Raw genomic sequence first — 57,671 nt, 5'->3', positions numbered from 1 at the left:
TTGGCAATGAGCAGGATTGCCTGATCATTAATTTCTTCTTCTAAGCGGTTGGCTTTAATATCTTCATCCATGATCGCCAGAGACTGATCAATATTATGACCTTCCAGCGCTTCAAGTGAACGTCCTAATGCACGATGAGCAAACTCCCCAAGCTCAATAATTCTGTCATTTAGCAGCTGTAAATCCGCTTCATACTTTTCTCTTACTGACATCCTTTAATCCCCCTATTATCCGAATCGGCCTGAAATGTAATCTTCTGTTCTTGAATCTGATGGATTTGAGAAAATTTTATTTGTCTCATCATATTCCACCACTTCTCCGTTCAGGAAGAAGGCTGTCTTATCAGAAATACGTGCTGCCTGCTGCATGTTATGCGTCACGATGATGATGCTGTAGTCTTTTTTAAGATCCTGTACGAGCTCTTCTACTTTCAATGTAGAAATCGGGTCAAGAGCTGAAGTAGGCTCGTCCATCAGGATAACGTCAGGCTCAATCGCCAGACAGCGTGCAATACAAATACGCTGCTGCTGTCCACCTGATAAACCATAAGCATTCTCCTGAAGACGGTCTTTTACTTCATCCCAGATCGCTGCACCACGAAGTGATTTTTCAACGATTTCATCAAGAATTTTTTTGTTTTTGATTCCGTGAATACGTGGGCCGTACGCAATGTTATCATAGATAGACTTCGGGAATGGATTCGGCTTCTGGAACACCATTCCTACCTTTGTGCGAAGCTCTTCTACCTGATAATCCTTACCAAAGATATTTCGGTCACGGTAAATAATTTCACCTGATGTTTTTACAGATGGAATCGTCTCAATCATACGGTTTAGTGTTTTAATATAAGTTGATTTACCGCATCCTGATGGCCCGATAATCGCTGTTACTTCGTTTTCTTTAATATCTAGGTCGATGTTTTTAAGTGCGTGGTTAGACCCGTACCAAAGGTTAAGCTGATTCGTCTTATAAACAGATGCTTTTGGCCCTGTTACATTAGGCTCCTTATTTTCAAGTACATCTGATGCAGTTTTAATTTTCGTTGTCATGTTGAAAAGCTCCCTTCACCCAAATAAATTAATAACGCTTCTGATATTTGTTTCGGATAAATACTGCAATTGAATTCATGATAATCAGCAATGCCATCAATACGATGATCCCCGCGGCAGCGACATCATGGAATTCAACCTGTGGACGTTTTGTCCAGTCAAAAATCTGCATTGGCAGTGCAGTGAACGTACTCATGATTCCTTCCGGCATAAAGAAAAGAATGGTTGGGATCCCGATTACGACAAGCGGTGCTGTTTCACCAATTGCTCGTGACAGAGCAAGAATGCTTCCAGTCAGAATCCCAGGAATGGATGCCGGAAGTACAACGCGTAAAATTGTCTGCCACTTTGTAGCACCCATTGCAAATGAAGCTTCTCGCAGCTCATTCGGAACCGCTCTGATCGCTTCCTGTGATGCAACAATAATAATTGGCAGAATTAGTAGACTCATCGTTAGTCCTGCAGCAAGTATTGAAATACCAAGATCAAAGAACCGCACAAAGATTGTCAGTCCAAGTAAACCGAATACAACGGAAGGTACTCCTGCAAGATTTGAAATATTTACTTTAATTAAATCGTTAAACTTATTTTTTGTTGCGTATTCTTCAAGATAGATTGCTGTTCCAACTCCTAAAAACATGGAAACAGGAGCCACAACCAGCATTAAATAAATAGAGCCCGCTATAGCAGCTCTAATCCCTGAATCTTCCGGAATACGGGAGGCAAAGCTTGTAAAGAAGTCTAAGCTCAGATAGCCACTTCCTTGAGTGATAATACGATATAGTAAAATCGCAAGGACGATCAGACCAAACGCAGTTGCTGCAGCAAAGACACCTTTAAGCAGCGTATTTTTCGTCAGTCTTTTTTTTGTCCGCACCGCGACTTCCTCATGATTAATATACCTCATTTTAATACTCCTCTCTAAAGCGCTTGGAGATAAACTGTGCCAGCATGTTCATTAGTAATGTGAATATGAATAACGTGAATCCTACCGCATAAATACTGTAGTAAATCGTTGTTCCATATCCGGCATCACCCGTTGTTACCTGTACGATGTAAGCCGTCATCGTCTGAATGGAACCTGTAACATCCCAGTTAAATCCAGGTGTTGAGCCTGCTGCAACAGCTACAATCATCGTCTCACCAATAGCACGTGAAATAGCAAGTACAGTCGATGCCACGATTCCTGATAAGGCTGCAGGCAACACAATTTTCAATGCAACCTCAAGCTTCGTTGCACCTAACGCATAAGCACCATCTCGCATAGCATTCGGTACAGATGACATCGCATCTTCAGAAAGAGAAGCAATCATTGGAATAATCATGATCCCTACGACAATTCCCGGGCTGACTGCATTAAAGATCGCAATCTCTGGGAAAACAGAACGCAGGATCGGCGTCACAAACGTCAGCGCGAAGAATCCATAAACGATTGTCGGTACACCTGCAAGAACTTCAAGTACAGGCTTAACAATCCGTCTCACGCGATCACTCGCATACTCACTCAAATAAATGGCTGTTGCAATGCCAATCGGACCCGCAACCAGTGTAGCAATTATTGTGATCTTTAAAGTTCCAACAATTAATGGAAGAATCCCATAGGTTGGTGTTGAGTTAGCAAATGGGTACCACTCGGTCCCTGTTAAAAAGTCAAAAATATTTACCTGAGTAAAAAATGTGATCGTTTCAAAAATCAGTGTGAATACAATTCCAATTGTTGTTAATACCGAAACAACTGCAATTGCCAATAAAAGTTTAGGTATTAATTTTTCAGTGAACGCCAGAAGACCCCTATTGCTTTTCTGAGCGATCAATTCCTGAACCGAAATCTGTTTTGGTTCATTCATTGCCATGATTGAAAACCTCCTTATTTATCCAAGAACATGATGAGACGAGAAGCGCGACCTTCGCGCTTCCCGGCTCTTATTTAATTATTCACCTGCAAGTTCTTCAATTGTTGCCATATCTTCGTCATATACTTCCTGTGGTGCACTTACATAACCTACTGCTTCTGCAAGTTCAGCTGCATTTTCAATCGCAAACTTGACGAAGTCAGCAGTAGCTGGATCTTCTGCAACTGCAGAGTTGCTTACATATGTGAACAGTGGACGAGATAGTGGAGCATATTCACCAGACTCAATTGTTTCATTATTTGGTTCAACCGGACCTTCACCGTTGTCGATTGGAACAGCTTTTAACGTATCCTGATTTTCAAGATAATAAGCATACCCGAAGTAACCGATCGCATTTGGTGAACCAAGTACACCTTGTACTAGTACGTTGTCATCTTCTGAAAGAGTTGCAGAACGTACGATATCCTCTTCTTCAAGAATTACTTCATTGAAGTAGTCATACGTACCTGAGTCAGTACCCGGTGAGTAAAACTCGATTGGCTCTTCCGGCCAGCCTTCACGGATATCAGCCCATGTTTTTTCTTCTCCAGATTCAACCCACATTTCTTTTAATTCTTCTACTGTCAAGTAGTCTACCCAGTCATTTTCCTGGCTGACTACTACTGTTAAACCGTCATATGCAAGTTCAACTTCAGTGAAGTCAATTCCAGCTTCTTCAAGCCCTGCAACTTCTTCTTCTGAAATTTCACGTGATGCATTTGAGAACGCTGTTTCACCAGCGATAAATTTTTCAAAACCGCCACCAGTTCCTGAAACCCCAGATGATACCTGAACACCAGGCTGTGTAGCTGAATATTCTTCCACGATCGCTTCCATTATTGGTGCTACAGTTGAAGATCCGTCACCTTGTACTTGACCTTCAAGCTCTGCGCTTCCTGAGCCAGAACCTGCATCCCCATCGTTACCCGTTGCTGCGTCTTCTTCACCACATGCAGCAAGAAATACCGCGGAACCTAAGATTGTTGACATTGCCAAGTACTTTACACTTTTCATTCTGTAATTCCTCCTAAAGGTTTGGTTGATTTGTCCTACAGGTAATACAATAACGGTTCTCTATTAATCTCATATAAATGAAGTGTAAAGGTTTTGTAAATTGGTCGGACTTTGTCGAATAAAACGCCATAAATATTGATATATAAAGGGATAGAGGGCTCATAAAACAGATAACAAATTCCCTTGAAATATAAAAAAACCTGAATTTCAGCTAGAAATTCAGGTTTTTTTGTATTTATTATTGTCCTTCTTCTGCCTGTTCAGCCGTCACTTCGACCTGCTGATTCTCTTCTGCTCCTTCTTCGTTCATCCGTTTTTCGCGGAGCTCAAAGTATTTCGCAAGGGCAGCGGTACCTAGGTTTTCGTTTACGTCTTCACGCAGTCTGTCCGTGCCATCGTTTGGATATACCCAGGGTGCCATTACGGAGAAAGACACTTCCGGCTGATCAAAAGGTGCAAAACCGACTAAAGTAGAGTTTGTCGTTTCAGGTGGTGGAAGGTCTCGTGAACGGTAGAGGTCATTATATTTTGGTCCGAAGTAAACTACCTCGGCAGTACCGGTTTTACCACCAGCTACATAACCGTTACCGATAAAATCACGACCTGTTCCTTCGGTTCCATTAAATGACCTGTAGAAACCTTCTTTAATACGATTTAATTCATACTCAGTGTTGTTAAGTTTATTCAATACTTCTGGTTTCGTTGCTTTTACGATTGGGCCAAGTGTTTCATTATCAGAGCTTGGTTCCCGAATTTCCTTTACAATTTGAGGAGCTACTCTGTTTCCACCATTAATAATTGTCGATACATACTGCACCATTTGCATTGGTGTATATGTATCAAACTGACCAATAGCTAAATCTAGCAATTTACCTGGGTTTAGGTCAGCTGGATTGTTAGTTTGATAACCCACACTTTCTCCTGGCAGATCTATACCTGTTTCACTTCCTAGACCAAACTGCGCATAATAATTTCTCATTTTAGTAAAGGCACTAGGACCAATATCAATTGGCTGGTTAGGACGATAGTTGGCTCCAGCTATTTTAATCGCTATATCGAACATATAACCATTTGATGACTTTTCAAGAGCATACAAATCTGTCATTGTTCTTGGAGAAAACCAGGATGATTTTACAGGGGTACTTGCTATTTCAAACGGTCGATCGTACATCGTGTAGCCCGGTTCAATTGCACCATCCTGATAACCGGCAAGTATAGTTGCTCCCTTAATACTAGATCCAGCCTCATAAGCACTCGTAAATGTTCCAATGTGGTAATCCTGAATCTCATATCCTGTATCTGTTTCTACATATTGTTTCCCTACCATCGCCAGAATTTCACCGGTGAATGGATCGGTCATGACGAAAAACAAACGGTCGAGCAGATTACGTCCAGGATTTTGTTTAAGGCGGATCAGTTCGTCCTCAACGATTTTTTCGAGCTCTTTCTGAAGTTCTATATCAATAGAAAGAACAAGGTCTTTCCCGCGCTCACCTTCCTGGATAAGCTGAGAATCAATGACGTTCCCTGCTTTATCTGTGATTGTTCTTACTTTTGATTTTTGCCCCTGGAGCACCTCTTCATATTGCAGCTCCAGATAACTTGTACCTACGCGGTCATTTCGGGCATAATCTCTGGCTAAATAGTATTCCAGTTTGTTTTCTGGTATTGCGCGCACACTTCCCAGTACAGAGCGCAACACATCTCCATATGGATATTCACGCTCCCAGTCAACAGTCGTATTCACACCAGGCAGCGAACCGAGATGTTCACTCACTGTTGCAAACTCTTCGTCCGTAACACCTTCATTTTTAATAATTTGAGGCGACAGATTATATCCCGTCTGCATCTCTCTGAAAACAGCGAGAACCTCCAGCTGCTGTGGAGTGAGTTCAGCTAACTCCTCTTCCGTGATACGCTCTCTGATCAGCGCATCATATTCGTTCTGTTCGAGCTCTCCTTCATCATATAGAGCCTGTTCTTCTTCTGTAATTTTTGCCTTCGCACGTTCTTCATTTTCCCGGATCCAGAAATCCTGTTTATCACGAAGCGTAATACTGTCCGTATCCATTTCAATCATACCCGCCAAACGTTCAGCGACCATTAGCATTTCTTCCTGCTCAGTCTGCTGTGTTTTCGTGTATGTAATCGCATTGACAGGTTTATTATCAACAATTACTTTACCATTACGGTCAAAGATTTTTCCGCGTGGCACACTGGAATTAACGACAACTTCCTCCGTTCGCTCCAGCTGACGTGAAAAATCCTCACCGTTAACAATTTGTAATACACCGAGCCTTAAGATCAGCATTGAGAACATCACAAATACTGCAAAGAACAAAATATTCATCCGGTTGGATAAAAAATTCTTTTTCTTCTTTTTCGTTTTTTGGCTTCGGGATGGGTTCTTTGTCAATGAAGAGCCTCCCTTCCTAATTCTTTACTTCTATTATCTTATAAGAAAAATGAAATATTCGCCAGAGAGGAATGTCCTTTTTCACGAAAAGGTCAAAAAAATCTTCTGCCTGTCAACAGGCAGAAGATTTTTGAGCGTTATTATTTTGCTGAAGCGTAAAGCTTATCAACTGCATTCCAGTCCACTACGCTCCAGAAAGCGTTGATGTAGTCAGGACGCTTGTTCTGATACTTCAGGTAGTATGCGTGCTCCCAAACATCAAGACCAAGGATTGGCGTCTTACCATCTGTCAGCGGTGAATCCTGATTTGGTGTGCTTGTTACTTCAAGCTCTCCGTTATTGACAACAAGCCACGCCCAGCCTGAACCGAAGCGGCCTGCGCCAGCAGCAGCGAATTCTTCTTTGAATTTGTCAAAGCTGCCGAACTTGTCATTGATCGCTGAAGCAAGATCACCTGTTGGCTCTCCTCCGCCATTTGGAGAAAGGATCTTCCAGAAGAATGAGTGGTTAGCGTGTCCACCACCGTTGTTGCGGACTGCTGTACGGATTGATTCCGGTACGCTGTTAAGATCTGCAACAAGCTCATCAATTGATTTCGACTGAAGATCGTCGTGGCCTTCCAGCGCATCGTTTAATTTTGTTACGTAAGTATTGTGGTGCTTTGTGTGGTGGATATTCATTGTTTCCTTGTCAAAATGCGGTTCTAGTGCATCATAAGAGTAAGGTAAATCTGGTAATGTGTAAGCCATAATTGAATTCCTCCTGTATGTAGTCTGTTTTTTTGTCCGCAAGTAGCGGTTTCATCTGTTTCAGATTACCAAATAACAAAGAAGCATTCAATTAATAAGCTCTTACATTAGACACTTACTATATGAATAGGACAAAAATCAGGATCATCACTGCCTGAACCGTCCCTTTTGTGGCAACGGACGTGATAAATCCAATAAGAGATCCGAATCCGATTTTAACTGCCTGTTTAAATTCTGTCCGATTCACGATCAGTTCACCTGCTACCGCTCCAATAAAAGGACCGGCGATGATCCCGAGCACCGGAATGACAAAAGGGCCGATTAAAAGACCGATTGTACTTCCCCAGATCCCGGCTTTTGAACCACCAAACCTTTTGACGCCAAACATATTTGACACGTAATCCGCTCCGAACAGCAGGATAATAAACAGCCCCTGGATCGTCCAGAACAGCCAGTTAAACGGTTCAAACGAAAAGAACACGCCATATAGAATAAATCCAAGTAAGATAAAGACAACACTCGGAATGATGGGATAAACAAGGCCGACAAACGCAATCATAAATGAAAGAATGATGATAACCCAAAATAAAGGTTCTATAATAGTTCACTCCTTTTAATAATACTTAACAGTTTATATACGTGATTCAAATTAAAAAGTTTCATCAATGAATAAACACATCATAGCTTGCCCCAATAAGGATAACGAGGTATAGATATATCTTAAAATAAAAATTAATCAACAAAAAAGCCGGCAGAGGCCGGCTTTTTCAAATGATTAGTTACGAATACCAAGTACTGCTTCAGCAATGTTGGCAGAATGGTCACCGATTCGCTCAAGATTTGACACGATATCTACAAACACAATGCCGGCCTGTCCGGTACAACGACCTTCGTTCAGACGGACAATATGCTTTTTACGGAATTTACGCTCCATTTTATCGATTAAATCTTCTTTCTCTGCTACCGTACGGGCAAGTGCCTGATCATTTGCATCAAGTGCTTCAATTGCCTGTGAGACAGCTTCAATCGTTAATGTGAACATTTCATTTAAATCTTCCATTGCATCCTCAGTCAGCTTCACTTTGTTGGCCTGCTGATAATCAACAAGTTCAATCACATTTTCAAAGTGGTCACCGATGCGCTCGATATCACGCACTGTATCCATCAAGATTGAATGGCGTTCTGATTCCTGCGCAGAAAGCTGAGTTGCAGAAAGCTTTACAAGATATTCTGTAATTTTATTATCAAGATTATTAATCGCATCCTCGACCTGATAACCGAGTTCAGCGTTTTTCTTATTTTTCGTTTTCAAGTACTCATAAGACTCATTTAATCCCTGAACAGCAAACTGTCCCATTCGAAGAACTTCTTCCTTCGCCTGACCAAGCGCAATGGAAGGTGACTGTTCAATAAAGTGTGGATCAAGGTGTTTTGGTTTGAACTCCACAAGAACATCCTGACCTGGCACAAGCTTCGTTACAATCAGTGCAAGAACTGCAATGAACGGGAATTGAATCAACGTATTGACGATATTAAATGTTCCGTGTGCAAAAGCGATCTGCATCGCAGGTTCGAGCTGTAGGAACTGATCGATCCAAACGATAAATGACGTGAACGGAATCAACAGGATTAAGAATAATGTTGATCCAATTACGTTGAACATCACGTGAACGGCGGCCGCTCTTCTGGCTGCTACAGAAGCACCAATTGAGGCCAATACTGCCGTAATCGTTGTACCAATGTTATCTCCAAAAAGTACTGGTAATGCTGCATCAAGTTCAATTAGACCTTCGGAATATAAACTCTGCAAAATCCCGATCGTTGCACTTGAACTTTGTACGATCACTGTAAATACCGTACCAACAACCACACCAAGAATCGGAATTTCACTCATGCTCTGAGTCAGATCAATAAATGTCTGAAGCTCACGAAGTGGCTTCATTCCCTCTCCCATTAACTCAAGTCCATAGAAAAGAGCACCAAAACCAAAAAAGACCTGTCCAAGATTATTTAACTGTGCTTTCTTCACGAAGAAGAGTAAGAATGCACCGACAGCAATAATCGGAAGTGCATAGGCACCAATATCAAATCCAATGATAAACGCAGTAACAGTTGTACCGATGTTTGCCCCCATGATAACTCCAATTGCCTGGCGGAGTGTCATAAACCCGGCACTTACCAATCCGATGACGATAACGGTTGTTCCTGAACTCGACTGAATCAGGATCGTTACGACAATACCTGCTAACACACCCATGAATGGATTTGTTGTAAAACGGTCAAGAATCGCTCTCAGACGATCCCCGGCAGACTTTTGAAGTCCGTCTCCCATTGTTTTAATACCAAAAAGAAAGATCCCAAGTCCCCCGATAAACATAAAGAAGACTTCTTGCCAATTCACTTCCATGTTTTCAACCCCTGTAAACAAATTTAGACAAACTTCTTGAAAACCCTCCACAATTATTAATTCTTTTAACGATATAAGTAAAGGGGTAAAATAAAATCTTTACAATCGGTTAATAATAGAGGCTTTATATTACAATAATGTTACAAAGGTTCCTTATTCACGAATCGTTCATTTGCCCTCTGAACGCTTATAAACGTACAATATAACTACTATAGAGCGTTATCAGTTGGGGGTTCACGCATTGAATATTTTTAAACAGTTTTATAAAAGCTTATACTCACCGAAAGATATTTCCCGCTTCAGGTTTCAGGGAATTGGAAAAACCATTTTATATTTATTCATTCTCGCATTTATCAGTTCCATTCCTGCCATGGTACAGATCATCTCAGTCGGCAATACGGTCTTTAATGAAGGAGATGAAATTCTGAGAGAACAGATGCCGGCTTTTGAAGTAACAGACGGCACCCTTCAGACAGAAACAGATGAAGAAGTGACGATCCGAAACAGCGGATTTACGATTATTGTTGATGGTACCGGAGAAATGTCGGCAGAGGATTTACAGGGCACTCTTAATACGGCGGCATTGCTTAGAGACGGCGTTGCAGTTTCAGCCGGTGCAGGTGTGCAGGAATATCCATACAGCACCTTTACAGGGTTCACATTCAGTAACGAAGGTCTCTCCTCGCTTCTTTCTTCTATAGAAGGAGCAAAAGTGATTATTTATGCGTTTATCTTTTTATTCATTTATATTATTGGCGCAGGATTGCTTTTTATTAAAACTTTATTTTTCGCATGGATTGGAACGATTATGGCCAAATCAGCAGAGCGCAGACTTGTGCACCGCCAGAGCTTCAGAATTGCTGCATACAGTTCAACACTGCCGGTTACGTTTTTCCTGATTACGGATATTGCGGGTTCCGTGATTCCGTTTGCGACTTTAATTAACTGGTTTGTCACAACGATGGTGCTATACCTGGCGATTAAAGAGATTCCCAAGCCTAAGAGGAAAACAAAAGAGACAGCTTAGGCTTAAGGCTGACCAGATTATTTATAAATACAATAAGAGCCGGTTCGATTCTCCTGTAAGAGAAACGAACCGGCACTATTTTTATGACGCTTCTTCTTTATTGCTGAGCGTAGCTGTTTTTAAATGAGTGGACAGCTCATACAGCCTTCCAGCGATTTCTGATGATTCAAGAATACGCCGCTCCTGCTGTGCAATCATGCCGTTCATTTCGGCTGTCCGGCTGTGTGTTTTTTCAGCTATAGCAGAAACGGATTCTGTTGTCTCCTTCAATTGTGGCAGGGTTTCTTTAAAGAGCGTTGCCTGTTCCTGCAGTTCTTCAATTCTGCTTTCAGATTCTTCAATTTGCGACACCATTTCATTGAAGAAGGATAGTCCATGTAATGATTCATCGAGCGTCTGTTTTGACTCATCGGCAATTAACAGGAAGTCATGCTCCGTCCGCCTGCTGATCTCCTGAAGAAATGCCATAGACTCATCGATATTTTGAACGGCTTTTGATGACTGCTCAGCAAGCATCCCGACTTCTTTTGCCACGACTGCAAATCCCGCTCCACTTTCTCCAGCCCGGGCTGCCTCAATAGATGCATTTAATGAGAGAAGACGTGTTTTGTCTGCGATGGTTTTGATAAAAAGAGCCGCTTCGTTCGACACTTCAGCCTGTTTTCTCATTTGTACGATCGTGTCTTTCAGCGGCATCATTTTCACGACTGCCTGTTCCATGGCCGCTTTTAATTGATCAACGCTTTTTTCCCCGTCAATTCTTTTTTCCTTCAGCAGTGAATTAATTTCATTTAATTCCTGTAAATCAGCGAGCATAAGATTGAGCTGTTCCGACATATTGTAAAAGGCGGACAGGCTTTTGCCTGACTCTTTTGCTGTATCCTCTGCACCAAGATGAATACCATTTACTTTTTGTTTAATTGGAGAAAGTGAATGAACAAGTTCATCCGAGCTTTTACGCAGACTGATTCCTGACTGATTTAACTGATCACCTGTATGCAGAAGTTCAGTGATCAGATTACCTATTGTATGTATTGTAACGGTATAGCTTTTCTGCAGAGACACAATCTCAGGAATCGTTGTCTGGATCTTGAGACGACCACCTGTGAAATCTCCGTTACGCACTTTTCTCATCTCTTCACGCAGTAATGAGATGGGACGACTGATGGAACGGACTGTCAGCATCATTAAAATAAATGCGATTAAGCTTGTGATAACGGCTGTTCTGATGATAGAGCCTGCAAGTGCTGTCTGTTCACTTAAATAATTTTCTTTTGGAATCGCAATCGTATAGATTCCTTTCAACTCCTGAATGTTGAAGTAAGAAAGCGTATAGCGCTCTCCACCCACTTCACCATCCGTGGTTCCCTTCCCCTCCGACAATATAGACGTCTGCAGTTCCTCCGGAAGGGTCAATGGTGTATCTGCGGTTAAAGGCTGTGGCCCTTCAGGCGTCAGTAGAAAAATGGAAGCGGCAAGTCCATCCTGTGACAGGTTCGCCTTCTGCTGGTTTATCAATTGTTTCGTTTTATTTAAAAACTGCTCTTCATTTCCTGGATAGGCGAGCATGGCATTTTTCACGAGTTCATTTGCGATCGTCGCTTCCCGTTCCAGCCTCTGGGCCATCAGTTTCTCAGCCGATTCTACTGAGGCGTTATATCCCATTACACCTATGTAAGCAGTTGATCCTACTATTAACATCATTAAAACGACCGTTAATCTTAATGATAAAGAAAGCTTTCCAAGAACCCGGCTTAAACCAGCCTTCCAATACTTCTTTAATTTCCGTGACAGTTCTAAAATGCGCGTTTTCATGTCATATTTCCCCCAACTGTTTTATAGGTCTATTATCACTAATTTCTTTTAATTTTCCATAACCTGTTTGTTAAGTCTTTGTAAATAAAAACGTCTAGATGGAGGATTCGATGAAAAAATTGCTGCTGTTTTTATTACTGATCATCAGTCTGTACAGCTGTTACTGGGATCTGACAACCGGTTCCATTGATCCATCATTATTTAAAATCACAGAGATAACGGAATGTGAGCTGTAATAAAATCTTCTGCACACTCATTTTCTTGTACATGCTGATTCAACACTGTTAGAATAAAGAAGAAACAATATTATAGGATGCTTAAAAAGGAGCGAATACCTTTGGGTGAAATTACACATCGTTCAAACACTCGTCCCGTTAAAGTCGGGGATTTAACTATTGGCGGTAACAATGAATTAGTCATTCAAAGTATGACAACAACTAAAACGCATGACGTTGAAGCAACGGTTGCTGAAATTAAACGTCTTGAGGAAGCCGGCTGTCAGATTGTCCGTGTAGCATGTCCGGATGAGCGTGCGGCTGATGCGATTCCTGAAATTAAAAAGCGAATTAATATCCCGCTTGTCGTTGATATTCATTTTGATTACAAGCTGGCTTTAAAAGCTATTGAAGGCGGAGCGGATAAAATCCGGATTAACCCTGGTAATATCGGTCGCCGTGAGAAGGTCGAAGCTGTTGTAAAAGCAGCCAAGGAAAAGAACATCCCGATCCGGATTGGTGTAAATGCCGGAAGTCTCGAGCGGAAAATCCTCGAGAAATACGGATATCCTACTGCAGACGGCATGGTGGAAAGTGCCCTTCATCATATTAAAATCCTGGAAGACCTTGATTTCCACGATATTATCGTTTCGATGAAAGCTTCAGATGTAAATCTGGCTATTGAAGCATACGAAAAAGCAGCAAAAGCATTTGACTACCCGCTTCACCTCGGTATTACTGAGTCGGGCACATTATTTGCAGGTACAGTAAAAAGTGCTGCAGGTCTTGGCGCAATCCTGAGTAAGGGGATCGGTAATACGCTTCGTATTTCACTGAGCGCGGATCCGGTTGAAGAGGTTAAAGTGGCAAGAGAACTGCTCAAGTCATTTGGTCTTGCTTCAAATGCGGCAACCTTAATCTCCTGCCCAACTTGCGGACGTATTGAAATTGATCTGATTTCAATTGCGAACGAAGTAGAGGAATACATTTCTACCATTAAAGCACCGATTAAAGTCGCAGTGCTTGGCTGTGCAGTAAACGGCCCGGGTGAAGCGCGTGAAGCGGATATCGGAATCGCAGGTGCCAGAGGAGAAGGCCTGCTGTTTATGAAAGGGAAAACAGTGCGCAAGGTACCTGAGGAAACTATGGTGGAAGAGCTTAAGGTTGAAATTGATAAACTGGCTGAAGAACATTACCGCAAACAGGCTGAAGAAGCCGCAGCCAATGCCTGATCAAATCATAGTAAAAAAACACGGATGAGTTGCATCCGTGTTTTTCTTTTTATCATATATATCCGGGTCTGTCATCAATTCCAGCCGTTAAAACAATGGATAGATCAGCAGTCCGAGCACGATTGATATCGCCCCTAACACAATCCCTGCTCCACCAGACATTTTACCGTCAGATCGTCTCGCTGCGAATCCAAGAATAATCGCCAGTGCCCCAAATAGTACCGGTGCAGTAAAAAAGGCGATGATACCCGTAATGATCGACGCATACCCAAGCCACATGCCACGATTCGTATTCTTAATCACACCATCTCTTTTTCTTTCCGTATCGTCAGGTGTCTCTGTGTACCATGCAGGACTTACCCTCGAAAGCTCCGAGCCCATTTCTTCATCATACCTGTTTTCCTGAAGGCTTTTTTCATCTTTTTTCTCCATTTTGTCATTATCCATTCACTTCCCCTCCTTCCCGGAATAATCCTAGGGTGTCCATGAATAAACTTCATTATGACTGGAAAATATTCTTCATCATTTGTGATACAATAATACATAGCTTATTAAAGGAGATTTTGCACATGAAAAAGCGACTTGGCATTGATATTGATGGAACCGTCACCTGTCCCTCTTCATTGATCCCGCATATTAACCGGGCTTTCAACCGCAGTTTAACGTTAGAAGATATAAAGGAATATGATTTAACCAAAGCGCTTCCTGATATTCATCCATCACGCTTTTCAGAATGGTTTCAGGAAACAGAAGCGGACATTTACCGCTCCTCTCCAATACACAATGACGCAGATGAAGTCCTGACAAACTGGAAAAAGGAATTTGAACTGTTTTTTATCAGTGCCAGAGGAGGTCAGCACCTGGAGCTGACTAAAAAATGGTTTGATGAGCAGGAGATTGATTATGATCACATCGAGTTAATCGGATCACATAATAAGCTTGATGCTGTGGATCAGCACAATATTGATCTTTTTCTTGAGGATAAGCATGATAACGCGGTGATGATTCATGAGGCGTTTTCGATTCCGGTTATTTTGTTTGATACGCCTTATAATCAGGATCCGATCCCGGATGGTGTGATCAGGGTAAGGAGCTGGGCTGAGGCGCATCAGTGGGTGATGCAGTGGGAGAAGGCTTTAAAGAAATCACTTAGATGAGTGTTGTTAGATAACCGGGCAGGTGCCATCCTTCGCTTTCCGCGGCCGCGCGGTGAGCCAGCTAATGCTCCGCATTACGCTGTCTCACCTGTCGCTCCTCTGCCGCAGGAGTCTACGGATGGCACCTGCCCTTATATTTGATTTTTTCTAAAAAACCTTTATTAAATTTATACATATTAACACCCCCTGTGATTTTCACAGGGGGTGTTGTTGTTTCTATATATCGCTGGGTATCAAAAGTTTACGCCTGACATTCGGGGCATGTGCCGTAGATTTCGAATTTGTGGCCGGAGATTTCGTAGCCGGTCAGGTTTTCTTCGAGTACGGACATGGGACACATATGGATTGATTTTGTTTTTCCGCAGTCCATGCAAATAAAGTGGTGATGGTGATGTCCGCTGCTGCAGACAAAACGGAAGTGCTTTTCTCCGGATAGTTCCGTTTCCTCAAGGATACCGAGTTCGGCAAAGAGTGACAGGTTCCGGTAGATTGTATCAAAGCTCAGACCGCTGAAATAAGGGTTCATTGATTCCAGCACTTCACGGGCCGTCATGTAGCGGTCGTGTTTTTCAAATAACTCAAGCATATGCTGTCTCTTTCCGGTATGCTTGTAGCCTTCTTCTTTTAATAAATCCATTGCTTCCTGAAGATTCATTGCGTTTCACCTCACTGTTATTTTCTCATGGTCTGCCATTTTTTAAAAGCGATCGATGTCAGGAGAATCAGAATAGATGACACAACGATCGTTCCTCCCGGTGCAAGGTCCAGATAAAAGGCACTGAATAACCCGGCAATCACGGCGATTTCACCGAACACAACTGAAAGGATGATGGTTTGTTTAAACCCTCTTGCCACTCTCATCGCTGCTGCGACAGGAAGTGTCATGAGTGAGGATACGAGCAGGATACCGACAATCCGCATTGAACCAGCAATCACAAGTGCCGTGATAACCATAAAGATTAAATGGAGTGCACCTGTCTGCAGTCCGGAAGCTTTACTGAATTCTTCATCGAAGGATAAAAGGAAAAGCTCCTTGTAAAGAATCGTGACTAGTGCAATAACGATCACCGCAATTCCGATAATTAAATAAAGGTCACTGCGACTGACTGCACTTACACTGCCAAAAAGATAACTGAAAAGGTCTGTATTAAATCCGTCAGCCAATGAAATAAAAATAACCCCGATCCCGATTCCACCGGATAAAATGATCGGTATCGCCAGCTCCTGATAATGCTTGTACACATTTCTGAGTCTCTCAATAAAGAGCGATCCTGCTACTGAAAAGCCCATTCCAAGCCATAATGGATTGAGTCCATTAAAAGCGACAAATGTTTTACTTAACAACAGGCTTGCCGCAATCCCGGACAGCGTTACGTGACTTAACGCATCTGCAATTAATGATAATCGTCTGACCACGATAAACGCCCCGAGTAATGGCGCAATCACACCGATCAGCAGTCCTGAGAGAAAGGCGTTTTGTAAAAATTCATATTGAAAGATGGCATCTATCATGGTGTCACCTCATGACCATGATCGTGATCATGATGAAGACTGTGAACATCATGACCGTAAAACAGTGATAATTCATCGTCTTTTACCTGATCAAAATCTTCTGCGCTGCCATGAAAATGCAGGGTATTATTCAGGCAGGCGACGTGTGTTACTTTATTTGAAATCGTACCTGTATCATGCGTAACGAGTAAAAGGGTAATCCCAAGTTCTTTATTCAAACGGTCGAGCATATTGTAAAAGGTCTGTACATTTTTCACATCAACCCCGACTGTCGGTTCATCGAGTATGAGCACATCCGGATCACTGACAATGGCCCGGGCAATAAATACACGCTGCTGCTGACCGCCTGAGAGCTCCCCGATGTTTCGGGTCATAAAGTCTTCCATTCCGACAGCATGGATCGCACGCTCAATCTGAGGTCTTGATTTTCTGCCGATCATCTTAAAAAGCCCCGTCTTTTTTGTCAGCCCGCTCGCCACAACTTCATAAACCGTCGCAGGGAAACCGGTGTTAAATGAGTTTGCCTTTTGAGAGACGTAGCCGATTTTCTCCCACGCTTTAAATTTGGCAAGGGGTTCACCAAATAAAAATACTTCACCATTTTTAGGTTTTAATAATCCAAGAATTAATTTTAGCATCGTTGATTTTCCGGATCCGTTCGGGCCTACGATACCGAGAAAGGATCCTTTAGGGATCTCCAGATTGATGTCTGTTAATACCTGTTCTTTATCATAGCGATACGAAACATTTTGGAGTTCAATGACGTTTGTCATTTTCTCATCCCTTTCGAACTAGAATGATTCCGATTTAACAAATCATCAGTATACACCTGATCAGAGTGAAAGTAAATAAAAGAATACTGACATTGAAAGGAGGTGACAGGATGACCTGGATTCCACCCTTTTTGATCAGTAAAATTAAATCTTTTACACCTGAACATATTAAAAGCTACGCCAAAACAACCGGCGTATACCTGACGGATCAGGAATGTAAGATTATTCATCAGTTCATACACAGTAATGAATTCGATTTTTTTGATTCAGCGAACCGGGATCAATTAATTTCTGAAAGCATGAAAAAGCTTGGCCCAGAACGCACTAACGAACTGTTAAAGCTTTTTTAAAAGAAAAAGCTGTGAGGTGCGTGCCTCACAGCTGATTTATAATATCGTCGAGTACTTCTTCACGGAATGTCCGGTTACGAAGCATTTCGATTTCATATTTATATGGCGGTTTTTTATCCTTTTTATCTTCACCAACATAGGGCGTTTCCAAAATCTTTGGAATGTCCTTGAAGACGTCATGATGAACGATATAATCGAGCGCTTTAAACCCGATATGCCCGAAGCCGATATTTTCGTGACGGTCCTTCGAAGCACCTTTTGGATTTTTGCTGTCATTGACGTGAAGAACTTTAATACGGTCCAGACCGACAATCCGGTCAAACTCTTCAAGAACACCGTCGAAGTCATTGACGATATCATACCCCGCATCATGCACGTGGCATGTATCAAAGCAGACTGAAAGCTTTTCATTATGCGTAACACCATCGATGATTCTCGCGATTTCTTCAAAACTCCGGCCGCATTCAGACCCTTTACCTGCCATCGTCTCCAAGGCAACCTGAACGGTCTGGTCCTTCGTTAACACTTCGTTCAACCCTTCAACAATCCGATCAATTCCCTTATCCACTCCCGCTCCAACATGGGCGCCTGGATGCAGAACGATTTGTTTTGAACCGAGCGCTGCTGTGCGTTCCGTTTCTGATCGCAGGAAGTTGACACCAAGTTCAAATGTTTCCGGCTTCGTTGTGTTCGCAATATTAATGATGTATGGCGCATGAACAACAATATCTGCAAGGCCATTTTCGTTCATGTGCTTAAGGCCTGCCTCAATATTCAATTCTTCTATAGGTTTTCTTCTTGTATTCTGAGGGGCTCCGGTGTAGATCATAAAGGTGCTGGAGCCGTAAGAGGCTGCTTCTTCACTCGCAGCCAGCAGCATTTTCTTGCCGCCCATAGACACGTGAGAACCGATTTTTAACATCCTGAATCTCCCCCATTGATTAATTGTTGTTTCGTCTGTTTTTTCTGCGTTCTTTCTTTTTAATCTGTTCCATCTTATACTTCATTTTCTTTTTATAGCCAGGCTTGACCTTTTTTGGCTTTCTGACTAGTGATTTCGCTTTCTGATCCGTTTCATTTTCCGTTTTCACACGGTTTGAACGTTTATGACGGTCATTCAGCGTTACCCATTCACCATTTTTTACTTCCTGGTGTTTAAACGTAATGCCTTTTTTCTCAATCTGATTTAATGCATCTTCATCTGATGGCTCATAGATTGTAATCGCTGTACCTGATGAACCGGCACGTGCCGTACGACCAACACGGTGAATGAAGAAATCAAGGTCAGACGGGATTTCATAGTTAATGACATGGCTGACACCCGGGATATCAATCCCGCGGGCTGCCAGATCCGTTGCCACAATGTACTGATACTCAAGGTCGCGGATCTGCTTCATCATTTTATTACGCTCACGCGGAGCCAGTCCACCGTGAACGCGCCCTACACGAAGTCCTTTTTCAAGCAGTTTATCCGCCACTTCATCCGCTTTTGACTTTGTATTTGTAAATACGATGGCAAGGTAAGGATTAATAGAAGTCAGGATCTGATAAAGCACCGTATCTTTCGTCTTACTTTTCTGTGGCACAATGACAAATTCAATATTTTCAGCCTGAATCTGCTTAGGCTCAATATGAGCATACTGAGGGTTTTCCATATACTTTTTAAGGAACGGCTTCAGCTTCTCAGGAATGGTTGCGGAGAACACAAGAATCTGAAGTTCCTCCGGCATTCTTGAAGCGATCTGATCCACGTCTTCTAAAAAGCCCATTTCAAGCATCAGATCTGCTTCATCAATGACGATGGAAGTTGCTGTATGAATGAGTAAAGCCTGTTCTTTAATTAAGTCATTGATCCGGCCCGGCGTTCCAACCACAATCTGAGGCTGAGTCTTCAGCTTTTCAATCGCGCGCTGTTTATCCGTTCCGCCGACAAAAAGCTTGCTCTGAATCGCAGTTCCATCTGTCAGATGCTTCACTTCAGCATGGATCTGCTTGGCAAGCTCTCTTGTTGGTGCTGTTACGACAACCTGTACCTGTTGACGTTCCTCTTCAACCTGATCTACAAGCGGAAGCAGATAAGCATGTGTTTTACCTGTTCCGGTCTGGGATTGTCCAATGGCACTCTGGTTTTTTCTGATCATTGGAATCATTTTTTCCTGAATGGCAGTCGGGGCATGAAACCCGAGTTTATCTATCGCATCCATAATAAATGGTTTGAAATCATATTGTTTAAATGATGATGACATCATAGTCACTCCTTCTGTTCGCGTCAAAACTTAATTATAATCAACTTCAGACCAAAAAGCTACAGTGAATCCACCTTTCCAAAAGTAAAGGCATTTGCATAAACTATAATACGTTCTTAAGAAGGGAGATGACAGCTTGTATCAGCAGCGATTTTACGGACGTCCCCCACTCCCCCGTCAGCCTGTATTTCCGTTTCAGCAGACGGGGTATCAGACAGCCGGAACAGGGGTATTGTCCGGTCTGACCAAAAACCTGTCACTGGATTCCATACAGTCTTTTGCCGGCAATGCACAAAAAATGATCAATTCAGCCAATCAGTTCATGCCCCTCATTCATCAATATGGTCCTTTAATTAAAAATTTCCCCGCTATGTGGAAATTATACCGTTCGTTAAATGATGAACCAGACGGAGGGTCAGAGGCAGTTAAAGAAATCGATGAAGGTCAATATGATCAAAATTTGTCCGGACTGGATGAAAAAAAGCCAAGACGCTCTCCCGCACAAATCAAATCATCGGTACCGAAGCTGTATATATGACAGCTTTTGTTTGTTCCTGTCTGTTATCTGCTTTATACTGAATGTATAAAGTCTTACGTTCAGGAGGATTTTGATGAATACGATTAAAATAACCCCCCGCGGTTACTGCTATGGTGTTGTGGATGCCATGGTGATTGCCCGCAACGCAGCACTCGATAAAACATTGCCGAGACCTATCTACATTCTGGGAATGATTGTTCATAATAAACATGTGACAGATGCATTTGAAGAAGAGGGGATTATCACCCTAGATGGTGAAAATCGCAAAGAGATCATTGAACAGGTGGATGGAGGAACCGTTATTTTCACTGCTCACGGAGTCTCGCCGGAAGTCAGGGAAATCGCCAAACAACGTGGCCTTGTCTCTATCGATGCAACGTGTCCCGATGTTACACGCACACACGACCTGATCCGCCAGAAAAAGGCTGAAGGCTATCATGTCATCTATATCGGGAAAAAAGGCCATCCGGAGCCTGAGGGTGCGCTTGGCGTTGCACCGGACATTGTCCATTTAATTGAAAAACCTGAAGATGTTGAAACACTCGAAGTAAACAACGACAAAATCATCGTGACGAACCAGACGACCATGAGTCAATGGGATGTAGCTGAAGTGATGGAGCGTGTGATGGAGAAGTACCCGCATACAGAAGAGCATAAGGAAATCTGTCTGGCTACACAGGTACGCCAGGAAGCTGTCGCAGAACAGGCAGGCGCAGCAGATCTCTTAATTGTTGTTGGCGATCCAAAGAGTAATAACTCCAACCGTCTCGCACAGGTTTCAAAGGAAATAGCCGGAACACCAGCCTACCGTGTGTCCGATGTATCTGAAATTAATCACGAATGGCTGCTTGACTGCGAAACCGTTGCCGTTACAGCAGGTGCCTCAACACCAACACCAATCGTAAAAGAAGTCATGAACTATATTGCACAATTCGATCCGGAAGATCCTTCTACATGGAAAGGTGAAAAGCAGGTACCGCTTGAGAAAATCCTGCCTAAAATCAAAACACCAACAAAACCGGAAACGATTATGCCTTATTCAAACTGATAAAAAACAGGACCCGCTTAATGCGGGTCCTGTTTTCACGTTGTTGAATTTCTAAATCGTGCCAGTTCATTCCTTCGCTTTTCGCGGCCGCGCGGTTAGCCAGCTAATGCTCCGCATTACGCTGTCTCACCTGTCGCTTCTCTGCCGCAGAAGTCTACGGAATGACCTGGCACTAGTTGTACATAATGACATGAATTGTATTTAATTATGTTCCTTCTATCAATATGGAAACTTGAATAGCATGATTTCAATGATTCAATTCCTTTCAACTGTAGCAACATAAAAATTAAACAAATTTAAAAGGTTCTGTTGACAGCGCGGAAGGAATGAAGTCGATTTCGAATCCTTGTTTTTCTGCCATTTCTGAAAGCTGTTTTGCCAGACCTTTTTTCATGACCTTCTCCACGTGGTGCCCCGGATCAATGATGGAAAGCCCTAAAGCCTCTGCGTCCTGCGCTGTATGGAAGTCAATATCACCGGTAATATAAACGTCTGCTCCTGAGAATCTGGCTGACTGCATATATTTACTTCCCATCCCGCCAAGAACAGCTGCCTTCTTGACGAGTTTATCATGATCGCCTGTTACGCGCACCATTGGCACATCCAGGGTTTGTTTCACTTTTTCTGCAAAGTCTTTCAGCGAGACCGGTTCAACGGCACCGACACGGCCTAGTCCGTATTTCTCACCCGGCATTGACTGCTCAAATACATCATAAGCCGGTTCTTCATATGGGTGTGACTGCTTCAACGCTTTAAGGACCTTCTTTTCAAGAGATGCTTGATAGATCACTTCAATTTTCACTTCTTCTACGGATTCAACGACTCCTGATGTTCCGATAAACGGGTCAGAACCGGCACCAGGCTTGAATCTTCCTGTTCCATTAGAGGTAAATGAACAATCTGAATAATCACCAATCTGTCCTGCACCAGCTTCTGCGAGAGCTGATCTGACTGTCTCTTCGTGTGTACCAGGTACGAAAACAATCAGTTTTTTGTATTTATCCTCAAAAGTCGGTACGAGCACTTGAGGATTTTGAATACCAAGCTTTTCAGCGAGCCAGTCATTGACTCCGCCTTTTGTAATATCAAGGTTGGTATGCGCCGCAAATACAGTAAGGTCATGTTTAATAATTTTCTCAATGACTTGTCCTGATGGCTCCTCCAAATTAATTGAACGAAGCGGCCGGAAAATAAGCGGATGATGTGCGATGATCATCCCTGCACCTGATTTAATTGCTTCTTCCACGATTTCATTTGTCACATCAAGTGTAAGGAGTACTTTATCGACTTTCCTGTTCAGTCTGCCGACCTGAAGACCAACCGGGTCTCCTTCCATGGCAAGATGCTTAGGGGAAAATTGCTCCATCAACTGGACGACCTGATGTCCGTTCATCTGGCGCTTCATTTGATTTCCTCCTCAATCAGCCTGATTTTTCCGTCTAGTTCTTCTAAACGTTCAAGGTTTTTATTACTTTGACCTGCTTTTTCGATTTGTTCTTTAATCTTTCTCATTTGCGCCAATTCCTGCAGCCACTTCTTTTTGAAAACGGCTGACTTTTCAACCCTCAGGTATGGACCGAAAAGCAGGTCCTGACCATTCAACGGTTTCTTTTCAGTCGTCAGGTCCGCTACAATTACTTCATAAATTTTTTGATCCTCTTCAAGAATTTCTTCATTTGTAATCGTCCAGCCGTTTTCCTGCAGCCATAAACGAATCGAAATTCCGCTGATATTCGGCTGGAGGATAAGACGCTGCACCCCCGGAAGGTGATTTTTTCCGGTTTCCAAAATATCAGCAATTAATGGTCCACCCATCCCTGCAATGGTGACGGCCGTGACTTCGTGAGGGGAAATGACCGATAATCCACTGCCCTTTCTTACCTCTATATGATCTGTTAATCCATCTTCCTGTACCTGACTGACAGCGGATTGAAAAGGACCTTCAACAATTTCGCCTGCAATTGCTTTTATGATTTTGCCTGACTTGACAAGATAACACGGCAGGTAGGCATGGTCCGATCCTATATCTGCTACGACGGCTCCTTCCGGCACATATTTTGCAACGGTTTCAAGCCGTTTTGACAACTGACTGCTGTTCATATATACACATCCTTTTATTCAGAAAAAAGGAGCGGTACCGTCAATCGGCCGCTCCTTTTTACCTTATCATTGATACCGGCTTGAAACAAATTATGCAGCGTCTTCCTCAGTGCCTTCTTCTGTTTCTTCACCAGATCCGCCTTCTTCAGAGCCTTCTTCAGTTCCCTCTTCAGAACCTTCCTCTGCTCCTTCTTCACCGCCGCCTTCAGCGCCGATTTGTGATACCCACTCAGCCATCGCCTGAGCATTTTCCTGCGGTACAAGACCTGATGGCATTGCACCACGGCCGTTTACAAGAATGTCAGCGATTTCATCTACTGAAAGTCTTTCCCCAACGCCTACAAGTGATGGGAAACCGTTACCGCCTTCATAGTTTTCACCGTGACAGCTGATGCAGGCATTCTGATACGTTGCTTCAGGATCAAAATCTCCGGCAGCTTCTCCGCCGCCACCTTCACCTTCGCCGCCGCCTTCTTCTTCCTGTGCCATCTCTTCAGAATCATCAAGACCCTGAACGGACATAAAGAATACTACGCCGAAGCCCAATACCATAATGAGTAAAAATGGAATAATCGGATTCTTATTCATGTATAACCCTCCCTTTTAAGAAAAACTATGTAATTATCAACCCTATAATAGCAGGTATGAACACTACATATTTTACTTTACTTTATGGGAATCGGAAAGACCCAATACTCAACTTTTCCCTTTTTGTCGCATTTTAGACACAATCAATAAAATATTTTAGTACGCACCGATTTCTCTTGAGATAACGGTTCTCTGGATTTCTGATGTCCCTTCACCGATTTCAAGCAGTTTGGCGTCTCTCAGGAATCTCTCAACGTGGTACTCCTTCATATAACCGTAGCCTCCATGAATCTGGATCGCCTGATCACATACCTCCATACAGATCTCAGAAGCATAGAGCTTCGCCATTGAAGCTTCTTTCGTGAACTTTCTTCCCTGATCCTTCAGCCAGGCTGCTTTATAGGTCATGGTGCGTGCAAGCTCAATCTTCATTGCCATATCAGCAAGCTTAAACTGCGTTACCTGAAAAGAGGCAATGGAACGGCCAAACTGCTGTCTTTCTTTTGAGTAACTGAGCGCTCGCTCGTAAGCAGCCTGCGCAATTCCCACTGCCATTGCTGCAATACCGATCCGCCCTCCGTCAAGTGTGATCAAAAACTGGCGGAAGCCTTCACCCCGTTTACCGAGCAGGTTTTCCTTTGGGACCTTGACGTCTTCAAGGACAAGTTCTGTTGTATTGGAAGAGTGCAGACCCATCTTTTCGTAATTATCAATCACAGTAAAGCCGTCAGCATCTGTCGGAACGATGATTGCACTGATCTCCTTCTTACCATCCTTCACGCCGGTAACAGCGGTTAAGGCAAGGAATTTGGCGTGGCTTGCATTTGTAATATAACTTTTATTTCCATTAATGATAAATGAATCATCGGTTTCTTTTACGGAGGTCTGTGTACCACCTGCATCTGACCCCGCATTCGGTTCAGTCAGTCCGAACGCGCCAAATGATTCTCCTGAACAGATTTGTGGCAGATATTTTTCTTTCTGCTCCTGCGTTCCAAATAAGTTAATTGGTGCACCACCCAGTGAGATATGAGCTGAATACGTGATTCCTGTCGAGCCGCATGCCCTACTCAGCTCTTCTGTTACGATCGCAAAGCTTGTCGTATCAGCACCCGCTCCTCCAAACTCCTCTGGAAAAGGCAGTCCCATCATCCCCATTTCTGAAAGCTGCCTGAAAATATCAACAGGAAATTCCTTCGTCCGGTCTCTGTCCAATGCGCCCGGAGCGACTACCTCCTGAGAAAATTCCCTCATTGTTTTTTGAATCATCTTCTGTTCCTGTGTAAGATCGAAATTCATGTTCATCCCCCTTGTTTGTATCCGCTTACATTTCTATTATAAAAGAAAAGGCTGAAAACTCACAACCTTATCTATTTTTAAACTTTTCAATTGTGATGATCTCAATTATACGTAAGAAAAATAAATGCTGATAATACAAGAAGTCCGACGATGCCTGAGTATGTAAAATATTGATAATTTCTTATATATCCGTAAATGGACCATAGGGCACACTGAATGCCGATCACCCAGAATATAATGGCAGGATACTCTGGAAAGTAGACAGCACAGTATTCGATAGACAGCAGTAAAATGGCAAAGGCGACAATAATCCTGCTTAAAACCTTCAGAAAAGGAAACACACTTTTTCTTGATGCAATAAACAATAGTAAAAAGGATACACCCAATATAAGAGCGGTTTGCAATATAATTGACAATTCAGTAAAATAGAAAACAATAAACAGGATAGCCGTTACGAGAAGGACAAATACGTTAACAGAATTTAATGTTAATCGGCGCTTTTGCAGAATTGACTTGCTTTTTTGCGGTTCTGCATCTTCTCCGCTGCTGTATAGGTTAATTAAAAAATCACAGTAATGTGAGGGAAGAAGGTTACGATCCTTCCAGTAATTTATTTCATTCAGGATGATTTTTTTTCTTTGTTCATTCATCCAACCACCTCCTGCTCCTATTATACATTTCGTCATGAGTGTACGGTTTGTTTAGAAATGAAAAACAAAAAAAATCTGCTTCAGACCGTGTATGTCTGAAACAGATTCGCACATTTCTATTCAAGAAAATCCTTTAATCGTTTGCTTCGGCTAGGGTGTCTGAGCTTTCTGAGGGCTTTCGCTTCAATCTGACGAATACGCTCTCTTGTTACCCCAAATACTTTACCTACTTCTTCAAGTGTACGTGTACGGCCGTCATCAAGACCAAATCGGAGACGCAGCACGTTTTCCTCACGGTCAGTCAAGGTATCCAGCACGTCTTCAAGCTGTTCTTTTAAGAGCTCGTACGCAGCATGCTCAGATGGAGACTGGGCTTCTGAATCCTCAATAAAGTCTCCAAGGTGTGAATCATCTTCCTCACCAATCGGTGTTTCAAGGGAAACCGGCTCCTGGGCAATTTTCAGGATTTCACGAACCTTTTCAGGGGTTAAATCCATCTCTTCTGAAATTTCCTCAGGTGATGGCTCACGGCCTAAATCCTGAAGAAGCTGACGCTGGACACGAATCAGTTTATTGATGGTTTCAACCATGTGAACCGGGATACGGATCGTTCTGGCCTGGTCAGCGATGGCACGTGTAATCGCCTGACGGATCCACCAGGTTGCGTAAGTTGAAAATTTAAACCCTTTGCGGTGATCAAATTTTTCAACGGCTTTGATCAGACCCATGTTGCCCTCCTGGATCAGATCAAGGAACAGCATACCACGTCCAACGTAACGCTTGGCGATACTGACAACAAGTCTCAGATTGGCTTCAGCAAGTCTGCGTTTCGCCTCTTCATCCCCCTGTTCAATACGTGTTGCAAGAGAAATTTCTTCCTGAGCAGATAAAAGATCAACGCGCCCGATTTCTTTCAGATACATTCTGACGGGGTCGTTAATTTTCACTCCTGGCGGAACACTTAAATCGTTCAGGTCAAATTCTTCTTCAGCTTCCTTACCAAGTTCGGTAATAGATGGATCTGCCTCCGTGTTCTCTTTCATGACCTCTACACCCTGTTCGCCAAGCTGCTCGTAAAATTCCTCGATCTGTTCTGTATCCAATTCAAAGCTGGCTAGCTTTTCAGCAATATCCTCGTAAGTGATTTCACCGTTTTTCTTTGCTGTTTCCAGCAATTGTGCTTTCACCGTATCGAGTGTTACAGTTTCTGTTTCTGTTTCTGTTTGTTTGGAACGTGTTGACTTCTCAGCCATTAGTCCCCCTCCTTCCAACTTCCTTGCCTTATTTATCTCTTAAGAGCTTTCCACAGCTGGAAAATTTCCATTCCCAATTCCGTGGCTTTCTTTACATCATTCATTTGCTCCGCCTGCTTTAACGCAAGCTCTTTTTCTTTAATATGCATTAACTTCTGATGTTTCAATACCTCATTGACGCAATCGGTCAATTCAGATTTAGTCACCTCAGAATTTACTTCCGTCATTGATAGTTCCGCTGCCGCGGCTCTCAGATGCCGATCAGGAATAAATTGCATAAAAGCACCCGGATCAGCCCTGCCGCCATTTTCATAATAAGCCAGCAGGTACGTATATAGTGCCTGATAATCATCCGTGTGAAAAGGCTGATCGCCAAGCAGTGACTGGACTGTATAAGTCGTCTCTTCACTGCCCATCATATAAATGAGCAGGTGCTGCTCTGCACGGTAATAGGCTTTTTTAGTCTCTTTACTGCTTTTTGCAGGCAGATGCTGCTCTACAGGTCGAGAAGGTTCCGGCTGAACCGGTTCTGAAACAGGGCGGATTTTATTTAACTGCTCCTGAAGAGACTGGATTGAAACACCTGAGTCCTCTGAGAGCTGTTTAAGATAAAGCTCCTTTTCAATCGCATTGCTCAGGGAGCTGATTTCACGGATCATTGCCTGAACGTATTGAATTCTGCCATCCTCTGTGTTCATGTTCACCGACAACTTGTGGTAGCGGAGTTTAAAACTCATCAATGAAACGGCAGAATCAATAATATCTGTTTTAAATGCATCCGGTCCTTTTTGCTGGATATAATCATCCGGATCCAGCCCATTTGGCAACATCGCCACTTTAACCGATAAGCCTTTCACGGTTAAATCCTGAGCCGCCCGATAAGCGGCTGCTATTCCGGCTTTATCCCCATCGTAGCAAACTACAACGGAATCAGTCAGCCGTCTGATCTGCTGTATATGCTCTCCGGTAAGCGATGTTCCCATTGTGGCGATCGCATTGTGGACGATTCCGGATGCAGCGATCACATCAGCAAAGCCTTCAAATAGAACGGCCGATTTGTTTTTCCTGATGGCACCGCGTGCATGATGGTAGTTAAACAATATTTTATTTTTTTGAAAAAGTGGTGTTTCCGGGCTGTTCAGATATTTAGGGTCTTCTTTTCCAGGGTTAATCATACGCCCTGAAAAACCAACCGTTTTTCCTCTTTCATCAGTAAGAGGAAACATGATCCTTCCTCTGAAACGGTCAAAGTAAGAACCGTCATCCCTTTTGATAATCAGTCCTGCCTGTTCCATGGAAGGTAAACTGAATTCTCTTTTTTCAAGAAGCTTAGCAGCGAACTCCCAGTTTGGAAGTGCCCAGCCTACCTTATAGGTTTTAAGCTGGTCATCTGTAAAACCGCGATTATGAAGATACTCCAGCGCTTCCTGGCCTTCTTCCGTATTCATCAGAAGATGATGATAAAGTTTCTCAAGCAGCTCATGTGCGTCCAGGTGATCCTGAAATTCCCTGCTTTCATTCGTTTTCTGATGATCCTGAGTGCTGCCGGCATCGGAAAACTCATAATCCACACCTGCTTTTTCACCAAGCTGAACGACAGCTTCCTGGAAGGAAAGGCCGTCATGGTCCATCAGAAACGTGTAAACATTTCCTCCTGCACCACAGCCGAAGCAGTGAAAAATCTGCTTTTCCGGAGACACAGAAAAAGAAGGAGAATTTTCCCCGTGAAACGGGCATAAACCAAAATAATTCCTTCCCTGCTTTTTCAGCTGAACATATTCGCTTATTATATCCACGATGTCAGTTTTGCTGCGGATCTGGTCAACGACTTCTTCTGGAATTCTTTCTGACACGTGTTCACCACCAGTTTATTTCTTGTCACCTATGATATTCGCCAAAAATCAAGCTTTTCCTTCAAGTTCGAACAAAAACTTTAATAGCGTCTTTGAAAAAGTCTCGACTTCAATCATGGTTAGTTTTTTGGGGCCAGGAGAATAGTTCCCTTTTTTCCGCTCCATCTGGTGCAGGTACCGGAAAGATAAGCTGGTGTCGATCTTATCAGGTTTGTATTCTTTTCCCCTGGGCGAAAGTGCATAAACACCTTTCGACAGGACAAGGGAAGCAAGTCCGATATCCTGGGTAACCACGATATCCCCTTCCCTGACGCGATTGGCTATGTAAAGATCAGCAGCCTCTTTTCCGTCATCAATGAAGGTCCATAGCGAACGATCTGCTTCAGGACTGAAATGGCGGTAGGAGGCAATAAATCGGCATATACCTGCTGAACCTTCCATAAGCCTTACTATTTCTTCCTTTATGACAGAGGGGCACGCATCTGCATCAACATAAACTGTAAATCCACTTTTACATTCATTCATAAATGATCATTTCTACAAAAAATGCAGAACTCCTTTAATGAGTCAAAATAACTTTTTATCACAATTTTTTATTATAATATATCTGTCCCTGTACGGCTATCTTTTTTAACGAAATAAAAACAAAAGATGCCTGAGACACCTTTTGTTTGTTTAATTACTGATTTTAATTGTTATAAATCCTTTTTAATGGAATGATATACCAGCCGTTAATTCATAAGATCATTCAGAATCACATTGGCTGTTTCCTCAACCGCCTTGTTTGTCACATCAATTACCGGACAGCCGATCTTTCCGGCAACACGGTCAAAGTGATCCAGCTCCTCCTGAATTCTCTCCATTTTCGCATAAGTTGCGTCATCCTTTAATCCGAGCGCAATTAACCGTTCCTTCCGGATATGATTCAGCTTATCAGGGCTGATTTTCAGGCCGTAGCACTTCTTCGGATTTACTTTATAAAGCTCTTCCGGAGGATCGATTTCCGGAACAAGCGGCACGTTGGCAACTTTAAGACGCTTATGGGCAAGATATTGTGATAAAGGTGTTTTGGATGTTCTTGACACTCCTACAAGGACAATATCCGCTTTTAATATGCCGCGTGGATCTCTGCCGTCATCGTATTTAACCGCAAACTCAATAGCCTCGATCTTTTTGAAATAATCTTCATCGAGATCGTGCACCATGCCAGGCTCATTAATCGGCGATTCCTCACATACTTCCTGCAGTGAAGAGATGATCGGTCCCACAACATCATGTGCGGTAATGTTATGCACTTTTACCTGCTCTTCAATATAATCACGAATATGAGGCCTTACAAGCGTATAAACAATGATGCCGTTATTCTCCTTAGCCAGGCTAATGACTTCATCAACATGAATGGTTTCCTCAATATACGGGAACCGTTTGATAGATACAGATTTTCTGGACTGGCGGAACTGACTCACACAGGCTTTTGCAACGAGTTCAGCCGTTTCTCCAACGGAGTCCGATACGACGTATACATTTACTTCATTCATTTAAGCACCACCCTACACTTCATCCTTTGACAGACTGACAAAGGCTTTTGTTATGTTCGTTTTTGTAATTCTTCCGAAGACTTCATAGCCCTTTTCCGTTTTCCGGACGACCGGAAGAGAATCAATCTGTTTATCAATCAGCTTCGCTGCTACGCTGACGAGCATATCGTCCTGTTCACAATACGTAACATTCGGCATTCTCGTCATAATGACATTAACCGGTAGACTCGTCAGATCCTGCTGCCCGATGCTTGCACGAAGCAGATCCTTTCTCGAAAGGACGCCTGAAAGCATGCCTTTCTGATCGAGCACAAATAGTGTACCGACATCTTCTAAAAACATATGGCAGATCGCATCGTACACGGATACATTATCCTGTACAACGACCGGCATGGACTGATAATCTTTAACGTACAGCTTTTTTAAATTTTCTGTCAGCAGCTGCGTGCCTGATTTACCTGTATAAAAATAGCCAACCCTCGGACGCGCATCTAAAAAACCTGCCATTGTTAAAATCGCAAGGTCCGGTCTCAGGGTTGCTCTTGTAAGATGTAATCTGTCAGCAATTTGTTCACCTGTAATCGGTCCGTCTGCCTTCACAATGCGCAGAATTTCCGATTGTCTTTTGTTCAGTTCGATCTTGTTCACCACCCGGCGGAATAATGTTATACTGTTTTCCAATATTATATACTAAATGAAATCAGCGTCCTAGTAAACAGGAATGCTTAAAATGATTTTTTTAACTGACGATTGTTTTCACTGAAAAACCGTGGTAGGATAAAGCAAGAATTAAATAAGATGTGCGCAATGAAGGAATTATAAGTACCTGACCAAAGCGACCGGGGATCGTGTAAGCCCGGATTCAGGGAAACGGCACTCCTGAGCAATGCACCCCAACAAAGTGAATGCACAAGTGGCATTAACCAGGGTGGAACCGCGGTCAGACAGCACCGTCCCTGGACTAATTAAGATTAGTCCAGGGACGGTGCTGTTTTTATTTGCAAGCGGCTCAGATGCCCCTTTGCAGCGCAAACATCAATATAAAGGAGAGATGACCTATGACAAAAAATATGGATGATATTGTCCAGCTCGCGAAACACCGCGGATTCGTATTCCCGGGTTCGGAGATTTACGGAGGACTGGCGAATACATGGGATTACGGTCCACTCGGTATCGAACTTAAAAACAATATTAAAAAAGCATGGTGGAAAAAATTTATTCAGGAGTCCAAGCATAATGTCGGACTTGACGCCTCTATCCTGATGAACCCGAAAACATGGGAAGCTTCAGGACATATCGGAAACTTCAATGACCCGATGATTGACTGTAAAAGCTGTAAAGCCCGCCACCGTGCAGATAAGCTGATTGAAGCTCATTACGAGGCCAAAGGTGAGGAAAAAATCGTCGATGGACTTCCATTTAGCGAAATGCAGAAAATGATTGAAGAAGAAAACATCTCATGCCCAACATGCGGAGCAAACGATTTTACTGAAATCCGCCAGTTCAATCTGATGTTCAAAACGCATCAGGGCGTAACAGAAGGGTCAACAAACGAGATCTTCCTTCGTCCTGAGACTGCACAGGGAATCTTCGTAAACTTTAAAAATGTACAGCGCACGATGAGAAAGCGCGTTCCATTTGGAATCGGTCAGATCGGTAAAAGTTTCCGTAACGAAATTACACCGGGTAACTTTACATTCCGTACGAGAGAATTCGAACAAATGGAGCTTGAATTTTTCTGCAAGCCAGGAGATGACCTTGAGTGGTTCAGCTACTGGCGTGAATTCTGTAAAAACTGGCTGTTAAACCTTGGTATGAAAGAAGACAGCATGCGTCTACGTGACCATGACGAAGATGAGCTTTCACACTACAGTAACGCCACAACAGATATCGAATTCCGCTTCCCGTTCGGCTGGGGCGAGCTCTGGGGTATCGCTGACCGCACAGACTTTGATCTAAAGCAGCATATGGAGCATTCAAACGAAGACTTCACGTACCTTGATCAGCAGACAAATGAGCGCTATGTACCATACTGTATCGAGCCTTCTCTCGGTGCTGACCGCGTTACACTGGCTTTCCTTTGCGATGCATATGAGCAGGAAGAGCTTGAAAACGACAGCCGTACTGTACTTCGCTTCCACCCGGCTCTGGCGCCGTTTAAAGCGGCCGTATTGCCACTTTCTAAAAAGCTTGGTGACGAAGCGATCAAAGTATACGAAGAGCTGTCACAGCACTTTATGGTTGACTATGATGAGTCCCAGTCGATCGGTAAACGCTACCGCCGCCAGGATGAGATCGGGACACCATACTGCATTACGTTTGATTTTGATTCTCTTGAGGATCAGCAGGTAACGGTCCGTAACCGAGACACAATGGAACAGGTCCGCATGCCAATCGCAGAAGTGAAGTCCTTCATTGAAAACGCGATTAAGTTTTAATTTTTAAAATCGGGCTGTATTCCCCCTACGCTTTCCTTGGCCGGGCGGTGAACCCGCTGTGCTCCGCACATCGGTTTCACCTGTCCCTTTCCGCCACAGGAGTCTTCGGGGGAATACGGCCCTTTTATAATGAATTTAAACAAGAAACACATGAACTTGATGTCCTTATATGTTTGCGTTTAAGCGGATATTAGATCTTATTGAATCCGCTGATAATATTTAAACAAAAAGACTTTTAAGATCCTTTGTCATGTGTAAAATCAGATTAATGTTTTCGAAAAATTGAAAGTACCGGGGGATTCCGGAGACTCCTGCGGCAGAGAAGCGACAGGTGAGACAGCGTAGTGCGAAGCACTAGCTGGCTCACCGCGCGGCCGCGGAAAGCGGAGGAATCCCCCGGTACTTGGTTCTTTAAGATACACCAAAACCCCGCCGGATCATTATTCCGGAGGGGTTTTTTCGTTTTTGTGAATGTCGCCGATGGTCTGCTTCATGCGGTCGAGCTGGTCGAGGAATGACCGGGATTTCAGGAAAACGCCTACGTACTCGTCGTAGTATGTCCTGATCACCCTTTTCAGCTCCAGTTTGGTTCTATCGCTGACTGATAATTTACCGAGACGGTCAAGGTCCAGAAAATAAAACAGTCTGAGGAGACGGACGGCTTTTGCAGATAAAGGCAGTTTGTAGTCGTCCACTGAGCTGCAGCGGTGACACAAAAAACCGTTCATTCTGAAGGAGAAGGAGAAATCTCCCTCTCCCTGTCCGCAATTAACACAGCGGTTCAGAACAGGCTCTACGCCAAACAGCGGGAGCAGCTTCAGCTCATAAATATAACAGATGACTTCCTCATCGTAGCCGCTATTGATCAGACCGAAGCATTGTCTGGTTAATTCGAACAGGAATGGATTAGGTTTTCGGTCTTCGGTTGCTTTATCGAGCAGTTCCGCCATGAAGCTTGCGTGCGCTGCTTTATAAAGGTCTTCTTTCAGCACGCGGCTGGAATGGAGCATTTCCCCCTGCTGGAGTGAACCCATGCCGGAACCGCCCTGAATCAGGTACTGTGCGTGCGTGAACATCTGGGAGACTGAAGACAGTCTGCTGTTGGTTTTTTTGGCTCCGCGTGCCATGACGGCTGTTTTGCCAAGTTCTCTTGTAAAAAGAGTCACCACTTTATTTGTTTCGCCGTAATCTTTTGTCCGTATAACAATCCCTTCGCACTTTTGAAGCATGGTAAGGTCTCCTTTTAGCGTGCGTTCTGCCGGCGATTAATACTCGTTTTCATTAAACCCGAAGTCACGCAGGCTGTTGGCTTTGTTGCGCCAGTCTTTCTGAACTTTTACCCACAGCTCAAGATAGACTTTTGAACCGAGCAGATTTTCAATATCTTCACGCGCGCGCTGTCCGATTTCTTTCAGCATGGCACCTCGTTTTCCGATCACGATTCCTTTTTGTGAATCGCGTTCTACCACAATCGTTGCCATGACATCGATCAGGTCCCGGCCTTCCTCTTTTTTAATCTGTTCAATGGAAACAGCAATGGAGTGAGGAATTTCTTCACGCGTCAGATGCAGTGCCTTTTCTCTGATCAGCTCTGAGATAATAAAGCGTTCAGGGTGGTCCGTAACCTGGTCAGCTGGATAGTACTGCGGTCCTTCCGGCAAATAAGATGAAATCTGATTTAACAGCGTATCGACATTATTTCCTTCAAGTGCAGAGATCGGAATCGTTTCAGTGAAATCAAAACGGTTCCGGTACTCATCGATGATTGGAAGTAACTCATCCGGGTGAAGCGTATCAATTTTATTGAGTACTAAAAAGACGGGTGTTTTCACATCTTTCAGCAGCTCCATAATATATTCGTCCCCACGTCCATAGCCTTCGTCTACATTGACCATAAATAAAATGAGGTCCACTTCACGGAACGTGTTCGTTGCCATTTTGATCATAAAGTCGCCAAGCTTATGTTTCGGTTTATGAATACCAGGTGTATCAATAAAGATCATCTGGCTTTCATTTGTTGTCAGGACCCCTTGAATTTTGTTTCGGGTCGTTTGAGGCTTATCACTCATGATGGCGATTTTCTGACCAATGACACGATTAAGAAAAGTTGACTTTCCTACGTTAGGGCGTCCAACAATCGAGATAAAGCCTGATTTGTGTTTTTGATTATCCATTTAAATCCTCCGGCATAAATGCTCCAGGCAGAAGTTCGGCTACAGTCAGCTCCTGTACATCCCCCTGAAGGTTAGTTAAGTAAACCATCATATCCTGCGGGCACAGCTCTGCAATGACCTGTCTGCATGCTCCACATGGCGGTACGGGTCTTTTCGTATCTGCAACGACCGCAATCGCTTTGAACTTACGGTCTCCTTCAGCATAAGCTTTAAAAAGAGCTGTTCTCTCTGCACAGTTACACATGCTGTAAGCAGCATTTTCAATATTACAGCCGTGGTGTACCTTTCCGTCCTCTGTCAGAAGGGCAGCACCCACCTGGAATTTAGAATAAGGCACGTATGCTTTTTCACGTGCGATCTTTGCTTCAGCCATTAATTGTTCACGGTTCATCTCATTAGCTCCTTTAATATCAAGAGGTTAAAAAAAGGAGAAGACTTAACGTTCGTTAAGTAATTCTCCCTTCTCTTATCATTATACTATAAAACTGATCTTTTTTAAGTTAAAACGTTTCCACTGACTTATAAAATTGCCAACAGCTTTGGAATGAATAAAATCAACCCGCCAATCGCCGCTGCAATGGCAAAAAACAGGACAGACGCAGCGGCCGCATCCTTTGCTTTTTTTGCAAGTGGATGAAGCTCCTCTGTGACAAGATCGACTGTACGCTCAATCGCTGTATTCATCAGTTCAAGGGCCAGTACACCTCCGATAAATAGAAGTAAAATCAGCCACTCGGTCCCGTTCAGCTTTAGCAGAAAAGCCAGTCCGATCGTAATCAGGCCGACAACGGTATGGATTTTAAAATTCTGTTCGTGACGAAATACGTCCTTTGCCCCACTTGCCGCATAACGGAATGATCGGATTAATTTTCTCACATCCATCAATCAGGACCTCGACAGGCCAAATTCCTCTAAAATGTCATTCTGGCGGCCAAACATCACCGCTTCATCTGATTCCTTCATATGATCGTATCCTAAAAGGTGTAAGAATCCGTGTAAAGCAAGGAAGCCAAGCTCTCTTGAAAAGGAATGACCGTACTCCTCTGCCTGTTCTTTTGCTTTTGGCACAGAAATAATGATGTCTCCAAGCATCCTTTCAAGATCTGCTTCTCCTGTGATTTCCATTTCATCCTCGCCGAGCTCTTCCATGGCAAATGAAATGACATCTGTCGCCTGGTCCTTTTGACGGTATTCACGGTTAATTTCCTGAATGCGCTCATCTGATACAAAAGTGACGGAGCATTCCCCGTTTTCTACACCTTCTTTTTCTGCTGCAAAAGTCAGAAGCCTGCTTACGAGACTCTTGTCTTCCTCAGAGAGGTTCTCAGTTTCATCGATAAAATCTATGTGTAGTGTCATGCCTGCTTCTTCCTTTCTTCTTTTTTGAATTCAGGGTACTCGATTCTGGAGTGAAAAATCCCGTTCAGCGTTTCACAGAAAACCCTCTTAATCGTTTCAAGCTCTTTCAATGTCAGGTCAGATTCATTAAATTGTCCATCCTGCAACCTGTCCTGAACGATTGACTGAACAAGCTGGCGGATTTTTTCTGCGTTCGGTTCCTTCATGGATCTTACTGCAGCTTCCACGCTGTCGGCAACTGAAATCACTGCCGCCTCTCTTGATTGAGGTTTTGGGCCTGGATAACGGTATTCTGCTTCTTTCGGGTCAAATCCATTCTCTTTCGCCTTATAATAGAAAAACTTTAACAACGTGGTGCCGTGATGCTGTTCTGCAATATCAATAAACTCCTGTGGCAGCTTATATTTTCTTAGCATTTCAGCCCCTTCAACCGCATGGGCAATAATAATATCTCTTGACGTTTCAGGTGACAGGCGGTCATGAGGGTTCTGGCTGGAAATTTGATTTTCGATAAAATAGTGAGGCCTCTTGGTTTTCCCGATATCGTGATAGTAACAGCCGACACGGGCCAGTAAACCATTTGCCCCGATTGCTTCACAGGCTGCTTCCGCAAGGTTCGCCACCATGACGCTGTGATGATAGGTGCCAGGTGCTTCTGTCAGTATTTTTTTTAACAACGGATGATTAGGGTTTGATAGTTCGACCAGTTTCATCGTGGAGAGAATACCAAATCCCGCTTCAAAAAGAGGAAGCAGCCCGATCGTTAAAATCGAAGCAAGAATGCCCGAGACAATGGCAAATACACCAAATAGGGCATAATCCACATATGTAAACTGCGCATTTTCAATGAGCATTAATGACATCAGAAAAAGGATATTTGCCGCTGAAACGAATAGACCCGCCCGCAGCAGATGTGTCCGTCTTCTGCTGTTTGAAAGAAATAAAATCCCTGCCAATCCGCTGAACAGAAAATAAAGAGAGACTTCTACATTAACCGACCCCGTAATCGTATCATTAAAAACAATGCTTGCACATACGGACTGGAGCATTGTAATGGTCAATGCGACTCTGGTATTAATCATGCTTTTTAGCAGCATAGGGGCCATTGCCGCCGGAAAAAGGTACCCAATCTGCAGAATGTCGAGTTCCCTAACCAATTCTGTTACTTTCATTAACCCAAGTGACAGGAGAAAAATCATACTCACCAGTACAAGGTAAGTCTGTTTTTTATCCGTGGACGTTTTCCAGGAAGAAAACAGGAAGTGAATCACGAAAATAATGAGTAGTGAAAAAATAATGAGCCCGATATATGGCAGAACAGATGCTTCATTCGTTGTAAGCCCAAGTTCCTCAAGCTGTCTGTATACATCGCGGTCAATCAGATAGCCTTCCTGTACAATCACCTGTCCTTCTAAAATCTGTACCGGCTCTACTGCTTCCCGGGCCTGAAGAATTCTCGCTTCCGTCTGTTCGGGGTCAAATACATTATTTTCAATAATGGCAAAGCGGGCCAGTTCAATCGATGCATTTTTTAAGCCTTCACTGAATGTCAGTGATGATAAATTGTTCTGGACTTCCGTTTTTGCAGCACTTACTTCATCCTGTCTGATCGGCTCCTCCATCACCTGTTCAATTTGACGAACTGTGAGGACTTTAGCTTCTTCAAGTGCCTCATCACTGGAAGACAGCAGCTGAATCAATATTTCATCGTTAATATTTTCAGTCACATTTTCAGAAACATCTTCTGAAAGTGCTGATTTCAAAGAGGACAGTCTCTCGTTGTTTACGCCCTGATCAGATGATGGTTCAGATGGTTCGGAGCCTCCCTGATCAAGGTTAAAATCCATGGCAAAATCATAAATGGATGCGGTCAGAGACGTTCGGTTATCAACAACCTCAGGTCGATAAACGTACACTTCTTCCACTTCAGATGCAGCGCGTTCCTGTTCAATTTCCGTTCTTCTTTCATCAACAATCGTTTTTGGAGACCGTATCGTTTCTTCAGCAACTGAAAACAGGCTGATGTTATATGTTTGTGTTCTGACATGACTTATAAGAAGGACAAAAACAAAGACAGCAACAAGACCCAGCAGGATCCATTTAAAAAAGGCATAACTCAGTATATTTTTCATACGCTGGATCCAATTTTCCATTCCATTCACTCCCGGATGAAACAAAATGTATGTAAAATAGACACATTACTACTTTTAATACAGTATAGCAGAAAAAACCAATTGAAAAATGAAAAGTCTGTATTTCACTTATGAAAATACAGGTTCATATGTGATAAATATTAAAATCACCCTGCCGTACGTCCTGGGAGGACGTACGGCAGGGTGACTGGTTAACACGTATCTGTTATTCTGTTCCGCCCTCGTAGGCACCAATAATTTTTGAAACCAGCGGATGTCTCACTACATCGGTTTTTTCGAGGTACTGAAACCCGATTCCCGTTACATTACGCAGCCGTTTCTGTGCTGCCACTAAGCCCGACTCCATCCCCTTCGGCAGGTCAACCTGACTCTGGTCCCCGGTAATGACCATTTTCGAGCCAAATCCGAGTCGTGTCAAAAACATTTTCATCTGTGCGTTGGTTGTATTCTGCGCTTCATCCAGAATGACAAATGCATCATCCAGCGTCCGCCCTCTCATATAGGCAAGAGGTGCAATCTCAATGATCCCTCTTTCAATGAACCGCTGCGTCTGATCGGGGCCCAGCACATCATTCAATGCGTCATACAGCGGGCGCAGATAAGGATCCACCTTTTCTTTTAAATCCCCCGGCAGGAAGCCGAGGCTTTCTCCCGCTTCGACAGCAGGGCGGGTCAGGATGATTTTCTTCACTTTATTATTTTTCAGTGCATGTACAGCCATCACAACGGCCAGGTACGTTTTCCCTGTCCCCGCAGGACCAATACCGAAAACAAGATCTTTTTTACGAATCTCTGTAATGTACTGACGCTGTCCCATTGTTTTGGCCCGGATGGACTTTCCTTTGGCACTTTTCGTTATTTCTTCATTATAGAGTTCATTAAAGTACTCAATTGTTCCTCTCAAAGCCATCTGTACCGCATAAATGACATCCCGCTGGCTGATCTGAATACCTTTTCTGATTACTGCCAGCAATTCATTAATGACTTTTCGGGCACGCTCAATGCCTTCTTCGGTGCCTGTAATACGCAATGATTCGCCTCTTGACACAATCGTTACATCCAGGTCTTCCTCAATGGTTTTTAAATGAGCATCTGATGTTCCAAATAAAGCTACGGCTTCATTCGGGTCTTCGAGTGGGTAATCCACAGTAATTCGCTGTTCAATCATTCGCGTGTCTCCTCAGTAAAAGGTTTAACTTCAGCAATTTCTTCTAATGCTTGGTAATAGATTGTTAGCTTTACTTTACCATTCTCAATTTGTTCATGCAAAATTTTTTCCTTCAGGATTGTGCCCGTCCCATTTGTTAAGGCTAGAACCTCTTTGGCCCCGATTTTCAGTCCTGCTTCCCTTATTTGTTGTTTCGTTAATCTTTTCTTTATCTTTTTTACTTCTCTATTTTCCGTTTGAATCATGGTGAACGGCAATTCCCAGCCAAACCATTCAAAAGATTTGATTTTTCTATTCGTCTGTTGGATGCCAAAATGCTCTTTATTAATGTGAATGTCAGGTGTTTTTGTACTGCCTGCCTGTAGTGCATAAGAGTCGTATTCTTTTCCCGACAAAGAATACACGATGGTGTTTTCAGGTATGACAACCTCTGTTTCATACCATGTGTGCGCATAAACTTCACCTGATGCGCGAACAGCTTTTTCTTTTCCTTCAGCACCGATGAAGCCCGATACGAGCAGTTCTCCTTTTTTTACAACTTGATAGCGCTCCTTTACCGGCGTACCAGCTTCAATTAACATCTTCTGTACAGTACCTGTTTTTGAAGCGACGAGATGGGCATTCTGATTTTTTGAGGCTGGTGGCAGTTCCTTCTTTTCTCTAATATGTACAATGAGTCTCGTTCCCTTCCAGTCAAAGCCTGCCCATGAAATCTGCTCAATATTCTGATAAAGTTTTGAAACCACTTCTTTCTCTGTTGGCAGTTGTCTTAACAAAGCTCCACTTTGATAACCTTTCTCCCGCAGGAGCATTTCTGTTTCAAGCCGGACCTCGGGACTTCCTCCCACCACCTCAATCCCCCATAAAAACTGTAGACCTCCCCAAAAAACCAGGCAGGCAAGACAGGCAGCAATGATCATACTCATCTTGCTTCGCAGCCTTAAAAGGGAATAATAAGCCCCTCCCCCCTGGGACAATGACACTTTGCAGCCTTTTTTAAATGCAGCACGCCTTAAGCTTCTCATAGCCTGGATAGGTATAAGAAACGTGATTTCTTCCGGAGCTGATTCTTTCAGCATCTTAACTTCAATTTTTTTCTTCGAAAGTTCAGCGAGCAGAGAGTTTCTCCCATCGCCTTTCACCCTGACGTGTACATACCCTGGAATGGCGTGTTTCATTCCGACTGTCCTGCGTCATAGTCAATTTTCACATCTTCAACCATTCCTCTTATCGTGACCTGTTCTCCTGTCATAGCAGAAATCAGCAAATCCCGGCCGGCAACCAGCACTTTTCCGCAACCTGAAGAAAATGCAATTTGTCTGTCTGAATAATAAAGCAAACCTTTATGATTTTCGATAAATAAAAGCTGTCTGCCAATCCAGACAATTTTCGGTATGTCATAGATCAAATCATCAGGTAGTCTAAGCAGAGCTTGAGCCGATTGCATCCATTTCGTTTTCATAAAACAGCCCTCCTTCTGTTTACTATATGTAAACAAAAGGAGGGCAATGAAAAACTTTATCTTTTATTTCCACGGTAATGCTGTTTCGATCGCGGTGGTCCAAGAACTTCAGAAAAAATGATTCCGTTCACGAGGTCCTTTGAATCCAGGCCATCATTGATCGTGAGGTCCGATTCCTTAATTGGATCTTTTTTCGATTTTAATGATGAAACTCTTGGCGCTGAAGCAGGTTTTTCGACTTCTATTTTTGCGGCAGCGGCCTGTTTCACCCGATCAGGTCTTTTTACAGGTTGTCTGCCTGTTTTTGATTTTTCAATCTCAGCACGCTGCTTCTCATACTCACTGGCAAGCTCTTTTGCATGACGATCAAACGTTTCACGCAGATTTTTTGCTTTTTTCTGAGGCTGCTGCTGATTGGTTTGCGGCACAGGAGCAGGTTTAGGCTTTTCATTCGGCTCCTCTTTTTTCTTCTGATTATTGATGAGACTGATGACCCCAGCAATAATGGCCATGATAATCAGTTCCATGGAGCAGGCCTCCTTTCATTCCCGGCCTTATTTTTTCTTGCTGTCATCTTTGCCACCGGAGATCTTTCCGATAGAATCGCGCATCCCCGTATCAGCATCAATATTTTTAATATTCATGTAGTCCATTACGCCAATATTTCCTTCACGAAGTGCTTCAGCCATCGCAAGCGGTACCTCTGCTTCCGCTTCCACAACCTTCGCCTTCATTTCCTCAACGCGGGCTCTCATTTCCTGTTCCTGCGCTACGGCCATGGCACGACGCTCTTCCGCTTTCGCCTGGGCAATGTTCTTGTCTGCCTCAGCCTGTTCAGTCTGAAGTTCAGCACCGATGTTTTTGCCGATGTCAACATCCGCAATATCGATCGACAGAATTTCAAACGCTGTACCTGAATCAAGACCTTTACCTAAAACGGTTTGTGAAATCAGATCAGGATTTTCAAGCACTTTCTTATGGTTATCACTTGAACCGATTGTACTGACAATGCCTTCACCAACACGGGCCACAACTGTATCTTCACCCGCACCACCGACAAGACGGTCAATATTTGCACGTACCGTAATACGCGCCTTTGCTTTTACTTCAATCCCATCCATTGCCACACCGGCGATAAATGGCGTTTCGATTACCTTAGGGTTTACACTCATCTGAACAGCCTGTAAGACGTCACGACCCGCAAGGTCAATCGCAGCACAGCGTTCAAAGGCAAGCTCAATATTCGCACGCTGGGCAGCAATGAGTGCGTTTACCACGCGGTCTACGTTACCACCTGCAAGATAGTGGCTTTCAAGCTGATTAATGCTGACATCCACACCTGCTTTATGTGCTTTGATCATCGGATTAATGACGCGGCTTGGAATTACCCTTCTTAATCTCATCCCGATTAACGTAAAGATGCTGACTTTAACACCTGCAGCCAATGCCGAAATCCATAGCGTAACCGGTACAAATGTAAACAGCACACCAAGGGCAATCACGGCAGCTACAACGATAATAATTAATGTAATTGCTTCTGTTCCCATTCCATTCACTCCCTAAATTTAATTAACTTCTCTGACAACAATTCTTGAACCTTCAACTTTTACGACTTTTACATCCTTATCCTTATCGATGTAACTGCCTTCCGAAACGGCATCAATGCGTTCATCTGCAATGATGATGGTACCGGATGGTCTGAGGGCCGTTCTTGTTTTACCAATCTGGCCGATCAGTTCATGACGGTTCACATTGGAAACGTAGCCGCTTTCAGTATTCGTTGAATCACTTAAAATAATTTTCTTTAATAGGTGAAGGTTTTTCCCTAAAAATTTCACCATAATCACCATCCCAATTACTCCGGCAAGTATTGCAATAGAAACTGCGATTCCCATATATACAATACTGTTACCGGCAAGTAAGATACTTGCAATGACCGCCGCAAGCCCGGCTATACCAAGAATACCGCCGGGGACAAAAAACTCCGCTATGATCAGCGCAATCCCGATCAGCAGTAAAATGACGACCTCAAGACCAGCCAACCCCGCGACGAGATGCCCGAAGAAAAACATCATCAGAGCAACGAGCCCCATAGTGCCTGCCACACCGAAGCCGGGAGAATACAGCTCTACCACCAGCCCGATGCTTGCAATAGACAGCAGAATCGGAACCACGATTGGATTAGTGATAAATCGTGCTACATTCTCAAGGAATGTGGGCTCAAGGTTAATGACCTCCGCATCCTCATATCCAAGTGCCATCAATAGTTCATCGATACTATTAACCGTACCATTTGAATAACCAACTTCTTCAGCAACCGCCGGGGTTAATGTCAAAAGCTCCCCCTCTTCAACAATTCCGGGAATTGACACGGATGAATCAACCATAGCTTCAGCGATTTCAGGGTCTTTTCCAGAATTAACAGCAGCATTTGTCATCGCCGCAAGCCAATTGCTCTGAGCCTTAAGGTCAGCGTCACCACCAGAAGATGTGATTACCGCTGCAGCACCCATTTTTCCATTTTCAGAAAAATATATGTCGTCTGCATTTAAAGCGATATATGCCCCCGCTGAAATGGCGTTTGGATTGACGTAGGCAATAATTTCAAGATCAGTATCAGAAAAAATTTCTCCTATATCTTCCGCGGCATCCACAAGTCCACCCGGTGTATCAAGCTCAAATACAATTGTTTCCGCGCCGCTTTCTTCTGCTTCATTAATGGATCTTTGTAAAAATGAAGCAAGCCCCCGTTCCACCTCGTTTTCAATCGGTGCCACAAAAACGGTACGACCGGATGCTGAAGCAGGATGAACAAAAGAAATAAGCGAGAAGATGACTGCAGCAGCTAAAAGCAGTACAACTCCTTTACGAATCACTGAGATCCCCCTTTCCCTAAAATATAGCTTTGACTTTAATACGTATGTACTTTTAAAAAGTTTCAAAAAAAACTGATTCTTATTACATTTTGTGCAGATCGGATAAAAATAATCAAGCCGCGACATGTTTTGTCGCGGCTTGATTTGTGTACCGAACTGATTCATGTAATAAAAATCAGTTTTATGATAAGTGCTGAAGAACCTTTTTATTAACAAGCGCTCCATCAGCTTTACCTTTAACTTTCGGCATAATTGCACTCATTACCTTGCCCATATCAGCCTTAGAGGAAGCATTCGTCTCTTTAATCGTCTCGATGACTACTGATTCAAGCTCTTCTTCTGTTAACTGCTTTGGCATATAGGTTTCAAGCAGGGCAATTTCTTGCTGAAGCTTCGCCGTCAGATCATCTCTGCCAGCAGCTTGAAACTCCTGATAGGAATCTCTTCGCTGTTTAAGTTCACGGCTTAAAACAGTAAGCTCCTCTTCCTCAGTCAGTTCCTGGCGATTCAGTCTGTAACCTTCATTCTGAAGAGCAGACTTCACCATCCTGATCACAGAAAGACGATCTTTTTCTCTGTTTTTCATAGCCGTTTTCATATCCTGATTAAGCTGATTGACTAGACTCACTTCATGCACCTTCTATTCCTATATTAGAACTTGCGCTTTCTTGCAGCTTCAGACTTTTTCTTACGCTTTACGCTTGGCTTTTCATAAAATTCACGCTTTCTGAACTCCTGAAGAGTACCAGCCTTTGATGTAGTCTTTTTAAAGCGGCGAAGAGCATCTTCGAGTGATTCGTTTTTGCGAACGACCGTTTTTGACATCTCTAATTCCCTCCCTCCGAACACACTACGCTTACATATTCAGGCAAAGAGAATAATAAAATATTATTCTTCATTGCATGCAGTAAGATAGGGATACTTACTGGCATTCATGGGGAATTCCCATGTACTTATACAGTATAATATAACAATTTCCACCGGTCAACACCCATTCAGAAGATTCAGCACGAAAAAACCTCCTGACAGAAAAGGCATCTGAAAGGAGGTTTTTTAAGTTGAGTTTAGTAGTCGCTGTCTGCAACCTGTCCCTGAACAATCTGAATACCAGAGCTTGCTCCGATACGTGTTGCTCCCGCTTCGATCATTGCCTGTGCATCTTCAGCTGAGCGCACTCCGCCTGAAGCTTTCACACCAAGGTCCGGCCCTACTGTCTTACGCATTAAAGCGATGTCTTCAGGTGTTGCACCGCCACCATTAAATCCGGTAGACGTTTTAACGTAGTCAGCACCTGCTTCAACTGAAAGCTCACAAGCAGTTACCTTTTCTTCGTCAGTTAAAAGTGATGTTTCAATAATCACCTTTGTAAGGGCTTTGCCTTTTGCAGCAGCTGTTACTGCCTGAATGTCTGTTTTCACAGTCTCGGCATCTCCGCTCTTCAGTGCACCGATATTGATGACCATGTCCACTTCAGTTGCTCCGTCTTCAATCGCCTGCTTCGTTTCAAATGCTTTTGTTTCAGAAGCAGATGCACCAAGAGGGAATCCGATAACTGTACAAACTTTCACATCAGTTCCTGCAAGCAGTTCACTTGAAAGCTTTACCCATGCAGGATTTACGCATACAGACATAAAGCCATGTTCTGCAGCTTCTTCACAAAGTTTTGTGATTTGTTCCTTTGTTGCTTCTGGTTTTAGTAATGTATGATCGATCATTTTTGCGATAGATGTCATGATAAATTCTCCTTTTCGTCAGATGTACGTACCTATTCTAACATTAATCGAATAGAAGCGCTATTTTTTCTTTATGGTGGAAGATGTGATTTGGATGGTGGAACCGGTTCGTCAGGTTACCATAGGAATTTGTGAGCTTCGACCATGAGTTCGTCAGGTTAAACGCGAAGTTCGTCAGGTTAGGCGGCGGGTTTGTGAGTTTGGACAGGAATTTGTGAGTTCAGTGACTATTGGACTATAAATTTTAATCCAACATGAGCCGTCGGACACTTCTGGATGTCCGCGGTACGAGTTCGTGAGGTTACATGAGGAATTTGTAAGCTTCGGCCATGGGTTCGTCAGGTTAGACGCGAAGTTCGTCTGGTTAGGCAACGAGTTTGTGAGCTTAGACAGGAATTTGTGAGTTCAGTGACTTTTGAATCAGACTCTCAAAACAGCCGCCAACACGAAAGATTGACCTGGCACAGTTTGCACAATAAATACCAAAAGGGTGAGACACAAATATGTCCCACCCTTACAGCTAACGGTTATACCGGCATGTGCTCATCCGCCATCACGCGGACAAACTCGCCTTTATTATACGGATAACCTGACTCCGTAATTTTCACTTTGACAAGCTTACCAACCATTTCTTCATTGGCAGGGAAAATCACTTTCAGATAGTTATCTGTATACCCTACGTAAAGTGAACCGGTTGGATCTTCTTTGTACTGTTCTTCCGGGATGACTTCGAGCACTTCATCCTGATAATCGGAAGCATATTCTTTTGCCAGCTGATCTGACAGGGAAATCAGGCGGTGAACCCGCTCGTTTTTCACTTCCTCGTCAACCTGATCATCCATTCTTGCTGCAGGTGTGCCTGTACGTTTAGAGTATGGGAACACGTGCAGCTCTGAGAATTTCTGTTCCTGAATGAAGCGGTAGGTTTCCATGAATTCTTCTTCCGTTTCACCAGGGAATCCAACAATGACATCAGATGTAACAGCGAGACCAGGCAATGCTTTTTTGAGCTTTTCAAGACGCTCTGCGAAAAATTCCATCGTATATTTTCTTCTCATCCGTTTCAGCACCGTGTTTGAGCCGGATTGCAATGGAATGTGAAGATGTCTTACAACCATGTTGGAGCGGTCGATGACGTCGATGACTTCGTCTGTTAACTGGCTGGCTTCGATTGAAGAAATACGGATTCGCTTCAGACCTTTCACGCGTGCTTCAAGATCTGTCAGCAGCATGGCAAGGTTATAATCCTTCATATCCTCACCGTAACCGCCAGTATGGATGCCTGTCAGGACAATTTCTTTGTATCCTGCATCAACAAGCTGCTGCGCCTGTTTGATGACTTCTTCAGGATCACGTGAACGCATAAGGCCGCGCGCCCATGGAATGATGCAGAACGTACAGAAGTTGTTGCAGCCTTCCTGGATTTTCAGCGAGGCTCTCGTGCGGTCTGTAAACGCAGGTACATCGAGCTCTTCGTACGTACGGTTTTTCATAATGTTCGTTACGCCGTTGATCGGCTGGCGCTCTTCACGGTACTGATCAATGTAACCAAGCATTTTTGTGCGGTCCTGTGTTCCGACTACGATGTCAACACCTGGGATCGCCATAATTTCTGCAGGAGATGTCTGTGCATAACAGCCTGTGACACAAATCACGGCATCAGGATTTTTCCTGATCGCTCTTCTGATCACCTGGCGGCTTTTTTTATCTCCTGTATTTGTAACGGTACACGTGTTAATTACATAAACGTCAGACGTTTGTTCATAGTCAACGCGCTCATAGCCATTTGACTTGAAAAGCTGCCAAATCGCTTCTGTTTCATAATGGTTCACCTTACAGCCCAATGTATGAAATGCGACTGTTGCCATTTTGTTCACCTCATTAATTCATAATGGTACGAAATCGCTGCCAGCGCATAGAGCGGAGCGGTTTCCGTACGTAAAATCCGCGGACCAAAGCCGCAGCTGACAGCCTGATTCTGTTCAAGGATGTCTATTTCCTTTTCTGACAATCCGCCTTCCGGTCCCACAATAACAAGAAGCTGACTACCCTCCGGTAAGCGGGACAGGACTGAAGAAAAGTTCGATTTTTCTCCTGATTTCGCCTGTTCTTCATAAGCCGTAATGACGGCATCATAGTCTGAAAATGTTCCGACCAGATCATGAAAGCTGACTGGCGTTGCAATGTCAGGGACGACCGTCCGATGACTCTGTTCTGCAGCTTCCCTGGCGATTTTCTGCCAGCGGTCCGTTTTCTTTTGTCCCTTTTTATCATCCCATTTTACAATGGAGCGATCTGCTTTAAAAGGGATCATGCGCGAAAAACCGAGTTCAGTCGCTTTTTGAATCACAAGCTCCAGTTTATCACCTTTTGGCAATCCCTGTGCAATCGTCACATGAATCGGCAGCTCAGGCGTGCGATCCAGCTTTTCTTCAGCAAGAGCTTCAACTTCAGTATCATTTACTCCGGTTATAACGGATCGATATGCGGTTTGATCTTTGAATACCGCAATAAATGAATCCCCTGCCTTCATTCTCATGACGCGGATCATATGTCTGGCATCATCGCCACTCACGGTAAATCGTTTATCCTCAGGACATAGAATGTCTGTAAAATAACGTTGCATGGCTGATCACTCTTTCGGCTTTTTGGCGATAATGGCTACCCAATCTTCCATTGACAGCACTTCTTCGATCACAAATCCAGACTGAATCAGTGCATCCTTCACCATTTCTTTTTTCTGCTTAATGATGCCGGAAGTAATAAAGGTCCCGCCTTCTGCCGTCAGCTTATAAGCATCATCGGTGAATGTTAAAATGACTTCTGCAAGAATATTTGCCACGATCACTTCGTATGTTTCCTGCTGCTGGTCCAACAGGTTGCCCTGCTGAACGGTCACAATGTTCTCCACTTTGTTTAATTCAACATTTTCTTTTGCTGCTCTGACAGCGACTTCATCAAGATCAAGCGAAAGCACTTTATCGGCTTTTAAAAGTGCAGCTGCAATACTTAATACACCGGACCCTGTTCCGACATCGATGACAGAATCCCCCTCTTTAACGGTGCGTTCAAGGGCCTGAATACACATCACGGTTGTCGGGTGTGTTCCTGTACCGAAAGCCATTCCGGGATCGAGTTCAATAATCAGTTCATCGCTTGAAACTCTTTCATAATCTTCCCACGTCGGGACGATGGTAAAAGTGGAGGAAATCTTGACAGGGTTATAATATTTTTTCCACGCGGTTGCCCATTCCTCTTCGTTGACTTCACTGATCTCGACTTTGTTGGCTCCGATATCAATATCAAACGAAACAAGATTGCTGACTTCCTGTTTGATTCCGTCTACTGTTTCAGCAAGAAAGCTGTTGACCGGCAGATAAGCCTTTACAATAACGCCGCTGTCAGGGTAATCATCCGGATTTAAATCGTAAATTTCACCGAACTGATCTTCACGTTCTTTGTGAAGTTCCTTCGGATCCTCAATGACGACGCCGCTTGCACCTGATTCATGCAGGATATTGGAAATTGGCTCAATTGCCTCATTTGTTGTGTGAATACTAATTTCTGACCACTTCATCAGACCAGCTCCATTTCATGTTTAACCGTATCATGTCATATATGTACCCGCATTCCTGTTTAAGTCATGCGGGTCATGTATTGTTTTTGATCAGTCGCCTTTAAATGCGCGTTTTACTTTATCAAAGAAATTATCATGCTGTTCATCCGGTACATCTCCGCTTACTTCAGCAAATTCACGAAGGAGCGATTTTTGTTTGTCTGTCAGCTTTTTCGGCGTGATGACTTTCACACGGATATGCTGATCTCCTGTACCATAGCCGTGAACATTTTTGACGCCTTTTCCTTTTAATCTGAAGGCTGTTCCTGATTGTGTTCCTGCAGGAAGCTTCCATTTCACTTTGCCGTGAACAGTTGGCACTTCAAGCTCATCTCCAAGTGCGGCCTGAACAAATGTGATCGGCATATCAAGGAAGATATCATCACCTTCACGCTCAAAGATCTCATGTGGACGCACGCGGAATACAACATAAAGATCTCCAGGAGGACCACCGTTAAAGCCCGGCTCACCCTGGCCAGCCACTCTCATCTGCTGACCATCGTCTACTCCGGCAGGGATTTTCACGTGGATTTTCTTGCGTTTCTTCACTTTTCCGTTTCCGCCACACGTTGTGCACTTGTCTTTTACAAGCTTTCCGGAACCTTCACAGTGATGGCAGACACGACGGTTTACAATACGGCCAAACGGCGTCTGCTGCTCTACATTAAGCTGACCTGATCCCTTACAGTGGTGACACGTTTCAGGTTTCGTTCCCGGCTTTGCGCCATCACCGCCGCACGTTTCACACGTCTCTTCTTTTGGAATTTCGATATCCGTTTCTTTACCGAAAACCGCTTCCTCGAATTTAATCGTCATGGTGTACTGCAGGTCATTACCCTGGCGTGGCGCATTCGGATCACGGCGTCTGCCGCCTCCACCGAAAAATGAACTGAATATATCTTCAAATCCGCCAAAGCCATCAAAGCCCGCTCCGCCGCCGAAGCCCTGGTTCGGATCTGTATGACCAAATTGATCGTAGTGCGCGCGCTTCTGATCGTCGCTTAACACTTCATATGCTTCTTTTACTTCTTTAAATTTTTCATCCGCACCGTCTTCTTTATTAATATCAGGATGATATTTTTTCGAGAGCTTACGGTATGCTTTTTTGATTTCTTCTTTGGTTGCTCCTTCAGATAAACCGAGCACCTCATAGTAATCTCGTTTACTCATTTTTACACTCCCCGGGTCCTTTAGCATAAAGGTTATTTTATCACTAATCCGCTTCTTTTCGCAATGACAAAGAAAAAGCCAAAGCACTGACATCCGTGACTTTGGCTTTTTCTGAGCTCTTTAATTATTTCTTGTCGTCGTCTACTTCTTCAAACTCTGCATCGACAACATTGTCATCAGAAGAATTACCTTCAGCATTTTGCTGTTCAGCTTCTGCTTTCTTCGCTGCTTCTTCATACAGCTTCATTGATAAAGCCTGAAGAATTTCCTGAAGCGCATCTTTTTTCGTTTTGATCTCTTCGATCTCGTTTTTCTCGATCGCTTCTTTCAGCTCATCACGTGCAGCTTCTGCTTTCTTCTTTTCTTCTTCATCGACATTTTCACCAAGGTCAGAAAGTGTCTTGTCTGTCTGGAAAACAAGCTGGTCTGCTTCATTGCGGACTTCCGCTTCTTCTTTGCGCTTCTTGTCTGCATCAGCATTTTCCTCAGCTTCTTTTACCATACGGTCGATCTCTTCATCAGATAAGCCTGTAGAAGATTTGATTGTAATCTTCTGCTCTTTTCCTGTACCAAGATCTTTTGCACTTACGTTTACAATACCGTTTTTATCAATATCGAACGTTACTTCGATCTGTGGTACGCCACGAGGTGCCGGCGGGATATCTCCAAGCTGGAATCTGCCAAGTGTTTTGTTATCCGCTGCCATTGGGCGTTCACCCTGAAGCACGTGAATATCAACCGCATTCTGGTTATCAGCAGCTGTTGAGAATGTTTGAGATTTCGATGTCGGGATCGTTGTATTACGCTCAATCAGAACGGTAGATACACCACCCATTGTTTCGATACCAAGTGATAATGGTGTTACGTCAAGAAGTACAACGTCTTTTACATCACCAGTCAGTACGCCACCCTGGATCGCAGCACCCATTGCTACTACTTCATCCGGGTTAACACCTTTAGACGGCTCTTTACCTGTTTCTTTCTTGATCGCTTCCTGAACAGCAGGAATACGTGTCGATCCACCAACAAGGATGATTTTATCAATCTCAGAAGCTGAAAGACCTGCATCTTTAATCGCTTGACGAGTTGGTCCCATTGTACGCTCTACAAGTCCTGAAGAGAGCTCTTCAAACTTTGCACGTGTCAGGTTCAGTTCAAGGTGAAGAGGTCCAGCTTCCCCTGCTGTGATAAATGGCAGTGAAATCTGAGTGGATGTCACACCTGAAAGGTCTTTTTTCGCTTTTTCAGCAGCATCTTTTAAGCGCTGAAGAGCCATTTTATCTTTAGAAAGGTCAATACCGTTGTCTTTTTTGAATTCTGCTACAAGGTGGTCGATGATGACCTGGTCAAAGTCATCTCCTCCAAGACGGTTGTCACCTGCTGTTGAGCGCACTTCGAATACGCCATCGCCTAGTTCAAGAATCGATACGTCAAATGTACCGCCACCTAGGTCGTATACAAGAATTGTCTGATCTTCTTCCATCTTATCAAGACCGTAAGCAAGTGCTGCAGCTGTCGGCTCGTTGATGATACGCTCAACTTCAAGACCTGCAATCTTTCCTGCATCCTTTGTTGCCTGACGCTCGGCATCGTTGAAGTAAGCTGGTACGGTGATCACCGCTTTTGTTACTTCTTCACCAAGATAGCTTTCAGCATATGATTTTAAGTACTGAAGGATCATTGCGGAAATCTCCTGAGGAGAATATTCCTTACCTTCTGCTTCTACCTTATGAGCTGTACCCATGTGGCGCTTAACAGACATAATTGTGTTCGGGTTCGTAATCGCCTGACGCTTCGCTACTTCCCCAACCTGTTTTTCACCATTTTTAAACGATACAACAGATGGTGATGTGCGGTTACCTTCCGGATTGGCAATTACTTTAGGCTCTCCGCCTTCAAGAACGGCCACACATGAATTCGTTGTTCCCAAGTCAATTCCGATAATTTTACTCATTCCAAATCAGCCTCCTGTTTCAAGTCTTTTCGTTATTCGTTCACTTTTACCATTGAAGGACGAATGACACGATCCTTAAGTTTATATCCCTTTTGAAGTTCTTCAGTAATGATGTTGGATGCGACTCCTTCTTCGGAAGACTGCATGACAGCCTGGTGAAGGTTAGGGTCAAATTCCTGTCCAACAGACTCAATGACTTCTACCCCTTCCTGTTTCAGGGCTTCTAACAGACTCGCATGAACCATTTTCATCCCTTTCAGAAGAGATTCTGATTCATCATTTGTCACTTCTATGTTAAGCGCGCGTTCAAAGTTGTCGAGTGCAGGAAGAATTCCTGTCACAACATTTTGAGCACGGTATTTTTGAAGGGTTTCATTTTCTTTTTGAATACGGCGGCGATAGTTATCAAAATCAGCACGCAGACGCAGATAGCGGTTTTCAGCTTCCTCAGCCTTTTCCTGCCAGTTCTCTTCTGCAGCATCCTGTGTACCTTCTTCGCCTTCTGCTTCAGATTTCACTTCCGCTTCGACCGCCTCAGTTTCAGGCTTTGTCTCTTCAGCAGTTTCCGTGAATTCCTGACTGTTTTCTTTTTCAGACACACTCATTCACCTCCTTGAAATACGGTAGTGGTTTTCCCTGTTCACAAACAGCTAAACCACATAATGAACTGCCGGTAATCAGGTTTTGATACCCGGCAGTTTTTTATATAACGGATTGCGGGGGGATTTTTCTCCCGAATCTATATAACGGATTTAATCCTGTTCCGTTTCATAAAATTTTGATAAAGCCTTTGAAAGATCCATACTCAGCACGTTCAACAGACTGATCACCCTTGCATATTCCATTCTTTTCGGACCAAGAATGGCTAATGCTCCACTTTGTCCGCCTATGACTGGGAACGTTGCAGTAATAAGCGAAATGTCGCTGAGCGCTTTATCGTTGTTTTCAGTACCAATTTTCACCTGAATACCCGACCCTGAATTATTTTTAATAATCGGATAGAGAGAGTCCTCTTTTTCAATCACATCCATAAACATACGCAGCTTATCAATATTGCTGAATTCCGGCTGGTTCATCATATTCATTTTGCCGCCAAAAAACAGTTTGTCATGAACGGGAATGTTCAGGATTTCTGCGATCGCTTCGATCATCAGGTCATAGTTGGCAATGTGCCGCTTAATAAACAGCGCAACCTCTTTATACATCTTATCCTGAAGTTCCACTAACGGCGTTCCGGTCAGACGGTCATTTAACACACGCACCATCTGTTCAATGTCATCCGGATTCAGTCCTGAAGGGATGGAGAACCTCCTGCTTTCAACATGGCCAGTGTCCGTTACGATGATGGCAATCGCACTTTCACGCGTGATCGGCACAATCTGAACATTTTTCACCCTGTTTTCCTGCAGCTCGGGTCCGAGCACAACGGACGTATAACTGGTCAGTTCTGAAAGAATTTCAGCTGAACGCTGTACGATATTTTCCATCTCCATAATCCGGTCCGCAAAAATCGACTGGATTTGAGACATATCTTTTTTCCTCAGTGCATGAGGAGCTAAAAGATGATCTACATAAAACCGGTATCCTTTTTCAGAAGGCACTCTTCCTGATGAAGTATGTGTTTTCTCTATCAGTCCCATTTCCTCGAGGTCCGACATTTCATTGCGGATCGTGGCTGAACTGAAAGGGATTTCCTCCTTTTTGGACAGGCTTCTCGAGCCTACCGGCTGGGCAGAACGAATGAAATCATCAATAATCACTTGAAGAATAAGTAATTGTCGATCTGTTAACATGTTTCATCACCCCTGTTAGCACTCCTTAATTTCGAGTGCTAAATCTAACATTAAGTTATCAAATGATGATTTCACTGTCAACGAGTTCGCATTAATTTATCCCAAGAAAAGCCTGAAAAACTTCATTGCCTAAAAAGCGCCCTTCCTTTGTGAGCTTCAGCCGGTTTTGATCGAACTCTAAAAGATGTCTTTTTGTCATTTCCTGAATCGGCCCGCTGAATACCTGATCCATTTCTTTTCCGTATTTCTGAAGAAAAGTGTCACCTGACACGCCTTCTGACATTCTTAGTCCGAGAAATAGTTCCTCTTCCATTTTCTCATCGAGCGTGACTAGAGCTGAGTGTAAAACCGGCTCATTGCCCTCTTCCACTGATTGAATATATTTGTTCACAGGGCCGATATTCGAGTAGCGGACGCCATCAATGTATCCGTGAGCACCTGCTCCAAGGCCTAAGTAGGATTCATTTTTCCAGTACACTTTATTGTGTTCACTTTCAAACCCCGGAAGTGCAAAATTACTGATTTCATATTGACTACGACCGGCTGCCTCCATCTGTTTCATCAACAGCTCATACATCGCCGCCTCAGCATCCTCACCAGGCAGCGGCAGCTTCCCTTTTCTCATCAGGTTATAAAAAACCGTTTTAGGTTCAACAATTAATGAATAACCGGAATAATGCGGCAAATCCAGCTCAATGGCTTTTTTTAAGGTGTCTTCAAAATCCTCGAGTGTCTGATCCGGGAGAGCGTAGATCAAATCCACACTCAGGTTTGTGATCCCGGCCTTCTGAGCGTCCTCAATGGACCTGTAAACATCAGACGAGCGGTGACCCCTGCCGATTCTCTCAAGCAGCCGGTCGTTAAATGACTGCACACCAAAGCTCAATCGGTTAACACCATGATTTTTAAGCACCTGAATTTTATCCGGTGTTAAATCACCTGGATTGGCCTCAAACGTATATTCTGCTCCTTCTTCGAGCTGAAAATGACGGCTGATCCCTTCACATAGCTGTTCAAGCTGAGCGGCTGTCAGGGCAGTCGGTGTCCCTCCACCGACAAACACTGTTTTCACCCGGTGTCCCTCGTTCGTTTTCATGGAGAATTCACGGATCAGCATATCAATGTATTTTTCAACGGGCTGACCTTTCATAAATACCTTATTGAAATCACAGTAATGACAGATGTGATGACAAAATGGAATGTGAATATAAATTGACGAGCTCATAATCATTCCTCTTTTCACGCAAAAAGGGGATGAGCGCTGATCTCGCAGCCTCTTTTCCCCTTCTTTTTTATAATGGGCTTATTTTTCCCCTTCATCCATCTGAAGGACCGCCATAAATGCTTCTTATGGTAATGGTAGTACGGAGTGTATCTTAATGTATTCTATTGTATTTAGCAATTAAGACAGATCAAGGGTGTATCTGTTCAATTAGTATCTTATCATCATTTTTTATATTTTTGTTTATCTCAATGTATTTTATTAAAACGGTGGCACTAGGGTGGAAAACTTATTTAATGGAGGGAATATAAATGAATACATTAGAGCAGTTAAAGCATTCATATAGAAGAAAATTAGAATCCTATAAGAGATGGCTTGAGAAAAATCCGGATTCTTCAATTCATTATGAGGTTACAGCACAAATCGAATTGATAGAAGAGCTTTTAATTGATTTGGATCAGGTCCAATCATTGGAATGATTGTAGGTTTTGGTGGAGACGGTGGGAGTCTGCACTATAAATATCAGATATGATGATTTTTCATCATAAGCGTTGATATAGCTGAATTTCGTAATTGTACAAATTTACAAATAAACATATCTGATGATTATTCTGTGACCACGTTGTGACCACGAACCAAGTTTTGAAACCAATTACCCTCTATTCATGTATACTATTGGTAATTACATATTTAGGGGGTATTCTATGCTTATACTTTTGATCGGACTTGTGTTCTTATTGTTTTTACTCTTAATTGCAGCAGTTATTCTACTTGCATTTAAGAGAACACGAAAAGCCGGAGTGATATCTACATCTATAACCGCTCCATTATTTTTAGTTGTATTGGGAGTTACGATTTTTTATGGTGCTCAACCTGCAACTGAGGATTATGTAGCTCGTGCAAATTCTTATTCTTATAGTGAGTTTTTAAATGGGGAAGTAGAAGAAAATGAATCTGTACGAATCCGCGGAGAGGTTCTTTCATTAAATGGTCAAGATGTATCTAAGGGTGAAGAATTCATTTTAATTACTGATAATAATGAGCACTACTTGGTACATCATTCAGCTACTGATACCGATTGGGTTAATAATGAATCTAATACTGAAGTGTATGGAAACTTTAAAGGAATTTCTGATGATGGTGAAACACCAGTGATCGAAGCACTAATCATAGAATAAAAAATCCCCTTGCTATACTTATGGCAAGGGGATTCACTATATTTGTCCTTATCACCACATAAGAACAGGTAGTGAAATTGGCAAAAATATTATATCATTCCACAAATTCCATGCCAACCACATCTTCGAATTTTATCTTTCGTTTAAATAATTGTTCAGTGTCCATCAGTATATATCGATCCAAGAAATGAATATATGTCACCCTCCCCCGGATCTTCTCACGTTTTATCTTTTCGTGTACATGTAAATCAATCGTTTGGTGCTGCTCACATGACTCCTCGATAGACATAAATATTTGCTCCATGACCTGCTCATCCATGATCGGTTTTTCTTCTGCTTCATACTCGTTTTTAAGATAGTCCTTCAACATGGCTACATGCTCAGGCATCATCATACTGGTCCACTTGATCGTGCCACGGTCTTTATCGTTGCTGTCCAATTAGATCACTGCCTTTTCACGTTTAATCACAAGAACAACAGAAAGAATACTATCGTATTGGAATGTACGGACAGCACCGCGCTTTAAACAGAAAGCCGTAAATGAGTTCTCGCCCAACTGCCTGATCTTGATCCTCCGCTCCGAACATAAGCCTGTTTTGTCCATATAGATCATCTTAACGGTATGTCCCTGCTGCCTATACTTGAAGAGCTTTT

General features: G+C 43.3%; 61 protein-coding genes (1 of these 61 running past the window's edge). 10 read left to right on the top strand and 51 right to left on the bottom strand.

Annotated features, from left to right (window positions below; genetic code table 11):
- The 9 genes from phoU to H7968_RS04970 form a co-directional block, all read right to left on the bottom strand.
- Positions 1 to 212, bottom strand: partial view of a phosphate signaling complex protein PhoU gene (gene phoU, locus H7968_RS05010; protein ID WP_227395147.1) — the 5' end (the start) only. Its footprint begins 448 nt before the window's first position; 212 of the gene's 660 nt are visible here — the first part of the coding sequence; its start codon is at positions 210 to 212; its stop codon lies off the left edge, out of view.
- Positions 213 to 227: 15 nt separating this feature from the next.
- Positions 228 to 1,049: a phosphate ABC transporter ATP-binding protein PstB gene (pstB, locus tag H7968_RS05005; RefSeq protein ID WP_227395146.1), complete on the bottom strand. Its 822-nt coding sequence runs from the start codon at positions 1,047 to 1,049 to the stop codon at positions 228 to 230.
- Positions 1,050 to 1,077: 28 nt separating this feature from the next.
- The gene (pstA, locus tag H7968_RS05000) at positions 1,078 to 1,956 is read right to left on the bottom strand and encodes a phosphate ABC transporter permease PstA (RefSeq protein WP_227395145.1); all 879 of its coding nucleotides are present in this window, start codon (positions 1,954 to 1,956) and stop codon (positions 1,078 to 1,080) included.
- A 1-nt stretch (position 1,957) separates the two neighbouring features.
- Positions 1,958 to 2,902 (bottom strand): phosphate ABC transporter permease subunit PstC, encoded by a 945-nt coding sequence (gene pstC, locus H7968_RS04995; RefSeq protein WP_227395144.1) that lies wholly within the window; start codon positions 2,900 to 2,902, stop codon positions 1,958 to 1,960.
- 78 nt (positions 2,903 to 2,980) lie between these two features.
- A complete protein-coding gene (locus tag H7968_RS04990; RefSeq protein ID WP_227395143.1) occupies positions 2,981 to 3,955 on the bottom strand; it encodes a PstS family phosphate ABC transporter substrate-binding protein in 975 nt (324 codons plus the stop codon).
- A 238-nt stretch (positions 3,956 to 4,193) separates the two neighbouring features.
- Complete coding sequence (locus H7968_RS04985) at positions 4,194 to 6,305, bottom strand: penicillin-binding transpeptidase domain-containing protein (protein ID WP_406566395.1); 2,112 nt, start codon at positions 6,303 to 6,305, stop codon at positions 4,194 to 4,196.
- A 206-nt stretch (positions 6,306 to 6,511) separates the two neighbouring features.
- Positions 6,512 to 7,120, bottom strand: a complete 609-nt coding sequence (locus H7968_RS04980) for a superoxide dismutase (RefSeq protein WP_227395141.1) — start codon at positions 7,118 to 7,120, stop codon at positions 6,512 to 6,514.
- Between the two features lie 118 nt (positions 7,121 to 7,238).
- The gene (locus tag H7968_RS04975; RefSeq protein WP_264476641.1) at positions 7,239 to 7,679 is read right to left on the bottom strand and encodes a DUF456 domain-containing protein; all 441 of its coding nucleotides are present in this window, start codon (positions 7,677 to 7,679) and stop codon (positions 7,239 to 7,241) included.
- Between the two features lie 216 nt (positions 7,680 to 7,895).
- Positions 7,896 to 9,527, bottom strand: coding sequence for a Na/Pi cotransporter family protein (locus H7968_RS04970; RefSeq protein WP_227395140.1), 1,632 nt, complete (start codon positions 9,525 to 9,527; stop codon positions 7,896 to 7,898).
- Between the two features lie 241 nt (positions 9,528 to 9,768).
- On the opposite strand from H7968_RS04970, the gene H7968_RS04965 reads away from it, so the two are divergent.
- Entirely contained in the window at positions 9,769 to 10,554 is a 786-nt protein-coding gene (locus H7968_RS04965; RefSeq protein WP_227395139.1) for a DUF1189 domain-containing protein, read from the top strand.
- Between the two features lie 81 nt (positions 10,555 to 10,635).
- Here the strand turns inward: H7968_RS04965 and H7968_RS04960 are convergent, their stop codons facing one another.
- Positions 10,636 to 12,369: a methyl-accepting chemotaxis protein gene (locus tag H7968_RS04960; RefSeq protein WP_227395138.1), complete on the bottom strand. Its 1,734-nt coding sequence runs from the start codon at positions 12,367 to 12,369 to the stop codon at positions 10,636 to 10,638.
- A 110-nt stretch (positions 12,370 to 12,479) separates the two neighbouring features.
- On the opposite strand from H7968_RS04960, the gene H7968_RS17995 reads away from it, so the two are divergent.
- Together H7968_RS17995 and ispG are read left to right on the top strand one after the other, a co-directional pair.
- Positions 12,480 to 12,605 carry a hypothetical protein gene (locus H7968_RS17995; protein ID WP_264476640.1) on the top strand — a complete coding sequence of 42 codons (126 nt, stop codon included), beginning with the start codon at positions 12,480 to 12,482 and terminating at the stop codon, positions 12,603 to 12,605.
- Positions 12,606 to 12,715: 110 nt separating this feature from the next.
- Positions 12,716 to 13,816 (top strand): flavodoxin-dependent (E)-4-hydroxy-3-methylbut-2-enyl-diphosphate synthase, encoded by a 1,101-nt coding sequence (ispG, locus tag H7968_RS04955; RefSeq protein ID WP_227395871.1) that lies wholly within the window; start codon positions 12,716 to 12,718, stop codon positions 13,814 to 13,816.
- An 87-nt stretch (positions 13,817 to 13,903) separates the two neighbouring features.
- Here the strand turns inward: ispG and H7968_RS04950 are convergent, their stop codons facing one another.
- Positions 13,904 to 14,263: a DUF4190 domain-containing protein gene (locus H7968_RS04950; protein WP_227395137.1), complete on the bottom strand. Its 360-nt coding sequence runs from the start codon at positions 14,261 to 14,263 to the stop codon at positions 13,904 to 13,906.
- 122 nt (positions 14,264 to 14,385) lie between these two features.
- Here H7968_RS04950 and H7968_RS04945 point away from each other — a divergent pair, with 122 nt between their 5' ends.
- Complete coding sequence (locus tag H7968_RS04945; RefSeq protein WP_227395136.1) at positions 14,386 to 14,973, top strand: 5' nucleotidase, NT5C type; 588 nt, start codon at positions 14,386 to 14,388, stop codon at positions 14,971 to 14,973.
- Positions 14,974 to 15,214: 241 nt separating this feature from the next.
- Here H7968_RS04945 and H7968_RS04940 read toward each other — a convergent pair whose 3' ends face one another.
- From H7968_RS04940 to H7968_RS04930, 3 genes are read right to left on the bottom strand one after another with little or no spacing between them, the layout of a single operon-like run.
- Entirely contained in the window at positions 15,215 to 15,628 is a 414-nt protein-coding gene (locus tag H7968_RS04940) for a Fur family transcriptional regulator (protein WP_227395135.1), read from the bottom strand.
- Between the two features lie 17 nt (positions 15,629 to 15,645).
- Positions 15,646 to 16,485 carry a metal ABC transporter permease gene (locus H7968_RS04935; protein WP_227395134.1) on the bottom strand — a complete coding sequence of 280 codons (840 nt, stop codon included), beginning with the start codon at positions 16,483 to 16,485 and terminating at the stop codon, positions 15,646 to 15,648.
- On the bottom strand, positions 16,482 to 17,258 hold the full coding sequence (locus H7968_RS04930) for a metal ABC transporter ATP-binding protein (RefSeq protein WP_134376644.1): 777 nt from the start codon (positions 17,256 to 17,258) through the stop codon (positions 16,482 to 16,484). The genes H7968_RS04935 and H7968_RS04930 overlap by 4 nt, the downstream gene beginning before the upstream one ends.
- A gap of 110 nt (positions 17,259 to 17,368) precedes the next feature.
- Between H7968_RS04930 and H7968_RS04925 the strand changes: the two genes are divergently transcribed.
- The gene (locus H7968_RS04925) at positions 17,369 to 17,608 is read left to right on the top strand and encodes a DUF2624 family protein (protein ID WP_227395133.1); all 240 of its coding nucleotides are present in this window, start codon (positions 17,369 to 17,371) and stop codon (positions 17,606 to 17,608) included.
- Between the two features lie 25 nt (positions 17,609 to 17,633).
- Here the strand turns inward: H7968_RS04925 and H7968_RS04920 are convergent, their stop codons facing one another.
- Positions 17,634 to 18,530 carry a deoxyribonuclease IV gene (locus H7968_RS04920; RefSeq protein WP_227395132.1) on the bottom strand — a complete coding sequence of 299 codons (897 nt, stop codon included), beginning with the start codon at positions 18,528 to 18,530 and terminating at the stop codon, positions 17,634 to 17,636.
- 19 nt (positions 18,531 to 18,549) lie between these two features.
- Positions 18,550 to 19,857 carry a DEAD/DEAH box helicase gene (locus H7968_RS04915; RefSeq protein ID WP_227395131.1) on the bottom strand — a complete coding sequence of 436 codons (1,308 nt, stop codon included), beginning with the start codon at positions 19,855 to 19,857 and terminating at the stop codon, positions 18,550 to 18,552.
- Between the two features lie 133 nt (positions 19,858 to 19,990).
- On the opposite strand from H7968_RS04915, the gene H7968_RS04910 reads away from it, so the two are divergent.
- Together H7968_RS04910 and H7968_RS04905 are read left to right on the top strand one after the other, a co-directional pair.
- A complete protein-coding gene (locus H7968_RS04910; RefSeq protein ID WP_227395130.1) occupies positions 19,991 to 20,392 on the top strand; it encodes a YqfQ family protein in 402 nt (133 codons plus the stop codon).
- A gap of 73 nt (positions 20,393 to 20,465) precedes the next feature.
- Positions 20,466 to 21,440, top strand: coding sequence for a 4-hydroxy-3-methylbut-2-enyl diphosphate reductase (locus H7968_RS04905; RefSeq protein WP_227395129.1), 975 nt, complete (start codon positions 20,466 to 20,468; stop codon positions 21,438 to 21,440).
- Between the two features lie 286 nt (positions 21,441 to 21,726).
- On the opposite strand, the gene H7968_RS04900 is transcribed toward H7968_RS04905, so the two are convergent.
- From H7968_RS04900 to H7968_RS04855, 10 genes are all read right to left on the bottom strand, one after another.
- Entirely contained in the window at positions 21,727 to 22,845 is a 1,119-nt protein-coding gene (locus tag H7968_RS04900; RefSeq protein WP_227395128.1) for a Nif3-like dinuclear metal center hexameric protein, read from the bottom strand.
- A complete protein-coding gene (locus H7968_RS04895) occupies positions 22,842 to 23,540 on the bottom strand; it encodes a tRNA (adenine(22)-N(1))-methyltransferase (RefSeq protein WP_227395127.1) in 699 nt (232 codons plus the stop codon). Before H7968_RS04895 ends, H7968_RS04900 begins: the two co-directional genes overlap by 4 nt.
- Positions 23,541 to 23,630: 90 nt before the next feature.
- Positions 23,631 to 24,128 carry a cytochrome c550 gene (gene cccA, locus H7968_RS04890; protein ID WP_406566365.1) on the bottom strand — a complete coding sequence of 166 codons (498 nt, stop codon included), beginning with the start codon at positions 24,126 to 24,128 and terminating at the stop codon, positions 23,631 to 23,633.
- 156 nt (positions 24,129 to 24,284) lie between these two features.
- On the bottom strand, positions 24,285 to 25,427 hold the full coding sequence (locus H7968_RS04885) for an acyl-CoA dehydrogenase family protein (protein ID WP_227395126.1): 1,143 nt from the start codon (positions 25,425 to 25,427) through the stop codon (positions 24,285 to 24,287).
- A gap of 101 nt (positions 25,428 to 25,528) precedes the next feature.
- Positions 25,529 to 26,077 carry a hypothetical protein gene (locus H7968_RS04880; protein WP_227395125.1) on the bottom strand — a complete coding sequence of 183 codons (549 nt, stop codon included), beginning with the start codon at positions 26,075 to 26,077 and terminating at the stop codon, positions 25,529 to 25,531.
- A gap of 116 nt (positions 26,078 to 26,193) precedes the next feature.
- Positions 26,194 to 27,330, bottom strand: coding sequence for an RNA polymerase sigma factor RpoD (gene rpoD / locus H7968_RS04875; RefSeq protein ID WP_227395124.1), 1,137 nt, complete (start codon positions 27,328 to 27,330; stop codon positions 26,194 to 26,196).
- A gap of 32 nt (positions 27,331 to 27,362) precedes the next feature.
- Positions 27,363 to 29,183: a DNA primase gene (gene dnaG / locus H7968_RS04870; RefSeq protein WP_227395123.1), complete on the bottom strand. Its 1,821-nt coding sequence runs from the start codon at positions 29,181 to 29,183 to the stop codon at positions 27,363 to 27,365.
- A 48-nt stretch (positions 29,184 to 29,231) separates the two neighbouring features.
- Positions 29,232 to 29,708, bottom strand: a complete 477-nt coding sequence (locus H7968_RS04865) for a YaiI/YqxD family protein (protein ID WP_227395122.1) — start codon at positions 29,706 to 29,708, stop codon at positions 29,232 to 29,234.
- Positions 29,709 to 29,914: 206 nt separating this feature from the next.
- On the bottom strand, positions 29,915 to 30,721 hold the full coding sequence (locus tag H7968_RS04860; protein WP_227395121.1) for a pyruvate, water dikinase regulatory protein: 807 nt from the start codon (positions 30,719 to 30,721) through the stop codon (positions 29,915 to 29,917).
- A 12-nt stretch (positions 30,722 to 30,733) separates the two neighbouring features.
- Positions 30,734 to 31,372 carry a helix-turn-helix transcriptional regulator gene (locus tag H7968_RS04855; RefSeq protein ID WP_319799489.1) on the bottom strand — a complete coding sequence of 213 codons (639 nt, stop codon included), beginning with the start codon at positions 31,370 to 31,372 and terminating at the stop codon, positions 30,734 to 30,736.
- A 419-nt stretch (positions 31,373 to 31,791) separates the two neighbouring features.
- Here H7968_RS04855 and H7968_RS04850 point away from each other — a divergent pair, with 419 nt between their 5' ends.
- Positions 31,792 to 33,159, top strand: a complete 1,368-nt coding sequence (locus H7968_RS04850; RefSeq protein ID WP_406566394.1) for a glycine--tRNA ligase — start codon at positions 31,792 to 31,794, stop codon at positions 33,157 to 33,159.
- A 440-nt stretch (positions 33,160 to 33,599) separates the two neighbouring features.
- On the opposite strand, the gene recO is transcribed toward H7968_RS04850, so the two are convergent.
- From recO to hemW, 23 genes are all read right to left on the bottom strand, one after another.
- Complete coding sequence (gene recO / locus H7968_RS04845) at positions 33,600 to 34,388, bottom strand: DNA repair protein RecO (protein WP_227395118.1); 789 nt, start codon at positions 34,386 to 34,388, stop codon at positions 33,600 to 33,602.
- A gap of 36 nt (positions 34,389 to 34,424) precedes the next feature.
- A complete protein-coding gene (era, locus tag H7968_RS04840; protein ID WP_227395117.1) occupies positions 34,425 to 35,333 on the bottom strand; it encodes a GTPase Era in 909 nt (302 codons plus the stop codon).
- On the bottom strand, positions 35,326 to 35,724 hold the full coding sequence (locus tag H7968_RS04835; protein WP_134376662.1) for a cytidine deaminase: 399 nt from the start codon (positions 35,722 to 35,724) through the stop codon (positions 35,326 to 35,328). The genes era and H7968_RS04835 overlap by 8 nt, the downstream gene beginning before the upstream one ends.
- A gap of 128 nt (positions 35,725 to 35,852) precedes the next feature.
- The gene (locus tag H7968_RS04830; RefSeq protein ID WP_227395116.1) at positions 35,853 to 36,215 is read right to left on the bottom strand and encodes a diacylglycerol kinase family protein; all 363 of its coding nucleotides are present in this window, start codon (positions 36,213 to 36,215) and stop codon (positions 35,853 to 35,855) included.
- A 3-nt stretch (positions 36,216 to 36,218) separates the two neighbouring features.
- Positions 36,219 to 36,692, bottom strand: a complete 474-nt coding sequence (gene ybeY, locus H7968_RS04825; RefSeq protein ID WP_227395115.1) for an rRNA maturation RNase YbeY — start codon at positions 36,690 to 36,692, stop codon at positions 36,219 to 36,221.
- Positions 36,689 to 38,845 carry an HD family phosphohydrolase gene (locus H7968_RS04820; RefSeq protein WP_227395114.1) on the bottom strand — a complete coding sequence of 719 codons (2,157 nt, stop codon included), beginning with the start codon at positions 38,843 to 38,845 and terminating at the stop codon, positions 36,689 to 36,691. Before H7968_RS04820 ends, ybeY begins: the two co-directional genes overlap by 4 nt.
- A 205-nt stretch (positions 38,846 to 39,050) precedes the next feature.
- On the bottom strand, positions 39,051 to 40,013 hold the full coding sequence (locus H7968_RS04815; protein WP_227395113.1) for a PhoH family protein: 963 nt from the start codon (positions 40,011 to 40,013) through the stop codon (positions 39,051 to 39,053).
- Positions 40,010 to 41,191 carry a sporulation protein YqfD gene (yqfD, locus tag H7968_RS04810; RefSeq protein WP_227395112.1) on the bottom strand — a complete coding sequence of 394 codons (1,182 nt, stop codon included), beginning with the start codon at positions 41,189 to 41,191 and terminating at the stop codon, positions 40,010 to 40,012. The genes H7968_RS04815 and yqfD overlap by 4 nt, the downstream gene beginning before the upstream one ends.
- Positions 41,188 to 41,475 (bottom strand): YabP/YqfC family sporulation protein, encoded by a 288-nt coding sequence (locus tag H7968_RS04805; RefSeq protein ID WP_227395111.1) that lies wholly within the window; start codon positions 41,473 to 41,475, stop codon positions 41,188 to 41,190. The genes yqfD and H7968_RS04805 overlap by 4 nt, the downstream gene beginning before the upstream one ends.
- A 56-nt stretch (positions 41,476 to 41,531) precedes the next feature.
- Positions 41,532 to 42,002 carry a hypothetical protein gene (locus tag H7968_RS04800; protein ID WP_227395110.1) on the bottom strand — a complete coding sequence of 157 codons (471 nt, stop codon included), beginning with the start codon at positions 42,000 to 42,002 and terminating at the stop codon, positions 41,532 to 41,534.
- A 27-nt stretch (positions 42,003 to 42,029) separates the two neighbouring features.
- Positions 42,030 to 43,022 (bottom strand): flotillin-like protein FloA, encoded by a 993-nt coding sequence (floA, locus tag H7968_RS04795; RefSeq protein WP_227395109.1) that lies wholly within the window; start codon positions 43,020 to 43,022, stop codon positions 42,030 to 42,032.
- A gap of 18 nt (positions 43,023 to 43,040) precedes the next feature.
- Positions 43,041 to 44,351 carry an NfeD family protein gene (locus H7968_RS04790; RefSeq protein WP_227395108.1) on the bottom strand — a complete coding sequence of 437 codons (1,311 nt, stop codon included), beginning with the start codon at positions 44,349 to 44,351 and terminating at the stop codon, positions 43,041 to 43,043.
- A 181-nt stretch (positions 44,352 to 44,532) separates the two neighbouring features.
- Positions 44,533 to 44,979 (bottom strand): GatB/YqeY domain-containing protein, encoded by a 447-nt coding sequence (locus tag H7968_RS04785; protein ID WP_227395107.1) that lies wholly within the window; start codon positions 44,977 to 44,979, stop codon positions 44,533 to 44,535.
- Positions 44,980 to 45,002: 23 nt separating this feature from the next.
- Positions 45,003 to 45,176, bottom strand: coding sequence for a 30S ribosomal protein S21 (rpsU, locus tag H7968_RS04780; protein ID WP_039809800.1), 174 nt, complete (start codon positions 45,174 to 45,176; stop codon positions 45,003 to 45,005).
- A gap of 239 nt (positions 45,177 to 45,415) precedes the next feature.
- Positions 45,416 to 46,087 (bottom strand): deoxyribose-phosphate aldolase, encoded by a 672-nt coding sequence (gene deoC, locus H7968_RS04775; protein ID WP_227395870.1) that lies wholly within the window; start codon positions 46,085 to 46,087, stop codon positions 45,416 to 45,418.
- Between the two features lie 524 nt (positions 46,088 to 46,611).
- The gene (mtaB, locus tag H7968_RS04770) at positions 46,612 to 47,952 is read right to left on the bottom strand and encodes a tRNA (N(6)-L-threonylcarbamoyladenosine(37)-C(2))-methylthiotransferase MtaB (protein ID WP_227395106.1); all 1,341 of its coding nucleotides are present in this window, start codon (positions 47,950 to 47,952) and stop codon (positions 46,612 to 46,614) included.
- 5 nt (positions 47,953 to 47,957) lie between these two features.
- Positions 47,958 to 48,710, bottom strand: a complete 753-nt coding sequence (locus tag H7968_RS04765; protein ID WP_227395105.1) for a 16S rRNA (uracil(1498)-N(3))-methyltransferase — start codon at positions 48,708 to 48,710, stop codon at positions 47,958 to 47,960.
- A 6-nt stretch (positions 48,711 to 48,716) separates the two neighbouring features.
- A complete protein-coding gene (gene prmA / locus H7968_RS04760) occupies positions 48,717 to 49,661 on the bottom strand; it encodes a 50S ribosomal protein L11 methyltransferase (RefSeq protein WP_227395104.1) in 945 nt (314 codons plus the stop codon).
- A gap of 90 nt (positions 49,662 to 49,751) precedes the next feature.
- Positions 49,752 to 50,870: a molecular chaperone DnaJ gene (dnaJ, locus tag H7968_RS04755; protein ID WP_227395103.1), complete on the bottom strand. Its 1,119-nt coding sequence runs from the start codon at positions 50,868 to 50,870 to the stop codon at positions 49,752 to 49,754.
- Positions 50,871 to 50,994: 124 nt separating this feature from the next.
- Positions 50,995 to 52,824 carry a molecular chaperone DnaK gene (gene dnaK / locus H7968_RS04750; protein WP_227395102.1) on the bottom strand — a complete coding sequence of 610 codons (1,830 nt, stop codon included), beginning with the start codon at positions 52,822 to 52,824 and terminating at the stop codon, positions 50,995 to 50,997.
- A 32-nt stretch (positions 52,825 to 52,856) separates the two neighbouring features.
- Positions 52,857 to 53,429, bottom strand: a complete 573-nt coding sequence (gene grpE, locus H7968_RS04745; RefSeq protein WP_227395101.1) for a nucleotide exchange factor GrpE — start codon at positions 53,427 to 53,429, stop codon at positions 52,857 to 52,859.
- Positions 53,430 to 53,576: 147 nt separating this feature from the next.
- Positions 53,577 to 54,617, bottom strand: a complete 1,041-nt coding sequence (gene hrcA / locus H7968_RS04740) for a heat-inducible transcriptional repressor HrcA (RefSeq protein WP_227395100.1) — start codon at positions 54,615 to 54,617, stop codon at positions 53,577 to 53,579.
- A 91-nt stretch (positions 54,618 to 54,708) separates the two neighbouring features.
- Positions 54,709 to 55,842 carry a radical SAM family heme chaperone HemW gene (gene hemW, locus H7968_RS04735; RefSeq protein ID WP_227395099.1) on the bottom strand — a complete coding sequence of 378 codons (1,134 nt, stop codon included), beginning with the start codon at positions 55,840 to 55,842 and terminating at the stop codon, positions 54,709 to 54,711.
- A 308-nt stretch (positions 55,843 to 56,150) separates the two neighbouring features.
- On the opposite strand from hemW, the gene H7968_RS04730 reads away from it, so the two are divergent.
- Entirely contained in the window at positions 56,151 to 56,318 is a 168-nt protein-coding gene (locus H7968_RS04730; RefSeq protein WP_227395098.1) for a hypothetical protein, read from the top strand.
- 225 nt (positions 56,319 to 56,543) lie between these two features.
- Positions 56,544 to 57,017: a hypothetical protein gene (locus H7968_RS04725; protein WP_227395097.1), complete on the top strand. Its 474-nt coding sequence runs from the start codon at positions 56,544 to 56,546 to the stop codon at positions 57,015 to 57,017.
- Between the two features lie 94 nt (positions 57,018 to 57,111).
- Here the strand turns inward: H7968_RS04725 and H7968_RS04720 are convergent, their stop codons facing one another.
- Positions 57,112 to 57,456: a YolD-like family protein gene (locus H7968_RS04720; RefSeq protein WP_227395096.1), complete on the bottom strand. Its 345-nt coding sequence runs from the start codon at positions 57,454 to 57,456 to the stop codon at positions 57,112 to 57,114.
- Positions 57,457 to 57,671: transcriptional regulator (locus H7968_RS04715; protein WP_227395095.1), on the bottom strand; the 215-nt coding region annotated here is incomplete at its 5' end. It lies immediately after the preceding gene.

The organism is Jeotgalibacillus aurantiacus (assembly GCF_020595125.1).
GTDB classification, from domain to species: domain Bacteria; phylum Bacillota; class Bacilli; order Bacillales; family Jeotgalibacillaceae; genus Jeotgalibacillus; species Jeotgalibacillus aurantiacus.
Note: the sequence above shows the minus strand (reverse complement) of the source record. Positions and strands in the feature narration are given on the sequence as shown.

Bases quoted from the DNA above. Each gene is read 5' to 3' on its own strand.
- H7968_RS04830 (WP_227395116.1), bottom strand. From the start codon at position 36,215: ATGGATGTGAGAAAATTAATCCGATCATTCCGTTATGCGGCAAGTGGG.
- recO (WP_227395118.1), bottom strand. From the start codon at position 34,388: ATGCTTCAAAAGTGCGAAGGGATTGTTATACGGACAAAAGATTACGGC.
- H7968_RS04865 (WP_227395122.1), bottom strand. From the start codon at position 29,708: ATGAATGAATGTAAAAGTGGATTTACAGTTTATGTTGATGCAGATGCG.
- H7968_RS04730 (WP_227395098.1), top strand. From the start codon at position 56,151: ATGAATACATTAGAGCAGTTAAAGCATTCATATAGAAGAAAATTAGAA.
- yqfD (WP_227395112.1), bottom strand. From the start codon at position 41,191: ATGAAACACGCCATTCCAGGGTATGTACACGTCAGGGTGAAAGGCGAT.
- H7968_RS04940 (WP_227395135.1), bottom strand. From the start codon at position 15,628: ATGAATCTTCAGGAAGCAATGGATTTATTAAAAGAAGAAGGCTACAAG.
- H7968_RS04915 (WP_227395131.1), bottom strand. From the start codon at position 19,857: ATGATGTCATCATCATTTAAACAATATGATTTCAAACCATTTATTATG.
- mtaB (WP_227395106.1), bottom strand. From the start codon at position 47,952: ATGGCAACAGTCGCATTTCATACATTGGGCTGTAAGGTGAACCATTAT.
- H7968_RS04895 (WP_227395127.1), bottom strand. From the start codon at position 23,540: ATGAACAGCAGTCAGTTGTCAAAACGGCTTGAAACCGTTGCAAAATAT.
- H7968_RS04850 (WP_406566394.1), top strand. From the start codon at position 31,792: ATGGATGATATTGTCCAGCTCGCGAAACACCGCGGATTCGTATTCCCG.
- cccA (WP_406566365.1), bottom strand. From the start codon at position 24,128: ATGAATAAGAATCCGATTATTCCATTTTTACTCATTATGGTATTGGGC.
- H7968_RS04920 (WP_227395132.1), bottom strand. From the start codon at position 18,530: ATGTTAAAAATCGGTTCTCACGTGTCTATGGGCGGCAAGAAAATGCTG.
- pstB (WP_227395146.1), bottom strand. From the start codon at position 1,049: ATGACAACGAAAATTAAAACTGCATCAGATGTACTTGAAAATAAGGAG.
- prmA (WP_227395104.1), bottom strand. From the start codon at position 49,661: ATGAAGTGGTCAGAAATTAGTATTCACACAACAAATGAGGCAATTGAG.
- H7968_RS04935 (WP_227395134.1), bottom strand. From the start codon at position 16,485: ATGATAGATGCCATCTTTCAATATGAATTTTTACAAAACGCCTTTCTC.
- H7968_RS04970 (WP_227395140.1), bottom strand. From the start codon at position 9,527: ATGGAAGTGAATTGGCAAGAAGTCTTCTTTATGTTTATCGGGGGACTT.
- rpoD (WP_227395124.1), bottom strand. From the start codon at position 27,330: ATGGCTGAGAAGTCAACACGTTCCAAACAAACAGAAACAGAAACAGAA.
- pstC (WP_227395144.1), bottom strand. From the start codon at position 2,902: ATGGCAATGAATGAACCAAAACAGATTTCGGTTCAGGAATTGATCGCT.
- H7968_RS04960 (WP_227395138.1), bottom strand. From the start codon at position 12,369: ATGAAAACGCGCATTTTAGAACTGTCACGGAAATTAAAGAAGTATTGG.
- dnaJ (WP_227395103.1), bottom strand. From the start codon at position 50,870: ATGAGTAAACGAGATTACTATGAGGTGCTCGGTTTATCTGAAGGAGCA.
- H7968_RS04905 (WP_227395129.1), top strand. From the start codon at position 20,466: ATGAATACGATTAAAATAACCCCCCGCGGTTACTGCTATGGTGTTGTG.
- rpsU (WP_039809800.1), bottom strand. From the start codon at position 45,176: ATGTCAAAAACGGTCGTTCGCAAAAACGAATCACTCGAAGATGCTCTT.
- era (WP_227395117.1), bottom strand. From the start codon at position 35,333: ATGGATAATCAAAAACACAAATCAGGCTTTATCTCGATTGTTGGACGC.
- H7968_RS04985 (WP_406566395.1), bottom strand. From the start codon at position 6,305: ATGAATATTTTGTTCTTTGCAGTATTTGTGATGTTCTCAATGCTGATC.
- H7968_RS04860 (WP_227395121.1), bottom strand. From the start codon at position 30,721: ATGAATGAAGTAAATGTATACGTCGTATCGGACTCCGTTGGAGAAACG.
- H7968_RS04950 (WP_227395137.1), bottom strand. From the start codon at position 14,263: ATGGATAATGACAAAATGGAGAAAAAAGATGAAAAAAGCCTTCAGGAA.
- floA (WP_227395109.1), bottom strand. From the start codon at position 43,022: ATGGGAACAGAAGCAATTACATTAATTATTATCGTTGTAGCTGCCGTG.
- H7968_RS04945 (WP_227395136.1), top strand. From the start codon at position 14,386: ATGAAAAAGCGACTTGGCATTGATATTGATGGAACCGTCACCTGTCCC.
- dnaK (WP_227395102.1), bottom strand. From the start codon at position 52,824: ATGAGTAAAATTATCGGAATTGACTTGGGAACAACGAATTCATGTGTG.
- H7968_RS04885 (WP_227395126.1), bottom strand. From the start codon at position 25,427: ATGAATTTCGATCTTACACAGGAACAGAAGATGATTCAAAAAACAATG.
- H7968_RS04805 (WP_227395111.1), bottom strand. From the start codon at position 41,475: ATGAAAACGAAATGGATGCAATCGGCTCAAGCTCTGCTTAGACTACCT.
- H7968_RS04930 (WP_134376644.1), bottom strand. From the start codon at position 17,258: ATGACAAACGTCATTGAACTCCAAAATGTTTCGTATCGCTATGATAAA.
- H7968_RS04880 (WP_227395125.1), bottom strand. From the start codon at position 26,077: ATGAATGAACAAAGAAAAAAAATCATCCTGAATGAAATAAATTACTGG.
- H7968_RS04820 (WP_227395114.1), bottom strand. From the start codon at position 38,845: ATGGAAAATTGGATCCAGCGTATGAAAAATATACTGAGTTATGCCTTT.
- ybeY (WP_227395115.1), bottom strand. From the start codon at position 36,692: ATGACACTACACATAGATTTTATCGATGAAACTGAGAACCTCTCTGAG.
- H7968_RS04975 (WP_264476641.1), bottom strand. From the start codon at position 7,679: ATGATTGCGTTTGTCGGCCTTGTTTATCCCATCATTCCGAGTGTTGTC.
- H7968_RS04925 (WP_227395133.1), top strand. From the start codon at position 17,369: ATGACCTGGATTCCACCCTTTTTGATCAGTAAAATTAAATCTTTTACA.
- H7968_RS17995 (WP_264476640.1), top strand. From the start codon at position 12,480: ATGAAAAAATTGCTGCTGTTTTTATTACTGATCATCAGTCTGTACAGC.
- grpE (WP_227395101.1), bottom strand. From the start codon at position 53,429: ATGAGTGTGTCTGAAAAAGAAAACAGTCAGGAATTCACGGAAACTGCT.
- H7968_RS04815 (WP_227395113.1), bottom strand. From the start codon at position 40,013: ATGATTGAACAGCGAATTACTGTGGATTACCCACTCGAAGACCCGAAT.
- H7968_RS04800 (WP_227395110.1), bottom strand. From the start codon at position 42,002: ATGGAACTGATTATCATGGCCATTATTGCTGGGGTCATCAGTCTCATC.
- H7968_RS04980 (WP_227395141.1), bottom strand. From the start codon at position 7,120: ATGGCTTACACATTACCAGATTTACCTTACTCTTATGATGCACTAGAA.
- hrcA (WP_227395100.1), bottom strand. From the start codon at position 54,617: ATGTTAACAGATCGACAATTACTTATTCTTCAAGTGATTATTGATGAT.
- pstA (WP_227395145.1), bottom strand. From the start codon at position 1,956: ATGAGGTATATTAATCATGAGGAAGTCGCGGTGCGGACAAAAAAAAGA.
- H7968_RS04835 (WP_134376662.1), bottom strand. From the start codon at position 35,724: ATGAACCGTGAACAATTAATGGCTGAAGCAAAGATCGCACGTGAAAAA.
- H7968_RS04765 (WP_227395105.1), bottom strand. From the start codon at position 48,710: ATGCAACGTTATTTTACAGACATTCTATGTCCTGAGGATAAACGATTT.
- hemW (WP_227395099.1), bottom strand. From the start codon at position 55,842: ATGAGCTCGTCAATTTATATTCACATTCCATTTTGTCATCACATCTGT.
- H7968_RS04725 (WP_227395097.1), top strand. From the start codon at position 56,544: ATGCTTATACTTTTGATCGGACTTGTGTTCTTATTGTTTTTACTCTTA.
- H7968_RS04990 (WP_227395143.1), bottom strand. From the start codon at position 3,955: ATGAAAAGTGTAAAGTACTTGGCAATGTCAACAATCTTAGGTTCCGCG.
- H7968_RS04900 (WP_227395128.1), bottom strand. From the start codon at position 22,845: ATGAAGCGCCAGATGAACGGACATCAGGTCGTCCAGTTGATGGAGCAA.